At 64.7% G+C, this 57337-nt stretch carries 55 protein-coding genes and 2 tRNA genes (1 of these 57 cut by a window edge); 22 read left to right on the forward strand and 35 right to left on the reverse strand.

The window, feature by feature from the left end; translation table 11 throughout:
• Positions 1-87: 87 nt before the first annotated feature.
• The gene (locus tag AWC17_RS33765; protein ID WP_085165722.1) at positions 88-1665 is read left to right on the forward strand and encodes a multicopper oxidase family protein; all 1578 of its coding nucleotides are present in this window, start codon (positions 88-90) and stop codon (positions 1663-1665) included.
• Here the strand turns inward: AWC17_RS33765 and AWC17_RS31435 are convergent.
• The 8 genes from AWC17_RS31435 to AWC17_RS31470 are packed head-to-tail and all read right to left on the reverse strand — an operon-like array spanning position 1662 to position 10811.
• Positions 1662-2486 carry an alpha/beta fold hydrolase gene (locus AWC17_RS31435; protein WP_046182229.1) on the reverse strand — a complete coding sequence of 275 codons (825 nt, stop codon included), beginning with the start codon at positions 2484-2486 and terminating at the stop codon, positions 1662-1664. The two genes, AWC17_RS33765 and AWC17_RS31435, sit on opposite strands and share 4 nt — an antisense overlap.
• A complete protein-coding gene (locus AWC17_RS31440; protein WP_046182228.1) occupies positions 2486-3484 on the reverse strand; it encodes a cyclase family protein in 999 nt (332 codons plus the stop codon). Before AWC17_RS31440 ends, AWC17_RS31435 begins: the two co-directional genes overlap by 1 nt.
• Positions 3462-4301, reverse strand: a complete 840-nt coding sequence (locus AWC17_RS31445) for a coniferyl-alcohol dehydrogenase (RefSeq protein WP_046182227.1) — start codon at positions 4299-4301, stop codon at positions 3462-3464. The genes AWC17_RS31440 and AWC17_RS31445 overlap by 23 nt, the downstream gene beginning before the upstream one ends.
• Before the next feature lie 20 nt (positions 4302-4321).
• On the reverse strand, positions 4322-5626 hold the full coding sequence (locus AWC17_RS31450; RefSeq protein ID WP_046182226.1) for an LLM class flavin-dependent oxidoreductase: 1305 nt from the start codon (positions 5624-5626) through the stop codon (positions 4322-4324).
• A 2-nt stretch (positions 5627-5628) separates the two neighbouring features.
• Positions 5629-7356 carry an FAD-binding protein gene (locus AWC17_RS31455; protein WP_046182238.1) on the reverse strand — a complete coding sequence of 576 codons (1728 nt, stop codon included), beginning with the start codon at positions 7354-7356 and terminating at the stop codon, positions 5629-5631.
• A gap of 8 nt (positions 7357-7364) precedes the next feature.
• The gene (locus tag AWC17_RS31460; RefSeq protein ID WP_046182225.1) at positions 7365-8282 is read right to left on the reverse strand and encodes a 3-carboxyethylcatechol 2,3-dioxygenase; all 918 of its coding nucleotides are present in this window, start codon (positions 8280-8282) and stop codon (positions 7365-7367) included.
• On the reverse strand, positions 8230-9948 hold the full coding sequence (locus AWC17_RS31465; RefSeq protein ID WP_046182224.1) for a bifunctional 3-(3-hydroxy-phenyl)propionate/3-hydroxycinnamic acid hydroxylase: 1719 nt from the start codon (positions 9946-9948) through the stop codon (positions 8230-8232). The genes AWC17_RS31460 and AWC17_RS31465 overlap by 53 nt, the downstream gene beginning before the upstream one ends.
• Positions 9948-10811 carry an alpha/beta fold hydrolase gene (locus AWC17_RS31470; protein WP_046182223.1) on the reverse strand — a complete coding sequence of 288 codons (864 nt, stop codon included), beginning with the start codon at positions 10809-10811 and terminating at the stop codon, positions 9948-9950. Before AWC17_RS31470 ends, AWC17_RS31465 begins: the two co-directional genes overlap by 1 nt.
• 128 nt (positions 10812-10939) lie before the next feature.
• Between AWC17_RS31470 and AWC17_RS31475 the strand changes: the two genes are divergently transcribed.
• Both AWC17_RS31475 and AWC17_RS31480 read left to right on the forward strand, forming a co-directional pair.
• A complete protein-coding gene (locus AWC17_RS31475; RefSeq protein WP_046182222.1) occupies positions 10940-11617 on the forward strand; it encodes an IclR family transcriptional regulator in 678 nt (225 codons plus the stop codon).
• 14 nt (positions 11618-11631) lie between these two features.
• On the forward strand, positions 11632-13245 hold the full coding sequence (locus AWC17_RS31480; protein WP_046182221.1) for an FAD-dependent oxidoreductase: 1614 nt from the start codon (positions 11632-11634) through the stop codon (positions 13243-13245).
• 37 nt (positions 13246-13282) lie between these two features.
• Here AWC17_RS31480 and AWC17_RS31485 read toward each other — a convergent pair whose 3' ends face one another.
• Positions 13283-14503, reverse strand: coding sequence for a sensor histidine kinase (locus AWC17_RS31485; protein WP_046182237.1), 1221 nt, complete (start codon positions 14501-14503; stop codon positions 13283-13285).
• Positions 14504-14607: 104 nt separating this feature from the next.
• Here AWC17_RS31485 and AWC17_RS31490 point away from each other — a divergent pair, with 104 nt between their 5' ends.
• Positions 14608-15261 (forward strand): response regulator, encoded by a 654-nt coding sequence (locus tag AWC17_RS31490; protein ID WP_046182220.1) that lies wholly within the window; start codon positions 14608-14610, stop codon positions 15259-15261.
• On the opposite strand, the gene AWC17_RS31495 is transcribed toward AWC17_RS31490, so the two are convergent.
• From AWC17_RS31495 to AWC17_RS31505, 3 genes are all read right to left on the reverse strand, one after another.
• Positions 15254-16171, reverse strand: coding sequence for a thiamine pyrophosphate-dependent enzyme (locus tag AWC17_RS31495; RefSeq protein WP_046182219.1), 918 nt, complete (start codon positions 16169-16171; stop codon positions 15254-15256). The two genes, AWC17_RS31490 and AWC17_RS31495, sit on opposite strands and share 8 nt — an antisense overlap.
• A gap of 133 nt (positions 16172-16304) precedes the next feature.
• Entirely contained in the window at positions 16305-17192 is an 888-nt protein-coding gene (meaB, locus tag AWC17_RS31500; protein WP_046182218.1) for a methylmalonyl Co-A mutase-associated GTPase MeaB, read from the reverse strand.
• Positions 17193-18332: a thiolase family protein gene (locus AWC17_RS31505; protein WP_046182217.1), complete on the reverse strand. Its 1140-nt coding sequence runs from the start codon at positions 18330-18332 to the stop codon at positions 17193-17195.
• 175 nt (positions 18333-18507) lie between these two features.
• On the opposite strand from AWC17_RS31505, the gene AWC17_RS31510 reads away from it, so the two are divergent.
• Positions 18508-19392: a proline iminopeptidase-family hydrolase gene (locus AWC17_RS31510; protein WP_372517371.1), complete on the forward strand. Its 885-nt coding sequence runs from the start codon at positions 18508-18510 to the stop codon at positions 19390-19392.
• Between the two features lie 71 nt (positions 19393-19463).
• Here the strand turns inward: AWC17_RS31510 and AWC17_RS31515 are convergent, their stop codons facing one another.
• The 4 genes from AWC17_RS31515 to AWC17_RS31530 are packed head-to-tail and all read right to left on the reverse strand — an operon-like array spanning position 19464 to position 23594.
• A complete protein-coding gene (locus tag AWC17_RS31515) occupies positions 19464-20231 on the reverse strand; it encodes an enoyl-CoA hydratase/isomerase family protein (protein WP_046182216.1) in 768 nt (255 codons plus the stop codon).
• A 1-nt stretch (position 20232) separates the two neighbouring features.
• Positions 20233-21321 (reverse strand): acyl-CoA dehydrogenase family protein, encoded by a 1089-nt coding sequence (locus AWC17_RS31520; RefSeq protein ID WP_046182215.1) that lies wholly within the window; start codon positions 21319-21321, stop codon positions 20233-20235.
• On the reverse strand, positions 21308-22213 hold the full coding sequence (locus AWC17_RS31525; RefSeq protein WP_046182235.1) for an acyl-CoA dehydrogenase family protein: 906 nt from the start codon (positions 22211-22213) through the stop codon (positions 21308-21310). Before AWC17_RS31525 ends, AWC17_RS31520 begins: the two co-directional genes overlap by 14 nt.
• Positions 22191-23594 carry a class I adenylate-forming enzyme family protein gene (locus tag AWC17_RS31530; protein WP_046182214.1) on the reverse strand — a complete coding sequence of 468 codons (1404 nt, stop codon included), beginning with the start codon at positions 23592-23594 and terminating at the stop codon, positions 22191-22193. The genes AWC17_RS31525 and AWC17_RS31530 overlap by 23 nt, the downstream gene beginning before the upstream one ends.
• 124 nt (positions 23595-23718) lie before the next feature.
• On the opposite strand from AWC17_RS31530, the gene AWC17_RS31535 reads away from it, so the two are divergent.
• The 3 genes from AWC17_RS31535 to AWC17_RS31545 are packed head-to-tail and all read left to right on the forward strand — an operon-like array spanning position 23719 to position 25658.
• Entirely contained in the window at positions 23719-24054 is a 336-nt protein-coding gene (locus AWC17_RS31535; protein ID WP_046182234.1) for a 2Fe-2S iron-sulfur cluster-binding protein, read from the forward strand.
• 23 nt (positions 24055-24077) lie between these two features.
• Entirely contained in the window at positions 24078-24392 is a 315-nt protein-coding gene (locus AWC17_RS31540; protein WP_046182233.1) for a DUF4286 family protein, read from the forward strand.
• A gap of 3 nt (positions 24393-24395) precedes the next feature.
• Entirely contained in the window at positions 24396-25658 is a 1263-nt protein-coding gene (locus AWC17_RS31545; RefSeq protein ID WP_046182213.1) for an amidohydrolase family protein, read from the forward strand.
• A gap of 9 nt (positions 25659-25667) precedes the next feature.
• Here the strand turns inward: AWC17_RS31545 and AWC17_RS31550 are convergent, their stop codons facing one another.
• The 5 genes from AWC17_RS31550 to AWC17_RS31570 form a co-directional block, all read right to left on the reverse strand.
• A complete protein-coding gene (locus AWC17_RS31550; protein ID WP_046182212.1) occupies positions 25668-26093 on the reverse strand; it encodes a nuclear transport factor 2 family protein in 426 nt (141 codons plus the stop codon).
• An 89-nt stretch (positions 26094-26182) separates the two neighbouring features.
• Entirely contained in the window at positions 26183-27220 is a 1038-nt protein-coding gene (locus AWC17_RS31555) for a CaiB/BaiF CoA transferase family protein (RefSeq protein WP_046182211.1), read from the reverse strand.
• Complete coding sequence (locus tag AWC17_RS31560) at positions 27217-28173, reverse strand: LLM class F420-dependent oxidoreductase (RefSeq protein ID WP_046182210.1); 957 nt, start codon at positions 28171-28173, stop codon at positions 27217-27219. Before AWC17_RS31560 ends, AWC17_RS31555 begins: the two co-directional genes overlap by 4 nt.
• On the reverse strand, positions 28158-28583 hold the full coding sequence (locus tag AWC17_RS31565) for a cobalamin-dependent protein (protein WP_046182209.1): 426 nt from the start codon (positions 28581-28583) through the stop codon (positions 28158-28160). Before AWC17_RS31565 ends, AWC17_RS31560 begins: the two co-directional genes overlap by 16 nt.
• A complete protein-coding gene (locus AWC17_RS31570; protein ID WP_046182208.1) occupies positions 28583-30160 on the reverse strand; it encodes a methylmalonyl-CoA mutase family protein in 1578 nt (525 codons plus the stop codon). Before AWC17_RS31570 ends, AWC17_RS31565 begins: the two co-directional genes overlap by 1 nt.
• 69 nt (positions 30161-30229) lie before the next feature.
• Here AWC17_RS31570 and AWC17_RS31575 point away from each other — a divergent pair, with 69 nt between their 5' ends.
• The gene (locus tag AWC17_RS31575; RefSeq protein WP_046182207.1) at positions 30230-31054 is read left to right on the forward strand and encodes an SDR family oxidoreductase; all 825 of its coding nucleotides are present in this window, start codon (positions 30230-30232) and stop codon (positions 31052-31054) included.
• Between the two features lie 4 nt (positions 31055-31058).
• On the opposite strand, the gene AWC17_RS31580 is transcribed toward AWC17_RS31575, so the two are convergent.
• From AWC17_RS31580 to AWC17_RS31590, 3 genes are read right to left on the reverse strand one after another with little or no spacing between them, the layout of a single operon-like run.
• Positions 31059-31871, reverse strand: coding sequence for a methyltransferase domain-containing protein (locus AWC17_RS31580; RefSeq protein WP_046182206.1), 813 nt, complete (start codon positions 31869-31871; stop codon positions 31059-31061).
• A 55-nt stretch (positions 31872-31926) separates the two neighbouring features.
• Complete coding sequence (locus tag AWC17_RS31585) at positions 31927-32628, reverse strand: M15 family metallopeptidase (protein ID WP_046182232.1); 702 nt, start codon at positions 32626-32628, stop codon at positions 31927-31929.
• 42 nt (positions 32629-32670) lie between these two features.
• On the reverse strand, positions 32671-33270 hold the full coding sequence (locus tag AWC17_RS31590) for a TetR/AcrR family transcriptional regulator (RefSeq protein ID WP_046182205.1): 600 nt from the start codon (positions 33268-33270) through the stop codon (positions 32671-32673).
• A gap of 61 nt (positions 33271-33331) precedes the next feature.
• On the opposite strand from AWC17_RS31590, the gene AWC17_RS31595 reads away from it, so the two are divergent.
• The 6 genes from AWC17_RS31595 (at position 33332) to AWC17_RS31620 (ending at position 38846) form a co-directional block, all read left to right on the forward strand.
• Entirely contained in the window at positions 33332-35041 is a 1710-nt protein-coding gene (locus tag AWC17_RS31595; RefSeq protein ID WP_046182204.1) for a CocE/NonD family hydrolase, read from the forward strand.
• Between the two features lie 96 nt (positions 35042-35137).
• The gene (locus AWC17_RS31600; RefSeq protein WP_046182203.1) at positions 35138-36280 is read left to right on the forward strand and encodes an LLM class flavin-dependent oxidoreductase; all 1143 of its coding nucleotides are present in this window, start codon (positions 35138-35140) and stop codon (positions 36278-36280) included.
• Between the two features lie 13 nt (positions 36281-36293).
• On the forward strand, positions 36294-36725 hold the full coding sequence (locus tag AWC17_RS31605; RefSeq protein ID WP_046182202.1) for a tautomerase family protein: 432 nt from the start codon (positions 36294-36296) through the stop codon (positions 36723-36725).
• Positions 36726-36803: 78 nt separating this feature from the next.
• Complete coding sequence (locus AWC17_RS31610) at positions 36804-37181, forward strand: ArsR/SmtB family transcription factor (RefSeq protein ID WP_046182201.1); 378 nt, start codon at positions 36804-36806, stop codon at positions 37179-37181.
• Between the two features lie 206 nt (positions 37182-37387).
• Positions 37388-38158, forward strand: a complete 771-nt coding sequence (locus AWC17_RS31615; RefSeq protein WP_082122845.1) for a class I SAM-dependent methyltransferase — start codon at positions 37388-37390, stop codon at positions 38156-38158.
• A gap of 127 nt (positions 38159-38285) precedes the next feature.
• The gene (locus AWC17_RS31620) at positions 38286-38846 is read left to right on the forward strand and encodes a class I SAM-dependent methyltransferase (protein WP_231588350.1); all 561 of its coding nucleotides are present in this window, start codon (positions 38286-38288) and stop codon (positions 38844-38846) included.
• Positions 38847-38946: 100 nt separating this feature from the next.
• Here the strand turns inward: AWC17_RS31620 and AWC17_RS31625 are convergent.
• A tRNA-Phe gene (locus AWC17_RS31625) sits at positions 38947-39011 on the reverse strand.
• A gap of 250 nt (positions 39012-39261) precedes the next feature.
• Here AWC17_RS31625 and AWC17_RS31630 point away from each other — a divergent pair.
• Both AWC17_RS31630 and AWC17_RS31635 read left to right on the forward strand, forming a co-directional pair.
• The gene (locus tag AWC17_RS31630; protein WP_036429123.1) at positions 39262-40278 is read left to right on the forward strand and encodes a hypothetical protein; all 1017 of its coding nucleotides are present in this window, start codon (positions 39262-39264) and stop codon (positions 40276-40278) included.
• Complete coding sequence (locus tag AWC17_RS31635) at positions 40275-41114, forward strand: nucleotidyl transferase AbiEii/AbiGii toxin family protein (RefSeq protein ID WP_069433435.1); 840 nt, start codon at positions 40275-40277, stop codon at positions 41112-41114. The genes AWC17_RS31630 and AWC17_RS31635 overlap by 4 nt, the downstream gene beginning before the upstream one ends.
• Positions 41115-41313: 199 nt before the next feature.
• On the opposite strand, the gene AWC17_RS31640 is transcribed toward AWC17_RS31635, so the two are convergent.
• From AWC17_RS31640 to AWC17_RS31660, 5 genes are all read right to left on the reverse strand, one after another.
• A complete protein-coding gene (locus AWC17_RS31640; RefSeq protein WP_008253501.1) occupies positions 41314-42249 on the reverse strand; it encodes a hypothetical protein in 936 nt (311 codons plus the stop codon).
• Positions 42250-42688: 439 nt separating this feature from the next.
• Positions 42689-42964, reverse strand: coding sequence for a hypothetical protein (locus AWC17_RS31645; protein WP_008253499.1), 276 nt, complete (start codon positions 42962-42964; stop codon positions 42689-42691).
• Positions 42965-42997: 33 nt separating this feature from the next.
• Entirely contained in the window at positions 42998-43957 is a 960-nt protein-coding gene (locus AWC17_RS31650; protein ID WP_008253498.1) for a hypothetical protein, read from the reverse strand.
• A gap of 263 nt (positions 43958-44220) precedes the next feature.
• Positions 44221-46455: a hypothetical protein gene (locus tag AWC17_RS31655; protein ID WP_008253497.1), complete on the reverse strand. Its 2235-nt coding sequence runs from the start codon at positions 46453-46455 to the stop codon at positions 44221-44223.
• 65 nt (positions 46456-46520) lie between these two features.
• Positions 46521-47489 carry a hypothetical protein gene (locus AWC17_RS31660; RefSeq protein ID WP_036428439.1) on the reverse strand — a complete coding sequence of 323 codons (969 nt, stop codon included), beginning with the start codon at positions 47487-47489 and terminating at the stop codon, positions 46521-46523.
• 1022 nt (positions 47490-48511) lie between these two features.
• Here AWC17_RS31660 and AWC17_RS31665 point away from each other — a divergent pair.
• The gene (locus AWC17_RS31665; RefSeq protein ID WP_136244620.1) at positions 48512-49678 is read left to right on the forward strand and encodes a hypothetical protein; all 1167 of its coding nucleotides are present in this window, start codon (positions 48512-48514) and stop codon (positions 49676-49678) included.
• Between the two features lie 425 nt (positions 49679-50103).
• On the opposite strand, the gene AWC17_RS31670 is transcribed toward AWC17_RS31665, so the two are convergent.
• The gene (locus AWC17_RS31670; RefSeq protein ID WP_008253494.1) at positions 50104-51132 is read right to left on the reverse strand and encodes a helix-turn-helix domain-containing protein; all 1029 of its coding nucleotides are present in this window, start codon (positions 51130-51132) and stop codon (positions 50104-50106) included.
• Between the two features lie 159 nt (positions 51133-51291).
• Between AWC17_RS31670 and AWC17_RS31675 the strand changes: the two genes are divergently transcribed.
• From AWC17_RS31675 to AWC17_RS34325, 3 genes are read left to right on the forward strand one after another with little or no spacing between them, the layout of a single operon-like run.
• Complete coding sequence (locus AWC17_RS31675) at positions 51292-52269, forward strand: CBASS cGAMP-activated phospholipase (RefSeq protein WP_151458148.1); 978 nt, start codon at positions 51292-51294, stop codon at positions 52267-52269.
• A gap of 2 nt (positions 52270-52271) precedes the next feature.
• The gene (locus tag AWC17_RS31680; RefSeq protein ID WP_008253492.1) at positions 52272-53435 is read left to right on the forward strand and encodes a nucleotidyltransferase domain-containing protein; all 1164 of its coding nucleotides are present in this window, start codon (positions 52272-52274) and stop codon (positions 53433-53435) included.
• Complete coding sequence (locus AWC17_RS34325; protein ID WP_008253491.1) at positions 53407-53838, forward strand: type II CBASS E2 protein; 432 nt, start codon at positions 53407-53409, stop codon at positions 53836-53838. The genes AWC17_RS31680 and AWC17_RS34325 overlap by 29 nt, the downstream gene beginning before the upstream one ends.
• An 81-nt stretch (positions 53839-53919) precedes the next feature.
• On the opposite strand, the gene AWC17_RS31690 is transcribed toward AWC17_RS34325, so the two are convergent.
• From AWC17_RS31690 to AWC17_RS31700, 4 genes are all read right to left on the reverse strand, one after another.
• Positions 53920-54351, reverse strand: coding sequence for a hypothetical protein (locus AWC17_RS31690; RefSeq protein ID WP_141224872.1), 432 nt, complete (start codon positions 54349-54351; stop codon positions 53920-53922).
• Between the two features lie 682 nt (positions 54352-55033).
• Positions 55034-55092: transfer RNA gene (locus AWC17_RS32960), tRNA-OTHER, on the reverse strand.
• 317 nt (positions 55093-55409) lie between these two features.
• Entirely contained in the window at positions 55410-56081 is a 672-nt protein-coding gene (locus tag AWC17_RS31695; RefSeq protein WP_007168496.1) for an RES family NAD+ phosphorylase, read from the reverse strand.
• Positions 56078-56473 (reverse strand): hypothetical protein, encoded by a 396-nt coding sequence (locus AWC17_RS31700; RefSeq protein WP_007168495.1) that lies wholly within the window; start codon positions 56471-56473, stop codon positions 56078-56080. Before AWC17_RS31700 ends, AWC17_RS31695 begins: the two co-directional genes overlap by 4 nt.
• 801 nt (positions 56474-57274) lie before the next feature.
• On the opposite strand from AWC17_RS31700, the gene AWC17_RS31710 reads away from it, so the two are divergent.
• A protein-coding gene (locus tag AWC17_RS31710) for a FitA-like ribbon-helix-helix domain-containing protein (RefSeq protein WP_007168493.1) crosses the window boundary here: on the forward strand, positions 57275-57337 show its 5' portion. The gene runs 189 nt beyond the window's last position; only the first 63 of its 252 coding nucleotides appear in the window; its start codon is at positions 57275-57277; its stop codon lies beyond the right edge, outside the window.

Consider the following 57337-nt stretch of genomic DNA (forward strand, 5'->3'; position numbering starts at 1 on the left):
TGCTCCTTCCATCAGACTTGCCGGTCTTCGAGGGAACCTACGTCCGGATTCTTTTACACCGCGGCAGGGACACGACCGGCCGCCGGCATTGCCGGCGGATTCGCGCTGGTGGCGTGCAGTCAATCCAAGCCCGCCCTATCCGGCAATGCGCAGATGGCCGCCGCCATCGCCGCGGCCGAGGCCGCCCGCCCGCACAGCGGCCGCACCGTCACCGCCAGCCTGACCGCCCAGCAGGTCCAGGTCGACCTGGGTGGGCCGGTCGTCCGCACGCTGGCCTACGGCAACACCATCCCGGGCTCGCCGATCCGCGCTCGCATCGGCGACGAGCTTGTGGTGACGGTGTCGAACCGGCTCGACCATCCGACGTCGGTGCACTGGCACGGCATCGCGCTGCGCAACGACATGGACGGCGCCGCGCCCGCCACTCCGAACATCCCCGCCGGCCAGGACTTCACCTACCGCTTCTCCGTCCCGAATTCGGGCACCTACTGGGCCCATCCGCACACCGACCTGGACGCCGACATGGGCCTGTATCTGCCGGTCATCGTCGACGACCCTACCGAGGGCAACTATGACGCCGAATGGATTGTGGTCCTTGATGATTGGACCGACGGGCTGGGGAAGACGCCGCAGCAGCTCTACACCGAACTGACCAGCCCGAACAAGTCCACCCCGCCAAGCGCCACCGAGACCACGACAACAACGCCGCCCACTACTTCGACGACGTCAACGACCAGCGAGACCCCGACGACAACGTCGAGCAGTGAAACGCCGGCAACCTCGACCAGCCAGACCACGTCGAGCAGTCCGACGACCCCGACGGCCGCCATGCCAGGCGGACCCGTCGGCAAGAGCGACCTGCTTGGCGGCGACGCCGGGGACATCGCGTACCCGTACTATCTGATCAACGGCCGAATCCCGGCCTCCCCCATCACGTTCAACGCGAAGCCGGGCCAGCGCATCCGGATCCGTTTCATCAACACCGGCTCCGACACCACGTTTCGCGTCGCGCTGGCCGGTCACTCGATGACGGTCACCCATACTGACGGCTACCCCGTGGTACCGACCCAAGTCGACGCGCTGCTCATCGGCATGGCCGAGCGCTACGACGTCATCGTGACCGCCGCCGACGGTGTTTTCCCGCTGGTCGCACTCGCGGAAGGAAAGAACGCCATCGCGCGGGCGCTGCTTTCCACGGGGGCGGGCAGCGCGCCCGACCCGGGGTTTCAGCCGGCCGAACTCAACCGGCGGGTGGGCACGGTGGAAATGTTCACGGCGACAACGCCCGTCAACCTGGGTCGGCCGCAGCCCGATCTGAACCTCCCGGTTGTACTGGGCGGCAACATGGTCCAGTACAACTGGACCATCAACGGAAAGCCCTACAGCGACACCGAACCGTTGCACATCCGACAGGGTGAACGGCCCACCATCACGTTTGACAACCCCACGATGATGTATCACCCGATTCACCTGCACGGCCACACGTTCCAGCTGATCAAGGCCGACGGCAGCCCCGGTGCGCGCAAAGACACCCTGATGGTGCTGCCGAAGCAGAAGCTGCTCGCCGTGCTGGTGGCCGACAATCCGGGTTTGTGGCAGTTGCACTGCCACAACACCTATCACCAAGAGGCCGGGATGCAGACCCGGCTGGACTACGTGTTTTAGACGCTCGCGGCGAGGAAGTCGAGCAACCGCTGGTTCACCGTTGCCGACTGCTCGATCTGCGGGCAGTGGCCGGCCTTCTCGACCACGGCCGAACGGGCGCCGTCGATTTCCTTGGCGATCTCGGCGGCCCAGCCGGCCGGAAGAAGCTTGTCGTCTCCCCCCTCGACGACGAGCGTCGGCACGGTGATCCGCTCGTACGGTCGTGTCCTCGAGGGCGTGGCGGACGGTGCGGCGCCCGGGCGACGAAACCGGGCCGCGGCGATGGCCTCCCATGCGCCGGGCGCGGTGCTCGACTCATAGCGGCGCCGCACGTAGTCGTCATCGGCGGGATAGCTCAGGTCGTAGAACAGCGCCTCGACGATGCGCCGCATGCCCGGCAGCGTGGCGTCGTATTGCTGGAGCGCCTCGAAGTGCTGATTCTGTTGAACTTCGCCACCCCCGCAGATGATCGCGAGACTGCGGACGGGCAGCAGCGGCGTGCCCGACGTGGCGTCGGTGAGCAGGTTGATGGCGCCCATCGAGTTGCCCACGAAGTGCGCCGAGTCGAGGCCGAGCAGCTCGCAGAACCGTGCCACGTGCCGAATCCGCATTCCGCGCCCGTCGACGAAATCGACGACTTTCGCCGACTGCCCATAGCCCAGCTGGTCCGGCGCCAGCACTCGGTACGTAGTGGCGAGGGCGGCGATGTTGCGTTCCCAGCCGAGTTCGGCGCTGGCACCGAACTCGCCACCGTGCAGAAGCACCACCGGGTCGCCGTCGCCCGCTTCCAAGTATCCGGTCGTCAGGCCGTCCACCAGCATGGTCTTGCGCTGAAAGTCCATCACTTGATCGCGATCGGGTTGACCGGAGAGCCCACTGCGCCAACAACTCTCAGGGGTGGGGCGACGAGCTGGAACTCGTAGACGCCGTCGGCAGCGCAGTCCTCTGCCAGCGCGGTGAGATCCCAGTATTCGCCGAAGATCATCCCCATGTCGCGCAGGCAGAGCAGATGCAGGGGAAAGGTGATTCCGTCGATGCCGGACACGAGGTCTTCCACCTGAAGGTTGTCGGCGGCCACGGCCGCGATCTCGTGATCGTGCAGCCATTGGGCGCATCGCCAGTCCAGGCCGGAATACCCTTCTGTCTTGTTCCCGGTCATGAGAAATCTTGTCCACCAACCGGTCCGGATCAACACAATGTCGCCTCGCCCGATGGTGACGCCCTGGGCGCGAACCACGTCATCGAGTTCTTCCGGAGAGATCGGGTTTCCGGCTTCGAGGAAGATCTCCGCCCCTCGATGGCGAACCAGGTCCAGCAGCACCCCGCGGGACGTGATGCCCTTGACGTCAACCTTGTCGATGCCGCAATGGTAGGCGCCCATGCTGGTCACCGAATCCGCCGGGAAGCCGTTGTACAGGTAATCGTCGTAGTAGACGTGGGACAACGCATCCCACTGGCTTGCCGCCTGCAACGGCATGATGATGATGTCGTCGTTGAAGCGGAACGGGTTGTCGGCCGTCATGTAGCTACTCAGCTGCTGGGCCAACGGGTTACGCGGCCAGGTCGGCCCGTACTTGGCCAGCGTGTTCACATCGCCGCCGTCGACGGTCATGATGTGCACCGGGTTATGCCGAAACTCGAAGGCGCCCTGCGGACCGGAGGCGCCGAAGTCGACGCCGAGGGGAAACACCTTGCCATGCCTGACCAGGCCGGCGGCCTGGGCGACCTTGTCCGCGGTGATGAAGTTCAGCGTGCCAAGCTCGTCGTCAGCGCCCCACCGTCCCCAATTCGAGACGTCACGCGCGACCCGCCGGAAATCAGTCAAGTCGGCTCGGCTCATCTGGAGGGGCTCCTTTCTCGAGCTCACGAGCGATCGCGGCGCCCACGTTCCCGCCGTCGACCCAGATGATCTGTCCCGTGATGTAGCTGGCTGCACGACTATTCAAGAAGAGCAGCACCGCAGCCTGCTCGGCGGGGTCGGAAACGCGGCCCAAGGGCTTGGGGATGTCGTCGAGGAAGCTCTGCCCGTAGGCCGTCCGGAGCTGGTCCAGGATCGGGGTCTCGGTGACCCCAGGACCGGTGCAGTTGATGCGGATGCCCCGGGCTCCGAACGGCGTGGCACATCGCATGGTGTAGAAGATGATCGCTTCCTTGGACAGTCGGTAGCCGTTGCCCAACGCGCCGGGGTTGCCGTGGCACCAGTCGATGCCCTCTTGCATCGTCGCGGTGTTCAACAGCGGTGCCACCGCCGCGGCATGTTCGTGATAAGCGGCTGCCGCGAGCGAAGACACGCTCACGACGGACGACCCTGCCATCATCTTCGGGACCAGCGCCTCGGTGAGATGGCGCAGCCCCAGGAAGTTGATGGTGGCAACCAGCGCCGGGTCGCCGATCCCGGACGAGACACCCGCGACGTTGAACAGTGCGTCGACCGGCCCGCCGATGCACGCTACGGCACCGTCGATCGACTCGCAGTCGGCGAGATCGACCTCGTGAAACTCGTTGACCTCAAACGACGGTCGGCGCTTGTCCAGGCCGACGACCCCGGCGCCGAGTTCGGTGAGCTGCCGCACCACATGTTCGCCGATGCCCGACGCACAACCGGTCACCACCGCACGGCGGCCGTCGTAACGCCAGAGCTCGTCGATTGATCCCAAGGCTCAGTTGCCTCTCGGTGCTACTTCTTGTTCTGCTCTTCCTTGGCACGCTTCGCCGCCTGCACCCGGCCCTCGTTGATCTCCGCCATGGCTTCGGGGATCTCGCTGGCGGTGAACTTGTCCCGGCCGGTGGGGAGGCCACCGAAAGCATAGGTTTCGTCGAACAGCGGTGCGGTCAGCTTGGGCCGGCGCGCCTCGACCCTTTCGATAACCGGTGCAAGCCGCTTGGCTTTGTCAGCGACCGCTTTCTGGTCACGTTCGATGAACTCGGGCAGCACCTCTTTGCCCATCAGCTCGATGGATTCCATGGTGCCCTCGTGGCTGCGCGGGTTGAGCAGCAGGATGATCTCGTCGACGCCGCTCTCCTCGTAGCCACGCAGGAATTCGCGGACGGTGGCCGGAGATCCGATCGCACCGCGCCCGGGGCCGTAGGCCAGCGTCGGGTCCTTCTCGACCTCTTCGAGATACCGCTTCCACACTCCGGTCCGCCCGGGGGTGTGCATCCCGGTCAGGTAGTAATGCATGATTCCGAACGAGAAGAACCCGCCGCCTTGCCCAAGACGTCGTAGCGCCTCCTCTTCGGTCTTGGCGACCATCATCGACAGGTCCCCACCGATGGCCAGGATGTTCGGGTTGATCTGCGGCGTGATCGGGACACCGTTCTCCTCGAACTCTTTGTAGTAGCCGTTGACCCGGTCGGTGAGCGGCCCAGGACCCGTGTAGGCGAAACTCAGTGCACCGATGCACTTTTGAGCGGCCATCTGTACGCTGGCCGGCCGCGTGCAGGCCACCCAGACTGGCGGATGCGGCTTTTGCAGCGGCTTGGGAATGACGTTACGGGGCGGCATCTGGATTTGATCACCTTTGAAACCCGTGAACGGCTCCTCGATCATGCAGCGGATCGCCACTTCGAGGGATTCCTCCCACTGTGCGCGCTTGTCGGCGGGATCGACATCGAATCCGCCGAGTTCACCGACGGAGGAACCTTCCCCGGTGCCGAACTCGACGCGCCCGTTGGAGAGCAGGTCGATGGTGGCGACGCGTTCGGCTACTCGCGCGGGGTGATTGACCGCGGGCAGCAGGTGCATGATCCCGAAGCCCAACCGGATGTTCTTGGTCCGCTGGCTGGCCGCGGCCAGGAATATCTCCGGCGCCGTCGAGTGACAGTACTCCTCGAGGAAGTGGTGCTCGGTCAGCCAGACCGTGGAGAACCCGGCCTTGTCAGCGGCCTCGACCTCGTCGAGGCACTCCTGCAACAGGACGTGTTCGTCGTCGGGCGCCCAGGGCCGCGGTAGGGCGAATTCGTAGAACAGCGAAATTTTCATTGCTACCTCCTATGAGAATTAAGGGTTCGTTTGGTTGCATGTGCGGCAATGTGATTCGCGGCGACGAAGCCGAAGGTCATCGCGGGCCCGATGGTCGCCCCTGCGCCGGCGTAACTACGTCCCATCACCGGCGCGGAAGTGTTACCCACCGCGTACAGTCCCGGCACCACGGTGTCGTCGTCCCGTAGCACCCGCGCGTATTCGTCGGTACGCAGGCCTCCCGACGTCCCGAGGTCGCCGAGGACGATCCGGAACGCGTAGTACGGCGGATCGCCCAGCGGGTAAAGGTTCGGGTTGGGCAGCGTCGGATCGCCGTAGTAGTTGTCGTAAACGCTGTCGCCGCGGTTGAAGTCGTCGTCGTGACCGTTGCGGGCGAGTTCGTTGAAGCGGCGCGCGGTTTCGGCAAGATTGTCCGCCGGCACGCCGATCCTGGTCGCCATCTCCCCCCACGTCATCGCCGCCTTGACCACGCCCGATTCGAGCCAGGCCGAAGGGACCCTACGGCCGGTGGGCACCGGCGCGCCCGGGATTTTGGGTATCGGCAGGTGGCCGCCAATGACATAGCGATTCCACGACCTGTGGTCGGTGATCAGCCAGCAGGGAATGTGGGTGACCCCGGTTTTCTGTCCGGCGATCATGGCGTGGCCGAAGTCCATGTAGGGCGCCGCCTCGTTGATGAAGCGCTTGCCGTCACCGTTGACGATGAACTGGGCCGGCATCATGCGTTCGTTGAGCATGAATTGCATTCGGCCGTCCGGCCATTGGATGGCGGGAAACCACCACGCCTCGTCGAGCAGCTCGGTTGCGGCCCCGAGCTTTTGGGCCGCACGGATCCCGTCACCCATGGCGGCAGGATTGCCAAAGCTCCAGTCCTGGTCCACAACCGGCAGCAGTTCCTTGCGCCAGGCCAGGTCGTGATCGAAGCCGCCGGAAGCCAGGATGACCCCGAGACGCGCACCGATCCGCTGCGTGCTGCCATCCCTTTCCACCGACGCACCGGTCACCGATCCGTCGGCTTCGGTGAGCAACTCGGTCATGGGCGAGTCCAGCCACAGCGGGACGCCGCGTTCCCTCATGGTCAATCGGAGGCGGGCGGCCAGTGACTGCCCTATCGCCGCCATCCGCTCGCCGAACACGCGCGCCCGGACCATCCGCGAAATCAGCTTGAGCAACACGCCTTTGCCGGCCCAAGATTGCCGGATTCGGTAGAAGGTCCGAAGCTCCTTGGGCCCCAGCCAGATTCCCTTGGGTGCCAACGCCAGGGGCCGGAGGAGCTGCTGCTCGTCGGGGCCCAGCTTTCGCAGGTCGATGGGCGGCACGTTGATCGTGCTGCCGAGTTCGGATCCGCCGGGCAGTTCCGGGTAGTAGTCGGCGTAGCCGGGTTTCCAGACGAACTCACACCATCCGGAGAGCCGTTCGAGGAATCCGAGCATTTTCGGCGCGGACTCGACGTACTGCCGTATCCGCGCTTCGCTGACCAGCCCGTCGGTGATCTGCCGCAGGTATTCCACGACGCCTTCGGGTGCCGGGGCATAGCCCTCCCTGCGCTGGGCGGGCGCCCCGGGCACCCAGATGCCGCCCCCGGAAAGAGCGGTGGAGCCGCCGTAGAACGAGGACTTCTCCACGACCAACGCGTCCAGCCCGGCAGCCTGGGCGGTCAGGGCGGCCGTCATGCCTCCACCGCCCGATCCGACGACGAGTACGTCGACAACGTGGTCGAAGTCGTCCACTGCGGCCGTCATTTCGGCACTGCCGTTCTGATGGCGAAGCCGGCGATCAGTTCGGCGGCCGGTTTGTAGTACCGACCGATGGTTTCGTAGGGTCCCGCGCTCGCCAGCGCCGCGAATGCGGCAACCCATGTCCTGATCTCCTGGGCGGAGCTGCCGCCCTCGTGGGCCACGAACGAGTTGGACCACTGGTCGAGTTCGTCGAGCCAGCCGCCGTCGATGATCTCGAGGAAGCGTTGGTCCCACACCGGGTTTAGGGGCTGCAGGTCGCTGTCGCCGGCGGCGAAACTCTTGGCCGCATCGATCACGGCCGCCTGCCGCGCTTGCCGCTGCTCGGGCGTCATCGGCTGACCGTGCACGATGCGCTCCAGCACCGGCGGCGGCGCGGTCGCCAATGTGGGCACCGGCGGGCTGTGGGAGAGCCCGCCGGATCCCAGCACCAGGACCCGCTTGTCCAGCGTGGCCAGATAGGTGCCGACTGCGGTACCCAGCGCCCGGCAACGATGTAATGGCCCCAGAGGCACGCCGATTGCGTTGATGAAGATGGGTATCACCGGCCGCGAGGCAGCCTCGCCGAACAACTTCTCGAGCGGCTGAACGGTGCCGTGATCCACGTCCATGCAGGCCGAAACCGCGACGTCGACCCCCGCGTCGAGCACCGCTTTCGCGCACTCGGTCGCGAGCTTCTCCGGAACGTCGAGCGGGCCGGCATGGGTGCCGTAGTCCCCTACCCCGTTGGCGCTCGTGCCGATACAGAAGGGCGGCATCATTTTGTAGAAGAACCCGTTGTAGTGGTCCGGGGAAAAGATGGCGACGAGTTCGGGGTCGTAGTCGTCGACGAATTGTCGCGCGTCAGCGATCGCGCCTTCGATGTCGTCAAGCAGGTCCCGCGACGGCCCCGGAAGATTCAGGAGCGGGCTGTGCGACATACAGCACAGAGCCAGTGCCACTTTGCAAATCACCCCCTCGCGGTGTGAGTGTGAGTGCGTCGATGAGCGCGGCGCTCAGGTCGGGGGCGCGCTGCGCGATGCAGGCACCCGCAATGCACCGATCCGGACGCAGGAACAACACCGATTCCTGGTGGGTGTCGAACCAGGATTTGACGGCACCGCCAGAATCGCCCACGACCACGACGTCGGGATCGTCGTGTCCGGTCCAGTGCAGCTGTGTCACGGGCCGCAGCGCAATGAACCGGGCGCCCAGCGCTTTCCAGTTCGCGAAGGCGACGTCACCGAGAATCTTGCGGGGGTTGTTGTTCCAGCACAGCACGGCGAACCAGTCACCAAGCACGTCGTCCAACAACACATTCTGCCGGTCCCGGGTGTCGACCCGAGGCTGGATGAACAGTGTGCCCACCGGCGAGTCGGCCCGGCCGGGAGCGCTGTGCACGACGGCCCCCTGCTCGTAGCGCGGCATCGGCTTGAACCGCATCTCCAGGACATAGCGCTTGAGCGACGGCACAATTGACGCCGACCGCACGAGCAGGTCTCGCGCGCCCGCCACCCTGCGGTTGGTCGGCGAAATCACTCGGCCCACCATGGTGGAAAGGTCGATCATCGCTCGCGCGTGTTTGCGACGCTCTACGTCATAGGTGTCCAGGAGCTTGTCGTCGGCGCGGCCATTCACGACCGCCGCAAGCTTCCAACCCAGATTGGCCGCGTCACGGATCCCGCTGTTGTAACCCTGGCCCTGCCATACGGGCATGAGATGCGCGGCGTCCCCGGCCAGCAACAGGCGGCCCTTGCGGAACGCGCCGGCGATCCGCGAGTGATGGGTGTAGACGCGGCGCCGGATCACGTCGACGCGGTCCGGGTGCGGCACCATCCGGGCCAGCATCTGCGTCAGAAATGCCGGATCTTCTGCCTGCTCGTCGGTTTCGTCGGCGTGAATCATGAATTCGAACCGTCGAATTCCGTGCGCAATCGAAATCGAGGCATAGGGGCGTTCGGGGTCGGCGCCGACCTCGCTGTTGGGGTGGCCGAGCGGGTCGTTGGCGATGTCGACCACCAGCCACCGGGTCGACGATGTCGTCCCGTCGAAAGACACGCCCATAGTGCGGCGCGTCATGCTGCGACCACCGTCGCAGCCGACCACGTAACGCGCTCGCAGGCTGGACGTTTCGTGGTCGCCCTCACCCCCGAGTTCGACCGTCACCCCGTCGGCGTCTTCCTGACACGCCGTCATCGGACGTCCCCACCACACCTCGACGTGCTCGAATCGCTCCAGCCCGGCCAGCAATTCGGCGTCGACGAGCGGTTGCACGAAACCATTGCGCTTCGGCCAGCCGAAACGCGCGTCGGGCGGTGCCATTTCGGCGAGCACGCGCCGCTTAGCGTCGACGAACCGCAGGATCTGGTTGGGCACCGTGTGGGGTACGACCCGATCGGCCAGCCCGACCGACTGGAACGTCCGCAACGCCTCGTCGTCGAGCCCTACCCCGCGCGGATAGTCGATCAGCGTGTCGCGTTCATCGACCACCACCGTGCGGATGCCCTGCAGGCCAAGGATATTGGCCAACGTCAAGCCGACCGGGCCCGCGCCGACCACGACAACGTCGGCCTGGATACCTGCCGGCTCGCGCCCCGCGTCGACCATCACCGCCCCAACAGGAAGTCGAGATGCAGACGATTGAAGGTCTTGGGGTCCTCGTACTGCGGCCAGTGGCCGCAGCCGGGCATCACCTCGAAGCGCGCATTGGGGATCATCGACGCGATGCGCCGGCCCTCGGTCACGTCCGCGGTGGGGTCGTCACTGGTCCACAGCACCAGTGTCGGCGCGGTGATCGCACCGTATTCGTCCGGGCCGATGATGTTGCGCGCCCGGATCTCGGGATCCTGCAGCGCCATGATGTCGCGCATCGCGTCGACGAATCCCGGCTGGCGATAGACGCGTTGGCGGCTGGCCACCAGGTCGTCGTAGTTCTTGGACTTGTCGGCCATCAACCACTTGATCCGCGCTTGCACCGTCTCCCAGGTCGGGTCTTCGGCGGCGGCCATGGACAGGGTAATGATCCGTTTCATCACCACCGGGTCGGCCTGGGAGCCGCCGGCGGTGTTGAGGACGAGCCGGTCGACCACGTCGGGGTGGTCGATGGCGGCGCGGGCGGCCACCCAGCCGCCCAGCGATTCACCGCTGATGCAAGCCCGATCGACGCCGATGGTGCGCAGGACGGCCATCAGGTGCTCCACGTAGTGGCGAACTTCCAGCGGGTGGCCGGGCTTGCCGGAGTAGCCGTGGCCCAGCATGTCGATCGACCAGGTCCAGAAATGCTCCGCGTGCGCGGCCAGGTTGCGGACGTACGCCTCGGCGTGACCGCCGGATCCGTGCAACAGAACCAGCACCGGCTTGCCTGGGTCACCCGCCCGCAGATAGCGCGTCCGCACTCCCCCGGCGTCCAGGTAACCCTGCTCAAAGGCGACGCCCTGAAGGTCGCTCCAGATGCTCTCGAACTCCGCCACGGTTCCTCTCTGGCCTTCAGATCGTGGAAATCGTATTCTCGTTCTTGACGTACTTCGTGTGCTAATATCGCACACTGGCGTGCGTTATTAATAGAGCTTCGCTCTCGCAGGGGAGGTCTGTCAAGGCTGTGGCAGGTTCGGCGACGGGTTCGCAGACGCTGGCCAGGGGACTGACCGCGCTGCAAATGATCGCGGATTCCCCCAGCGGGCTAACCGTGCAACAGCTCGCCGACCAGGTCGGGGTGCATCGCACCATCGCCTATCGGCTGCTGACGACGCTCGCCGAATTTCGTTTGGTGGCCAAAGGAGAGGACGGTCGCTACCGGCCGGCTTCCGGGCTCGCCGTTCTCGGCGCATCGTTCGACCGCAACGTGCGCCAAGTCAGCCTGCCGACGCTGCGCGCACTCGCCGACGAGCTCGGCACCACGGTGTCGTTGCTCATCGCCGAGGGCGACCAGCAGGTGGCCATCGCGGTGATCGTGCCGAGCCACGTCGCCTACCAACTGTCCTTCCACGAGGGAAGTCGATACCCGCTCGAACGGGGTGCCGCCGGAATCGCCTTGCTCGCGAGCATGCCGCCGCGCCCGGGGGAACGAGACCTGGTCACCCGCGCTCGCGAGAGCGGCTGGGTGAGCACCTACGGGGAGATCGAACCGAACACTTATGGCCTGGCCGTGGCGGTGCGCCGCCACCCGCCCTCCCCGCCGACTTGCATCAACCTCATCTCCCACCGGGAAGACGTGGTGATGCGTGGAAAAGATGCGGTCGTCAAAGCCGCGAAGCAGTTGTCCGAGCTGCTGAGCTGAAGGGATAACAATCCATGTCGTGGGACATGCAAGTCGACGTAGTCGTGCTCGGCACTGGTGGCGCCGGGCTTACCGCCGCCCTGTCAGCGGTGGCGGCCGGGGCATCGGTGGAGGTCTTCGAAAAGGCGTCGACCGTCGGCGGGACCACCGCGGTGTCGGGCGGCGTCGTGTGGATCCCCGCTCACAACCGTTCCCCCGACGGCGAATTGACGCCCGCCGAAGCATTGCGATACCTGCGCGCGCAGTCCCTGGGGTCGATGGACGACGAGTTGGTCGAAACCTTCGTGTACACCGGCCCGGCGATGCTCGACTTCGTTGAGGCACATAGTGGTTTGCGCTTCGAGATCGCCACTGGCTTCCCCGATTACCGACCGGAGCTGCCAGGGGGACAGCCCGGCGGAGGCCGGTCGCTGAGCGCGGGGCCGTTCGACCTGAACCAGATCGGCGAGTGGGGCAATCGGATCACCTCGTTTCCCGCCGATTGGTCCAACGTCGGTATCGACGCCGAAACGAGGGCGCGCCTGCACGTGACGATCGACGAAGGCAGCGACCTATGCGTCGCCGGCGCCGCGCTGATTGCGGGTCTGCTCAAGGGATTACTCGACGCCGGGGTCACACCGCACACGAACGCGCGCGCCGAACAACTCATTGCCGAGGACGGAGAAATCACCGGGGTGCGGATCGGCCTTCAGGGACGCACCATCAGCGTCCGCGCCCGGCGCGGCGTCATCCTCGGCACCGGCGGCTTCGAATGGGATCCGGCTCTGGCGCAGGCCTTTCTGCGTGGCCCGATGCATGGTGCGGTCTCTCCGCCCAACAACACCGGGGATGGCCTGCGCATGGCGATGGCGCACGGCGCGGACCTGGCCAACATGGGCGAAGCATGGTGGGTACCGATCGTCCAGATCCCCGGCGACACGATCGAAGGCAAGCCACGCAGTCGCAGCGTGCGGCTGGAACGAACGCGGCCAAGGAGCATCATCGTCAACTCGGCGGGGCGCCGCTTCGTCAACGAGGCGTGCGATTACAACTCCATGGCCGGCGCCTTCCACTACCTCGATCCCCGCGACGGGTACGTCAACGACCGCGGATGGATGGTGTTCGATTCAATTCACCTGCAGCGCTACGGATTCCTGGGCATCGAACCGGGGCAGCCCGTTCCGGACTGGTTCTGCGAGTCGGCGGACCTCGCCGAGTTAGCCGCCAAGACCGGCATCGACGCGGACGGCTTGACCCACACGATCGAGACCTGGAACCGCCACGTGGCCGCCGGCTCCGATCCCGAATTCGGGCGCGGCTCCAGCGCCTACGACGGGTATTGGGGTGACGACACCGCGACGACACTCGCCGGCAAGACCCTCGGCCCGATCGACACCGCTCCCTTCTATGCGGTGCCGGTGTGCATCGGCGCCATGGGCACCAAGGGCGGCCCGCGCACCGACCGCGACGGACGCGTGCTGCACGTCGGCGGTGAGCCGATACCCGGCCTTTTCGCCGCCGGCAACGCGATGGGTGGTGTCACCGGACGCGCCTACGGTGGGGCTGGTGGAACGCTGGGCCCGGCAATGGTTTTCGGCTACCGAGCCGGCCACGCGGCCGCCACCGGGAAGTCCGTCGACCTGAAATAGCCGGCCCACGCGCGCCTTGCGGTGAGCCGTGCGCAACTTATCTGGGGATCGGCAACTCGACGCAGATGTGGGTGCCCACCGGGACATCGAGAAAGGCAAACGTTCCCCCGGCGGCTTCCACGCGCGCCCGGTGCGACGCCAACCCGATGTGCCCCTCGCCCAAGCGGCGCGCCACCGTCTCGTCATCGAATCCCACGCCGTCGTCGGCCACGTGCAAGACGCACGTCTCATCGGTGATCCCGAGCATGACCGAGGCGCTGCGGGCCTGCGAATGTTTCACGATGTTGGACAGCAACTCGCGCAGCACACCAAATACGACGGGGTCGATTCCGCTGCGAATCGGGTAATCGATGTCAGTCGAAATATCGATGCCTGACCGCTGGGCGGTGAGCACGGCCAGCTGCTGCACCGCGGCCGCCAGCCCGACCTGCTCGAGGACGGCGGGATGCAGCTCGAAGGTCGCCTGCCGCAGATGCTCCGACGCCATCTGAAGACCGGCCAGCGCACGCTCGACGCGGTCATCGCCGGGCAATTCCGCGCCCAACTCGACGAGCTCTTGGCGCACCGCCAAGATGTCCTGCAGCGGCCCATCGTGAATGGACTCCGAGATCCGCCGCTGCTCGACGTCGGACGCGGTCATCGTCTGAGCGAGCAGTTCTTCGCGCAGCGTGCTGAGCCCGGCTACCGACCGGGTATGCCGCTCCTCGACGCGAACGGCAACAAATGCCGTGACACACAAGAATCCGTAGAGCAAGAACCGAAATGTGGCCTCGGTGACGCCGATCGTGCCGACCATTTCCGGGTCCTCGAGCACCGCGATTGCGAACCCCACCAGCGAGAAGATCAGCACCACCGCCGCCCGCCGGGACGAGACGTCGAGGCCTATCAGGATCGGCAGCGCCGTCATGATGAGCAGCGGATGGAGTCCGTTGGTCGACAACACTTGAAAGACCGTCAGCACGACAACATCGATGACCGTGAACGCAAACGGCTCCAGGCGGCCAACCTCGACCAACCGGCCCCGTCCGAGCCATCGTCGGCTCCGGGAGAAGGCCAGCGCCAGCGCGCACAGCGCGACCGCCGCGTACACGGCAATCAGCAGAGTTTGCTGAGCCCACTCGGATCGGCGGGTGTCGCTGAGCATCGCAGCGATCATCAAGCCCACCACACCGATCCGAAGGACCGACGCGATTCGGTACGAGCGCACCTGATGAAGCCTGCGCACCCGACCCAGTTCCACGTCACTGGCGACCGCCACGCGAACACAGTACTCATCCGCGGCGGTTCCCTCCGGGCAAAGCGCGCCGACGCGCATCAGAGTTTCCGCAGATCGCGGTCGCTTTGCGGGCTAGACTCATCGCCATGGCCAGCCCAGCAACACCCGAAAAGGTGCGGGTGGTTGTTGGTGACGATCACCCGCTCTTTCGTGAAGGCGTGGTGCGTGCGCTTTCGTCGAGCGGTTCGGTGAATGTCGTCGGCGAGGCAGAGGACGGCTCGGCGGCACTGGAATTGATCAAGGAGCACCTGCCCAATGTCGCTCTGCTCGATTACCGGATGCCCGGCATGGATGGTGGGCAGGTGGCGGCGGCGGTGCGAAGTCAAGGTTTGCCGACCCGCGTGCTGCTGATTTCGGCGCACGATGAGCCTGCCATCGTCTACCAGGCACTGCAGCAGGGCGCCGCCGGGTTCGTGCTGAAGGATTCGACGCGCAGCGAAATCGTGAAGGCCGTGCTCGACTGCGCGCAGGGCCGCGACGTGGTGGCGTCGGCGCTTGTGGGGGGCCTTACCGCAGAGATCCGTCACCGGGCGGAACCGACGGGACCCGTGCTCAGCGCGCGAGAACGCGAGGTGCTCAACCGGATTGCGCGTGGTCAAAGCATTCCGGTGATCGCGGGTGAGCTGTACGTCGCTCCCTCGACGGTCAAAACGCACGTGCAACGCCTGTACGAGAAGCTCGGCGTCAGCGATCGCGCGGCCGCCGTAGCCGAGGCGATGCGGCAAGGCCTGCTCAGCTAGCAGCCGACCAGTGGTCGGGCTCGCTGACCGACGCCGCCGGACCCGCCGCCCGCAGCTGCGCGTTCGCGAAGGCCGCGGCCTCGCCCACCAGGTGCCGAGCGCGGCGTTCCACCTCGTAGAGGTGTCCGGCGCTCACGCCGGCGCGGGTCAGCTCTCGCCTGGCGAAGACCAAGGGATCGACTCCGGCAGGGTGGTTGGTCCGGTAGGTGACCGCCTCGACCATGGTGGGGCCGTCGCCGGCGCTCGCTCGGTGCACCGCTTGGGCGACCGAGTCATACACCGCCCCAACGTTCTTGCCGTCCACCGACAGCACGGGCAATCCGTGGCGCTCGCGCGGGCCGCGGCGCACACCGGATGCGTCGCGAACGTTCTCGACGACGAACACCACCGGAAGACGCCACGACAGCGCTATGGTCGCGGCCGATTTGAACTCGGCGGAATTCACGGCGTCATCCCCGATGACACACAGCGTGACCTTGCCTTCACCGGCCACCTGCTGCGAATAGGCATCGCCGAGCGCGAACAAGATGGATTGCCGCAACGGGTTCGTAGTGGCAAAGATTTGCTTCCATTCGGCCGCGAACGGACTTTCCTTCACACCGGCGGCCACGGCCCGGCTTGGGGCGATCATCTCGGCGATGGCCGGGCCCAACGGAAGCGTAAGACCGACCTGCTGGGCGTGCTCGAAATGGCGGATTGCGGTGCTCATGATGTCGCCCGGTCGAAGCGCCGCGATGGTGCCGACGGCCACGGCCTCCTGGCCGAACGCGGCCACCATGGGTCCGTTGAGCAGACCGTCGATGCGCGACTCTTCCAGTGCCATGTCAAGCAGTCGTAGCACCCACATCCGGCGGTACAGCTCCAGCTGTTCACCGACGTTTGCGGCCGACTTTGCGGGTGTGCGGGCCATGTGCCGGTCTCCTAACTCTCTGCCGTGTTGGACACAAGATCAACCTAGGGAGATTGGTGCGGCCGGACCTCCGCCGATCGGTCCGCAACGGGGATGAATCCCCGTTCCCCCAATCGGGGGACAACGCGAGCGGTTAGTCCTGCTGCCGAGTGGGCGGCGAGAGCAGCTGCTCGGCCGCCGAGTAGGGGTCCTGGTCGCCGTCGACGACCGTCTCGGCGAGCCGGTCGAGGTCCGGGCGGCTTCGCAGCCGGGTTTGCGCCAGCGACAGGATCTGCGCTCGAGCGCGGGCCAGGCGGCGGGCTCGACTGTCGGCGCGGTGGTGGTCCTCGATGGCGGCCATCAACTCCGCGATGCCCTCGCCGCGGGCGGCGATGAGGCTGACGATCGGGGCGTCGGTCTCGGCCCGCAGGTCCCGCACAGTCTGTTCGGCACCCTCGCGGTCGGCCTTGTTGACGACCACGATGTCGGCGACTTCGAGCACCCCCGCCTTGGCGGCCTGAATCGCATCGCCCGCACCGGGATTGAGGATGACGACGGTGGGGTCGGCGACGGCGGCGATCTCGATCTCGGACTGCCCCACCCCCACGGTCTCCAGCAGGACCACGTGGTAACCGATCGCCCCCAGCAGCCGGATGGCGGCGGGGACCGCAGCGGCCAGTCCCCCGAGGTGGCCACGGGTTGCCACCGACCGGATCAACACGTCGGAGTCGTTGATATGCGCGGCCATTCGTATTCGATCGCCCAACAGCGCACCACCGCTGAACGGCGACGACGGGTCCACCGCCAACACGGCCACCCGACACCCCCGCTCTCGGTAGGCGCCGACCAGGGCGGCGATCGTCGTGGACTTGCCCGCGCCCGGCGGCCCGGTGATGCCCACGACAAGGGTCGCACTCACAGACGACGGCTCGATACTCGCCAGTACCTCGTCGCGGCGCTCGCCCTCGACCAGCGAAAGTAGCCGGCCCGCCGCGCGCGGAGATCCGTTGCGCGCGCCGGCAATCAAGTCGGCGATCTCCATTTAGGGGGCTGGAACCTCGATGACGGTCGCGGACCCCATGCCGCCGCCCGCGCACATGGCCGCGACCCCGATTCCGCCGCCGCGGCGCCGCAATTCGTAGACCAGCGTCGCCAGCATCCTGGCTCCCGTCGCCGCCACCGGGTGCCCCAGCGAGCATCCGCTGCCGCTGACGTTGACCTTGTCCGGATCGAGATCGAGCAGCTTGACGGTGGCCACGCACATCGCGGCGAAGGCCTCGTTGATCTCGAACAGTTCCACATCCGAGACCGAAAGCCCAGCTCGGGCAAGAGCTTTCGGGATCGCTTCCACGGGCGCCAATCCGGTGATCGCCGGGTCGACCCCGACCGACGCCCAGGACCGCACGGTGGCCAGTGCCGGGAGACCGAGTTCGTCGCTCGCGATCGTCAGCACGGCCGCCCCGTCGTTGGCACCGCAGGCGTTGCCTGCAGTGATGGAAAAGCCCTCGATCTCCGGATGCAGCGGCTTGAGCGCGGCCAGCTTCTCCATGGTGGTGTCGCGGCGCGGGTGTTCGTCGACCGCGAACAGCCCGTGCGGCGTCTCGATCGGGACGATCTCTTCTTTGAAGCGGCCCTCGTCGATCGCGGCGATGGCGTTGCGATGCGACCGCAGCGCCCATGCGTCCATCTCTTCGCGGCTCACGCCGGCTTTGACCGCGGCGTTCCAGCCGACCGTGATCGACATGTCGAGGTTCGGCGCCTCGGGACTGTCTGGGTGGGTCGGGGGGAACCAGTCGACCCATTCGCCGTCCACTTGCATCCGGCACCGCGGGGACGTGGAGGCAGAGTTCACGCCACCGGCGATGACGAGCTGATCCATGCCGGCGCGCACGCTTGCGGCCGCGCTCTGCACCGCCGCCTGGCCTGCCGCGCAGTGGCGATTGTTGGCCAGACCGGGCACCTGGGTAAGGCCGGCCGTGATGGCCGCATGGCGTGCGATGACACCGCCGCCGTACAGCCCCTCTCCCAGGATCACGTCATCGACCCGCGTGGGGTCCAGGTCCTTCACCGCTTCGGAGACCACGTGGTGCGCGAGGTCGAAGGCATTGGTGTCGCGCAGCGTGCCCTTCCGGGCAGTGCCAATGGGGGTGCGCAGGGCGGACACGATGACGGCTTCAGGCACGGGTCTTCTCCAGTTCGGCGAGCGCGTCGCGAGTGCTCGAGAGCCCCCGCAGCTTATGAGAACATAATTCTCTCATTCTGAGAGTCAGCGTTGCAAGGAGCCATGGGCTCGCGAGCCGGTGCAGAATCGCGTAGACCGGTATCGAAACGTGCCATCCCAGGAGGCGTCGTCCGCAGTGGAAGGAATTATCGCGGTCCCGGGCGGCAAAGTCTGGTTCAAGCGGGTCGGTGGCGGAGCGGGTCTTCCCCTACTGGTGGTTCATGGTGGGCCCGGCTTACCCCATACCTATTTGCGTTCACTTCAGCGGTTGGCTGACGAGCGAGAAGTCGTCTTCTGGGATCAGCTCGGGTGCGGCAACTCCGAGCGCCCGTCGAACCGCGAACTGTGGACCATGCGACGTTCGGTGGCCGAAATGGATGCTGTCGTAGCGGGCCTCGGCCTCAACCGTTTCCACATTTTCGGCAATTCGTGGGGCGGGATGATGGCGCAGCAGTACGCGCTCGACGTGACGTCGCGGGCCGTAAGCCTCACCATCTCGAACAGCATCGCTTCCATACCGCAGTTCTCGCAGATGGTGGCCCGGCTGAAAACCGAGCTCGATCCGGCAACGCAATCGGCCATCGAACGTCATGAAGCCGCCGGGACGACGTACACGGCCGAATACCAGGACGCAATCCGCACCTGGAACGAAACCTATCTTTGCCGCTTACGTCCCTGGCCCCCAGAGCTTTTGGAAGCCTTCTCCCGTATGGGCAACGACATCTTCGAGACGATGTTCGGGCCGAGTGACTTTCACATCGTCGGGACCATCCGAGACTGGGACGTGTTCGACCGGTTAGCCGACATCACGTTGCCGACCCTCATCATTGCCGGCAAGTTCGATGAATGCGTGCCCGAACACATGTGGGACATGCACCAGCGCATTGCCGGCTCACGGTATGAGTTGTTCGAGTCGAGCGCTCACATGCCCTTCATCGAGGAGCCGGGCAAGTTCGATTCCGTGATGCGTGACTTCCTGCGGTTATACGACTCGCCGCGAGCTGGGGGCACCTCCCGCTAGCGGGGGAAACGCCACTGCGAAAAATCCGGCCGAAATTCGCGACGAGGTTACGCTCGCGGCGTATCACTAAATCAGTTCTTGCCCGCCGCCAGCTTGGTGACGATTGACCGGAAGTCTTCGGTCGTGAACGACTGCTGCTCAGCCGAAAGGGCATAGTCCAAGCTGGCCAGCACCGCCCGCTCCAGATGAATGTTGAGCACCCGCTTCGTGCTTTCGACCGCCTGCTGCGGCAGCTCCAAAATCTTTTTGGCACAAGCGATTGCCTCCGCGAGGGGGTCGGCAGCCACGTGGTTGGCCAGTCCGAGCTCGAGGGCGCGCTGCGCACTGATGCGGGTGCCCGTCAACGCGAACTCCTTGGCCAGCAGCAGGCTGATGTGCAGCGGCCAGGTGAGCGGTCCGCCGTCGGCCGCCACCAAGCCCACCTGTACGTGCGGATCAGCGAGGTAGGCCTCCTCGGCGATGTAGACGATGTCGCTCAACGCCACCAGGCTGCAGCCCAGCCCAACGGCCGGGCCATTGACCGCGGCCACCACGGGAATTCGGCACCGCGCCATACCCAGGACGATTTCACGCCCGTCCCGGATGGTCTTGGCGCGCAGATCTGCATCGGCGGACAGCTCCTTCAGGTACGAGAAATCGCCACCGGCCGAAAACGCCCTGCCGGCCCCGGTGATGACCGCCGCGCGGACCGTAGGGTCATCGGTCAATCGCTGCCACAGTCGCGCGAGCCCGACGTGCAGGTTGTCGTTGACCGAGTTGAGCGACTCCGGCCGGTTCAAGGTGATGATCCGCAGCGGACCATCGGCACGGACGTCGATTTCGGCAGGCATGTCGTACACGTCAGACTCCCAATCCCAAGATGCGTGAAGCGATGATGTTCTTCTGTATCTGTGACGTCCCGCCCATCACACTCTGCGCGCGGCTGTACAGATAGGCGCCGAGCAGATCCGGATCGCGGGTCCCGGTGACCGCCAGTGCGGCGTGTCCGACGGATTGTTCGACCCACGTCATCAGCAGCTTGTCGAGCGACCCTTCGGGCCCGTGCGAGACGCCGTCGAGCTGTTCGGACAGCCGCCGCCGGACGTGATGGGTCAGCATCTCCGACTGGACCGCCGCCCACGCGAGCTCTTCAGGAACCGGACCTTCGTTGCGCGCGTAAAGGCTCCGCACCAGCTTTCCGTATCGGGCCGCGTAACCGAGCGTGGACGGTTCGCGCTCATGCCCGACGACGGTCATGGCGACGGCCCAGCCGTCGCCCGGGGCACCGACCATCCGGTCGGCAGGTACCTTTGCGTCGTCGAAAAACACCTGGCCGAATTCGTTGGTAACACCATTGATCATGCGCAGCGGGCGCTGTTGCACGCCAGGCTGTTTCATTTCCAGCACGAACGCCGACAGGCCGCGGTGGCGTTTGGCCCCCGGGTCGGTGCGCGCCAACAACAGGCACCAGTCCGCGACATCGGAGTAGCTGGTCCAGATCTTGTGCCCGTTCACCACATAGGTGTCACCCTCGAGGCGAGCGGTGGTGGTCAGCGAGGCCAGATCCGAGCCGGCGCCGGGTTCACTGAAGCCCTGGCACCATCTCTCGGTGCCGTTGATGATGCCTGGCAGGAAGCGTTGCCGCACTTCGTCATTGGCGTGTCTCCCGATCCCGTAGATCAGGTAGCCCACGCTGGGCCGCGGCGGGGCGGCGGCTCGGGCGAGTTCCTCGTCGACGATGACGTCATATACCGGCGGCAATTCCTGTCCGCCGTATTCGCGGGGGAATGACAGGCCGAAGAAACCCTCTCGGTACAGGGCCTGGTGCCATTCGGCCTGGCGGGCCCAGTACTCGTCGCCGGATCCGGAGAATTCTCCTGCGTGCACGGAAAGCCAGGACCGGAGCCGCTCCCGGAAGGCGGCTTCGTCTGGTGAGTCACGAAAGTCCAAGATCGATCTCCTTCAACGCGACGGGCCACAGCTCGGTCGATATCAGGGCACGGCGCAGGTAGACGTGCACCAAGCAGTCCCAGGTGTTACCGATGCCGCCGTGCACCTGAATGGCCGTCTCACAGACGGTTCGGGCGGCGCGGGCACAGTAAACCTTCGCGACCTGCGCGGCGCGGACGGCGTCGGCGGGCGGCAGCTCGTCGACCGCCCACGCGGCATGTCGCGATACGCTGATCGAACCTTCAATCAGCGCAAGGCTTTCGGCCAGCAGATGGGCGACTGCTTGATAGGACCCGATCTGCTTGCCGTATTGTTCACGGATTTTGGCGTAGTCGCAGGCGACCGCGTGCGCGCCCCGGGCGATCCCCACCAGGTCCGCCGTCGTCGTGACCAGTGCGAGCGCCCGCCATTGCGCGGCGATGTCCGAGGACACTTCGCCCAGAGTCACCGGCGTTCCCGCGATCTTCGCATCGGCCCGGGTCAAATCCGCGCCGTCGGTCAAGTCCCGCACATCGGCGGCGAGGACCTTGCCATCGGAGAGGCTCAGGGCGCGCTGGGCGCCCCGCGCATCGATGGCGCGATCCTCGACCGCGATCGTCGCGCCCGCGCTGTCGGCGCCGACGTGGCGGGTCAGGTCGTCGGCGAGCACCGGGCCGAGAAACGGTGTGTCGACCAGTCGGCGTCCGAATTCCTCAGCAACGATGGCCACTTCGACACCCGACGCTCCGTCGGAGCGCAACGACCTCCAGCCCGTCCCCGCGATCTGCTTGTCCAGACGGGCAATCCGGCTTCGGTCGTCGAGGTCTTGGACCGCTGAGGGTCCCAGGTCGTCGGCCAGCTTGGCGGCGGCGTCGCGCAATTGCTGTTGTTCAGCTGTCAGACGTACATCCATAGCGCTCCTTCAGCACTCGGCGCAGCACCTTGCCCGAGGGCAGGCGGGGAATATCGGGCACGAACACGATTCGGCTCAGATGTTTGTAGGAAGCCAGCCGCTGATCGACCCGGGCGGTCAGCTCGCCGGCATCGACGGGTGCGCACGTCGCGACCGCCGCGACTACCGCTTCCCCGTTGAGTCCGTCGGGTACGCCGAACACCGCGCAGTCTTTGACGGCCGGATGGCCGTGCAGCACGGTCTCGATTTCGGCGGGCGCGACCTGAAACCCGCGCACCTTGATCATCTCTTTGAGGCGATCGGTGATCCGCAGCCAGCCACCGGCGTCGATCCAGCCGACGTCGCCGGTCCGGTACCAGCCGTCGCGGATCACCTCGGCGGTCGCTTCGGCCGGCAGGTAACCGGCCATCAGCGACGAAGACCGGGCCTGAATCTCACCAATCTCTCCCGGGCAGACCGGCTCGCCCGTCTCCAGCGACACCACCCGCACGTCCACGCCTGGCACTGGACGCCCGACCGCGTCCAGCCGGGCGCCGTCGATCGGATTGCATGCGATGACAGGCAGTTCCGTGGTCCCGTACGCCGGAACCCACCTGACGCCGGTGCGCCGGGTCACCGTCTCCGCAACCTCGGCGCTGACCGGCGTCGCCCCCCACATGATGTAGCGCAGCGACGACAGGTCGTAGGACTCGAGCGTGGGATGCGAGGCGATGGCCAGCGCGATGGGCGCGACCGCCATTTCGACTGTGATGCGGTCGTTTTCGATGTGATACAGCATCCGGTCGATGTCGAACCGCGGATGCAGCCGCACGCGGGCTCCGCTGCGCAGCGCCGTGAGGATGTTGAGCAGCCCGAGGATGTGCGACGGCGGCGTGGCGATTTGGATCCGGTCCTCCGGCGTCAGCTGCAGCGCACCGCGCCAGTGCCGCACGGCCTCATCCAGCGCCGCGTGGGTATGCCGGACGGCCTTCGGCAGCCCGGTGGTCCCGGAACTGAACACCAGCACCGCATCGGACTGCGGCGGTGGCGCCCCGCCCACCGGCTCCCCGGGGGCGATCGGCTCGTCGAGGTGCAGCATCGGCATCACCCCGGCCAGCACCGGATGATCCCCGACGGCATGATCGGGTTCGGTCAGCGCGAGCGCGTGGTCGACCTCAGCGCGCTTCCATGCGGGGCTGATGAGGACGGCCGTGGCCGCCAGCCGCCAGATTCCCAGCAATGCGGCGACGAATTCCGGCCGGTTGGACGCCATCACCGCGACCCGCTGACCTGCTGTGACACCGGTCTTAGCCAGGGCCGCGGCCCAGCCGTCGGCCAGCGCGTCGAGCTGGGGCAGGCCGAATTGCCGGTCCTCGAACACGACCGCAGCCGGCTCGGTCACGTCCCGTCCTTCCCTGACAGGCCGGGCTGACCTGACATCCGCACAAGCTTGAGAAGATCCTATCGCTCTGTGAGAATAGTATTCTCTATAGTGAAGAATGCAAGTACGGGAGGGGGCGGTCGAGGTGACAGTCGCCCGAAGCATCGAGGAGACCCCACGGGTGACAAATCCGTCAAACGGCTCCGGCGCGGGCACGGTGACCATCCACATGGACCGCAAGAAGGTGTCGGTGCCGCTGGTCCCCGGCGAGACGCTATTGCAGAGCGCGCGGCGGGCCGGTCTGGAGCCGCCGTTCAGTTGCGAGGCCGGCAACTGCGGTACGTGCATGGCCAAGCTCGAAGAAGGCCATGCGACCATGCGGGTCAACGACGCTCTTGAAGAAGACGAGGTCGCCGAGGGCTACATTTTGACGTGCCAGGGCGTGCCGGACACGGATTCGGTCACGGTGCGCTACGAGTAGCAGCCCGAAGAGAGGTGGCGGCGATGGCCAAGGGCATCATCCTCGTTGAGAGTCGACCCAGTTCGCCCGACCGGGAGCAGGAATACAACACCTGGTACGACGAGGTTCACCTGGGTGAGCTGGTGGCTCTTGACGGTTTCGTCTCGGCGCGGCGGATGCGCCCAGTCGACGGCAACGGCCCGTATCTCGCCATCTATGAGATCGAGGGCGACGACCTGCAGGCCATCTTGGACAACATGATCGCCAACGGCGGCCAGCTGCACTTGTCCGACGCCCTGCAGCTCGATCCGCCGCCGATCCCGCGACTGCTCGAGGTCACAACCGAATACGGGGGGTAACCCATGCATGTCGACGACCTGATCCTGGTGAGTATCGACGACCACGTGGTCGAGCCGCCGGACATGTTCCTGCGCCACGTACCCGCCAAATACAAGGACGAGGCGCCGATCGTCGTGATCGACGAGAAGGGCGTCGACCAGTGGATGTACCAGGGCAGGCCGCAGGGCGTGAGCGGACTCAACGCCGTGGTGTCGTGGCCGGCCGAGGAATGGGGCCGCGACCCGGCCGGTTTCGCCGAAATGCGCCCGGGTGTCTACGACGTCCACGAACGCGTTCGGGACATGAACCGCAACGGCATCCTGGCGTCGATGTGCTTCCCCACCTTCACCGGCTTCTCCGCGCGTCACCTCAACATGCACCGCGAGGAGGCGACGTTGGTCATGGTGTCGGCCTACAACGACTGGCACATCGACGAGTGGGCCGGCTCCTATCCGGATCGGTTCATTCCGATCGCCATCCTGCCGACGTGGAATCCGGAGGCCATGTGCGCGGAGATCCGCCGGGTGGCGGCCAAGGGCTGCCGTGCGGTGACCATGCCGGAATTGCCCCATTTGGAAGGGCTTCCGAGCTACCACGATGACGACTACTGGGGTCCGGTCTTCCGCACGCTGTCCGAGCAGAACGTGGTGATGTGCCTGCACATCGGGACCGGGTTCGGGGCGATCAGCATGGCCCCCAACGCGCCGATCGACAACCTGATCATCCTGGCCACCCAGGTCTCGGCGATGTGCGCGCAGGATCTGCTGTGGGGTCCCGCCATGCGCAGCTACCCCGACCTGAAGTTCGCGTTCTCCGAAGGGGGCATCGGCTGGATCCCGTTCTACCTGGACCGCAGCGACCGCCACTACACCAACCAGAAGTGGCTGCGCCGCGACTTCGGGGACAAGCTGCCCAGCGACGTTTTCCGCGAACACTCGCTGGCGTGCTACGTCACCGACAAGACGTCGTTGAAGCTGCGTCACGAGATCGGCATCGACATCATCGCCTGGGAATGCGACTACCCGCACTCGGACTGCTTCTGGCCCGACGCGCCCGAGCAGGTGCTGGCCGAGCTGAACGCCGCCGGCGCCGACGACTCCGACATCAACAAGATCACCTGGGGCAATGCCTGCCGGTTCTTCAGCTGGGACCCGTTCGCACGGACGCCCCGCGAGCGGGCGACCGTTAAAGCCCTGCGCGCCAAAGCGACTGATGTGGACGTGTCCATCCGGCCGCGCGCCGAGTGGGCACGGCTCTATCAGGAGAAGCAGCTCGCGGCGCGCTAGCGCGGCCGGTCAGCCCGTTGGTGCGTTGACGAACCACACATTTTCCTCGCGCAGGCTACGGCTGCACCAGCCGCGGGCGGTTCGCATTAGCTCGTGGTGGTAGTAGCCGCCGCAATAGCTCAACTCCGACATGCCCGGCAACTGCATCGGGTTGTAGAACATCGCGCGGACCGTCGCGGTATCAGCCCCAAGTGCAAGGATTTCCACGTTGGTGATGTAGTGCATCGACATCGGGATCGCGCCGAAACCCTGTTCCAGCCATGCGGCCACTTCGTCGCGGGGACCCGCGGCGGCGCCAGCTGAGGAGTAGTCGATGTGGGCATCCTCGGTGAACACCGACCGGTATAGATCCCAGTCCTTGGTGTCGACGGCGCGGGCGTATCTATGGAGCAGTGCGGTGATTTCGAGTTCATCGCCGACTCGCTGCAGGTCCATCACGTGGGCGCCCTCCTCTTGAGGCCGAACGTCGACTTGTTGGGCGAAATCGGGCGATTTTGGCGCAAGATCTCGACGTTCGGCGGTGACTACTCGCTCAGCTCCGGCGGTGGCCGATACTCGGGCTCGTAACCGGAAACGTGAATCGGACTTCCGACGAGGCGGAAATCACCCGCCGTCACAACCACTTCCGGAGTCGCTTTGAGCGCCTCGGGCAACGTTCTGACGGCTGCGGCCGGAACGCCGAGGGGACGCAGCCGCCGTTCCCAGCCAGCGGCGGTGTCGGTCGCCAGCATGGCCGTGACGACCGCCAGCACCTCATCGCGGCGATCCACCCGTTCGGCCATCGTTTCGAAACCGCCGATACCCGCCTCGGTGGCAAAGGACTTCCAGAAACCGTCATGCGTGATGAACAATGCCAGATATCCGCTGGCAGTCGGAAAGAGCTGCGCCGGAACGTAATACGAATGTGCCCCGTTGGGTCGGCGCTGTGGCTCGATGCCGCTGTTGAGGTAGGCGGACGCGTGGTAGTTGAGTTGCGACAGCATGACGTCGCGCAGCGACACGTCCACTTGGCCGCCGGTGCCGGAGATGATCTTGGCCAAAAGCCCCAGTGCCGCACACATTCCGGTGGAATTGTCAGCCGAAGAATAGCCGGGCAGCGTTGGCGGGCCGTCCGGATCGCCGGTCAAGGCGGCGGTGCCCACGCCCGCCTGGACCACGTAGTCGAAGGCCGGATCGTCGCCGCCGTACAGGCCGAAGCCGGTGATCGCTACGCAGACGATCCGCTCGTTGTGCCGTCGCAATTCCTCGTAGGTCAGACCCAGGCGGCGGATCGCCGACGGTTTGAGGTTCACCAGCAGCGCGTGGGATTCGGCGGCCAGTTCACCCAACCGTTGCTGTCCCGCATCGGAATTCAGGTCCAACGTGATGCTGGACTTGTTGCGGTTGAGGCTGGCGAAGTAGGTGGGCCCGACGCCGCGCGAGATCTCGCCACCGCGCGGCTCGATCTTGGTGACCTCGGCGCCCAGGTCGGCGAGCAGCATGGTGGCATACGGGCCGGCCAGCATGGTGCCGACCTCGAGGATGCGTATCCCCGCCAGCGGCCCGGCAGACGTTGGGCTCACCGCAATTCCGTTGCGAGCGAGGCGATCATCTCGCGTGTCCGGCGCTTGGAGGCGATCAGCTCGTCACGGTTGTCGCCGATCGGCAGCAGGCGCACGGACAGATCGGTCACGCCGGCATCGGCAAAGCGGCGCATCCGGGCCAGGATCGCCTTCTCGTCGCCGGCTGCGCACAGATCGCCGACATCGCGGGCATCACCGCGTTCGAGCAGGCGCTGGTAGTTGGGCGACACCTCGGCCTCGCCCAGGATGCGGTTGGCCCGATCCTTGGCCTCGTCGACTTGTGCCGGCGCACAAAGGCATACCGGGATGCCCGCGACGATGCGCGGGGCGGGGCGCCCGGCATCCGCGGCGGCCTTGGTGATCTTCGGCGCGATGTGGTCACCGATCGCACGCTCGTCGGCCATCCACAACACGGTGCCGTCGGCGAGTTCACCGGCAATCTGCAGCATCACCGGCCCTAGCGCGGCGACCAGAACCGGCATCGGGGTATCCGCCCCGATCGCCAGCGGATTGTGCACCGTGAACGAATCATTCTCGACGTCAACCGGTCCCGGCCCGGCTATGGCGGCGTTGAGTACCTGCAGGTAGTCGCGGGTGTAGGCGGCCGGTTTCTCATACGGCAAGCCGAGCATGTCCCGGATGATCCAGTGGTGCGACGGTCCGACGCCCAGCGCCAACCGTCCGCCGGCCACGGCATGTGTCGAGAGCGCTTGGCGGGCAAGGGCGATCGGATGCTGGGCCTGCAGCGGCACCACCGCAGTGCCCAGCTCGATCCGCGAGCTGTGCGCGCCCATCAGCGACACCATGGTCAGGCAGTCGAAGTCGTTGGGCACCTGTGGCATCCACGCGGTGTCCAGACCTGCGGATTCGGCCCATTCGATATCAGAGGCCAGCTTGTCCACCTTGCGGGCCATATCGCCACGCTCGGCGCCGATCATTACTCCGACGCGCAATGTTCCTCCACAACGGGTTCGGGGGTGCCAGTCAGTGCGCGGATCTCGCGCACGAGTACGTCGAGCGGTGTGCCGGTGGGGAATACGGCGGCCGCGCCGGCGGATAGCAGTTTGGGTACGTCGGCGTGCGGGATCGTTCCCCCGACCACGACGGCGATATCCGCGGCGTCGGCGGCCCGCAATGCCTCGATGGTGCGGGCGGTGAGCGCCAGGTGAGCACCGGACAGGATGCTCAAGCCCACCACCGCCACGTCTTCCTGGACGGCGATGGAGGCGATGTCCTCGATGCGCTGCCGGATGCCGGTGTAGATCACCTCGAAACCGGCATCGCGGAGGGTGCGGGCGACGATTTTGGCGCCACGGTCGTGGCCGTCCAGGCCGGGCTTGGCGACCAGAATCCGGGCGGCCACTAGAACACCACCGGTTGCTGGAATTCGCCCCACACCGCCTTGAGCGCGGAGACCATTTCGCCGACCGTGCAGTACGCATTGGCGCAGTCGATCAACTTGTGCATCAGGTTGTCGTCTCCTTCGGCGGCACGCGACAGCGCTGCGAGAGTGGATTGGACTGCGGCCGAATCTCTTTCGGACTTTACCTTGGAGAGCCGCTTGAGCTGCAGATCACGCCCCTCGGCGTCGAGCTCATAGGTGACGACATCGTGTTCCGGCTCCTCGGTCACGAACCGGTTGACCCCGACGACCGGGCGAGCGCCGGATTCGATGTCCTGGTGGATCTTGAATGCCTCGTCGGCGATCAGGCCCTGCAGGTAACCGTCCTCGATGGCATGGACCATTCCGCCGTGCCGCTCGAGGTCGGACATGATTTCAACGATGCGAGCCTCGGTGGCATCGGTCAGCGCCTCGACGAAGTAAGAGCCGCCTAGCGGGTCCGCGACGCTGGCCACGCCGGTTTCGTGCGCCAGGATTTGCTGGGTGCGCAGCGCCAGCGTCGTGGTTTCCTCGGTGGGCAGGGCGAACGGCTCGTCCCAGGCCGCCGTGAACATCGACTGGACACCGCCCAGCACCGCGGCCATCGCCTCGTACGCCACCCGGACGATGTTGTTGTGGGCCTGCGGCGCGTACAGCGATGCGCCACCACAGACACAGCCGAAGCGGAACATCGCCGCCTTGGCCGTCGTCGCCCCGTAGCGCTCCCGCACGATGGTCGCCCAACGGCGCCGCCCCGCACGGTATTTGGCGATCTCTTCGAAGAAGTCCCCATGGGTGTAGAAGAAGAACGAGATCTGCGGGGCGAACTGATCGATCGTCATCCGACCCCGCTCCACCACGGTGTCGCAATAGGTCACCCCGTCGGCCAGGGTGAACGCCATCTCCTGGACCGCGTTGGCCCCCGCGTCGCGAAAGTGTGCGCCCGCCACCGAAATCGCGTTGAATCGCGGCACCTCGGCCGCGCAGAACTCGATGGTATCGGCGATCAGCCGCAGCGAAGGCTCCGGCGGCCAGATCCACGTGCCGCGGGACGCGTACTCCTTGAGAATGTCGTTCTGAATGGTGCCGGTCAGCTTCGCGCGCGGTATCCCCTTTTTCTCGGCCGCGGCGACGTAGAACGCCAGCAGGATCGCCGCCGTTCCGTTGATCGTCATGCTCGTGCTGAGCTTGTCCAGCGGGATGCCGTCGAACAGGATCTCGAAGTCGGCCAGGGTGTCGATCGCGACGCCGACCCGGCCCACCTCCTCGCCGAACTCCGGGTCGTCGGAGTCGTATCCGCATTGGGTGGGCAAATCGAGCGCCACCGATAGCCCGGTCCCGCCTTGCTCCAGCAGATAGCGGTACCGGCGATTGGATTCCTCGGCGGTGCCGAATCCCGAGTACTGCCGGAAGGTCCAGAGCTTGCCGCGATAGCCGGACGCGAAGTTTCCCCGGGTGAAGGGGAACTCCCCCGGCGCTGACGGTTCCGCCCTTCTGTCCGCCGGCCCGTATACGGGCTGCAGCGGGATACCAGACGGAGTGTGGGCCGTATTATCCATCGGTGAATAACGTACTTGCAAAAAAAGAGAATGCCAATACCATGCGCTTGACCAGGCCAAAGGAGACTAATGGCTAACAGTTCGCTCGCCGATCGCACCGTCGTGATCTCAGGCGGCAGCCGCGGAATCGGACTTGCGATTGGAATCGCCGCGGCCAAGCAGGGCGCCAACGTGGTGCTGCTGGCCAAGACCGACACCCCGCATCCCCGCCTGCCCGGGACGGTGCACACCGCGGCCGCCGATGTCGAGGCGGCCGGCGGTAAGGCGCTGGCGGTCGTTGGCGACGTGCGACGTGAAGAGGACGTGCAGCGCGCGGTCGAGGCCGCGGTGCAGCGGTTCGGCGGCATCGACGTGTGCGTCAACAACGCCAGCGCCATCGCGGTCGAACCGACTGCCGCGCTGTCGGCCAAGAAATTCGATCTGATGCAGGAGATCAATCTGCGCGGCACGTTCCTGCTGACCAAGGCGTGCGTGCCCCATTTAAAGAAATCGGCCAACCCGCACGTGCTGACCATCTCGCCGCCGGTCAACATGAACCCGCGCTGGCTGGGCGCCCACCCCGCCTACACGCTGTCCAAATACGGGATGACGTTGTTGTCACTGGGCTGGGCGGCCGAGTTCGCAGAGGACGGGATCGCGGTGAATTGCCTGTGGCCGGAGACCTACATCGCCACCGCGGCAGTGGCGAACATGGCCGACGGTGACCGTTTGGCGGCGTCGTCGCGAAGTCCTGAAATCATGGCCGACGCGGCTGTCGAGATCATCACCCGACCGGCTCGGGAAGCCACGGGCGACTGTCATATCGACGCCGCGGTGCTGCGGTCCACCGGGGCCGCGGACCTGTCCCGGTACGGCGGCGGCGAGCAACCGATCCCGGACCTCTTCCTGGACTGAATGCCTATGCCCGGCAGAGAATTTCGCCGTGCGGGATCGACAGCCAGCCGTCCGGCGCCGCGGCCCATTCCCGCCAAGCCGCGGAGACCTCCTCGAGCTGCGCGGTGGTGGCCAGGCCTAGCCGCAGCAGGTCCTGGGCGATACGCGAACGCAGGATGCGGTCGGCCCACATTTCTCCCCACCATTCGCGCGTCGCGGGCGTCGCGTAGCACCACACGCTGCCCGTCGGCGTGACGTCGGCGAAACCCGCCTGCTGGGCCCAGGACAGCAACCGCCTCCCGGCATCGGGTTCGCCGCGGTTGGCACGAGCGGCCCGCTGGTAGAGCTCGTGCCACCGATCCAGCGCCGGCAACTGCGGGAACCAGATGAACCCCGCGTAGTCGGCGTCCCGGGCCGCCACGACCCCGCCGGGCGCGCACACCCTTCTCATTTCACGCAGGGCTCCCACCGGATCGGCGACGTGTTGCAGCACCTGGTGCGCGTGCACGACATCGAATGTGCCATCCGGAAAGTCGAGCCGGTGCACGTCGGCGGTCGCGAACGAAACGTTTGACAGGCCACACTGGTCGACCTCGGTGCGGGCCACGCCGAGGACGTCGGCCGACTGGTCGACGGCCGTCACCGGTCCCGGTGCGACGCGCATTGCGAGGTCAGCGGTGATCGTCCCGGGTCCGCATCCGATATCCAGCACCGACAAGCCGGGTTTCAGGTGGGGCAGCAGGTAGGCCGCCGAGTCCTCCGCGGTGCGTCGCTGGTGACTCCGGAGCACCGACTCGTGGTGTCCGTGCGTGTAGGTGGCCCCGCGTTCGTCTTTCATGCCCGCAGCATATCGGCTGATCCATATAATGAAATTACTATCTCAGAATATGATACTAGTCCACGGGGACGTTCAGGATGGGGCGGTCGACCCCCGCGCCGGGGCCGTCGAAGTGCCACCACTCCCCGGAATACGGCGCGAGCCCACCGTATTTCATCGCATTTCGCAGGGCGGCCCGATTCTCCTGGGCGTCGACGCTGACACCCTGGGTGGCGAAAGCGTTTGCGCGCGAGGAGAAGTCATCGAAGTCGGTGCCCATGTCGGCGAGGCAGAGCCCGTCGGCATGTTGCCCGGACGCGCACGGCTGCTGCGCCGTCGTGAACGTCACGTCCACCGAGCGCCCCGACTCGTGGCTGTGCGCATACTGACCGGGCCGGGCGACCCACGCCGGGTTGGGCACGACGTTGAACATCTTGACCTGGACGTCGTGCGGCCGATAGCAGTCCCAGAACACCAGGAGGTGCCCCTGCGGGCGCAGCGCCGTCGCGGCCGCCGCAAGCCCCGGAGCCATCGATTGATGCACCAGGCATCGGGCGTCGGAGGGGTACAGCTGCGTGTGAGTGAAGTTGTTGGTCGTCGCGTAGCGCAGGTCGATGATGGCGTCGGAGACCACGCTGCGGACATCGACGAATCCGGCCGCGCGCGCCGCATCGCTCACGGGCGGGACGTCGGGACCGGCCTGGGCGGTCACTGCGCCGGAGACCGCGACCAGCCCCGCGGCGACCGCAAGCGCAAGGACCGGGCGCAAACGACGCATCCGACCATTGTCGCGCTTGGTCACCCCGAGTTGCGTTATCTCCTACGAGATGTCGCCCTCGACATAGCGCTGCAGGTTCGGCGCGATCGCCGCCACCACCTGATCCTCGGACATGGACGCGATGGGCTCCATCTTCCAGACGTAGCGCAACAACGCGAAGCCGATCAGCTGGGTGGCGATCAACCCGCTGCGCCGCAGTCGTTCGTCCTCGTCGGCCCCCAGGGTGGACCCGCCGATCAGACCCCGCTCCACGATCAGCCGCAGCTTCTCCCGGGTCTTGTCTTCGTGCGCGGCGGTCAGCACCACCGCGCGCAGGATCGGACCGACCTCCTCGTCTGTCCAGGTGTCCAGCACGGTGCGGATCAGTTGCCGGCCCAGGTCGGCCTTGGGCGTCGCCCACGTCGCGGCCACCGCGTCGAGCCACTTCTGCGGCGGCGTGGTGGCGGCATCGAGCAGGCCCTCCTTCGAGCCGAAGTAGTGATAGATGAGGGCCGGGTCGACGTCCGCGGTCCGGGCGACGGCACGAATGGCCGTGCCGGCCCAGCCATGTTCGGCGAATTCGTCGCGAGCGGCGGCCAGAATGCGCGCCGCCAGCACGCCGCGCTCGTCGCGCGGACCCGGGGTGAGCGATCGCGTCGGCACCGTCTCACCATACCCGAAGTTTCATCTTGCGTTGAGACTAGTTTCAACGTAGCGTGAAACTATGACAACGCTCAACGGCCCGCAGACCACCGGCCGGGAATACCGGAACCTCAGCGAGCCGCAGTACGCGTCGCGCACCGACATCAACACCGCGATCACGGTCCGTGACGGCACAACGCTTTTGGCCGACATTCACCGGCCAGATGCCGACGGCCGCTTCCCGGCGCTGCTGGCCGCCTCGCCATATCCGCGGCAGATGCAGGACCTCGGCGCCCCGGCGGGGTTCATCGAGGCCGGTAGGACGGACTTCTGGGTGCCGCGCGGCTACGTGCACGTCATTGCCAACCTCCGCGGCACCTGCGGCTCCGAGGGCTCCTTCAACTTCTTCGACGCGCAGGAACGCCAGGATGTGCACGACCTGGTGGAGTGGGTCGCGGCTCAGCCGTGGTGTGACGGAAACGTCGGCATGATCGGCATCAGCTACTTCGCGATGACCCAACTCGAGGCTGCCGTCGAGCGGCCGCCGCACCTCAAAGCAGTCTTTCCCCTCGCCGTGACCAGCGACCTGTACGAGGGCGCCAACCACCACGGGCTGTTGAGTTCTTCTTTCATCACACCGTTTCTCGCCATGATGGGGCTGACCTCCGACCGCAGCGACAAGCTGTGGCGCAGCAAGCCAGTGGGGTTGGCGCGACGCGTGCTCAACAGCCCGAGAGTGCACAAGAAATTCGAAACCATGAACGGCGAAGCGGCGGTCACCATGCTGCGCCAACTGCTCAGGCTGCCACACAACCCCCACCCGTGGGACGAACTATGGCAGGAGGCGGTGGTCAAGCACCCGACGCGCGACGAGTGGTGGGAAGAACGAAACCTGCTGCCACTGCTCAAGGAAATCGACATCCCGGTCTATCTAGGGTGTGACTGGCAGAACGTGCCGTTACACCTGCCTTCGACGTTCGCAACCTGGAAGGGGCTGTCGGACAACGGATGTGTGCGGATGGGCATGCTCGGCGAGTTCGGGCTGACGTGGCCATGGGAAAGCATGCACACCGAGGCACTGGCCTGGTATGACCATTGGCTCAAGGGGCGCGACACCGGGATCACCGAGGGGCCGCCGATCCGCTACTTCCTGCCCGGCGCCGACGAGTGGCGAACCGCCGACTCCTGGCCGCCGTCGCAAGCCCCGCATCGCGAACTGGCCCTGCGCGCCGACGCCGCTTTGGACGCCGACGAAGGTGAGCCGGGCAGTCGCGATCTCATGGTGTTGGGATCCGGCCTGGGCCGCATCAAAGCCAGCGAGATCGATCCGCCGTCGATGCTGGCCTGGACCAGCGCACCGCTGAGCCAGGATGTCGATGTGGTCGGCGATATCGAGCTGCGGCTGGTTGCCTCGGCGACGGCGATCGACACCGCGTGGATGGCGACGCTGCACGACGTGGCGCCCGACGGGCAAGCGACCGACGTGACCTCGGGCTGGTTGCGCGCCAGCTTGCGCGAGGTCGACGAAGCGGCCAGTCGGCCCGGTGCGCCGGTGCTGCCCTGCCGCAACCCGCAAGCGGTGCCGCTGGGCGAGGATGTCGAGTACCGAATCCCGTTGGTTCCCAACGCCCGCCGGTTCAAGGCGGGCCATCGGATTCGCCTGACACTGACCAGCGACGACCAGGACCCGTCGACGCCGGCGATCATGAACTTCCGGCATGCCAGCGTCGGCACCTCCAGCCTGAACACGGCGCGCTCGTCGTCGCGACTCTTGATTCCGGTGCTCGGATAACCAGCGGCGCGACCATTGATGAACGGGGATTGATCATCTATCGTCCGGGTAGCCGATCGGCTAGCCTCAGGCCGACGGCTCGAAGGAGCGCAAGCGATGGCCGGCTTCGGCGTGGGTGTCATGCACAACACGATCAACTCGCGGTTCGGGCCGAAGCCGTTGATCCGCGCCGACTACCTGACCGGGGTGGCCTGCGGGGCGGACTCCTTTTGGGTGGCCGACCATCTCAACTCGGTACTGCCGCCATCGATGTGGACGCCCAAGCATGTGGGGGCCGCCCGGTTGATCCCCAAGATGGACGCTCACCTCGAGCCGTGGACGATGCTGGGTTACCTGGCGGGCCGCAATCGGCTTGGCCGGATGCGCCTGGGCGTGGCCGTCACCGACACCGGCAGGCGCAATCCCGCCGTCACCGCCCAGGCGGTCGCCTCTCTGCATCTGCTCACCCGAGGCAAGGCGGTGCTCGGCATCGGAACCGGCGAGCGGGAAAGCAATGCGCCCTACGGCGTCGATTGGTCGAAGCCGGTGGCGCGTTTCGAGGAGGCGGTGGCCACCATCCGCGCGCTGTGGGACTCGGGCGGCGAGCTGGTCACCCGGGATTCACCGTTCTTCCCTTTGCACAAGGCGACTTTCGCCCTACCCCCATATAAGGGCAAGTGGCCCCCGATCTGGGTCGCCGCTCACGGGCCGCGGATGATGCGGGCCACCGGACGCTATGCCGACGGCTGGTTTCCCGGAACGACCCGTGCGACCGAATACGGCGAGCAACTCGACATCGTGCGCAGCGCGGCTTCCGACACCGGCCGCGACCCGATGTCCATCACCCCCGCACTCATCCGGTTCATCGTGACCGGCCGTTCCCGCGACGAGATCGACGAAGTCGTGGACTCCGATATCGCCAAGGTGTTCACACTCAACTCGCCCGCCAAGGACTGGGCGCGTCACGGCGCCCAGCACCCGCTTGGGGCCGATTTCACCGGGGTGCAGGACCTCATACCGCAGACAATCGACGAGCAGACGGCGCTCTCCTATGCGGCCAAGGCGCCGCGGTCGCTCGTCCGCGAATTGTTTGCCGTCGGAATGCCGAACGAGGTCATCGAGCAGATTGCCGAGTTCCGCGACAACGGATTGCGACACGTCGTCGTGGGCAATGCCGGTGCGATTCAACCGAGTCTGCGCAAGAGCGCGGCGGCGACGGCACCCTACGTCAAGGTCGTGCGAGGCCTGCGGAAGCTATGAGCGAGGAGTTGCCATGCCGATGCTCGACCTGACGTTCGTGCGTGGCTCGGTGGACGACGAGGCGTTGAGCCGGTTGACCGACGAGTTGGTCACCGCGCTACTGCGGGCCGAGCGCGCCCCGGATACCCCGTTTCTGCGTGACAACACCTGGGTGTACTTGCATGCGGTGGATCCCGCTGACCTCTCGGTGGGCGGGCAGGGGCCGGGTGCGCCTCGATTCCGAGTCGACGTAACGGTATTCGCGGGGGCGCTCGATAAGGACCGGAAAGAGCAGCTCGCCGCCGACGTGCACGCCGCGGTGTGCGCGGCGGCGGGCATCGAACCGCAGGTCGCACGAGCGTTTCATGTCTGGACGTTGATCCACGAGATCCCCGAGGGGAATTGGGCCGGCGGCGGCCAGGTCATTTACTACCAACAGGTGAAAGGCCTGGTGGCCGAAGACTAAGGGAGTGTGTCGGTAAGCGCGGCCTATCGCCCCAGGAAATCCTTCCATCATTACATGATCTTGTGTAATAGTTGGTCAATGGTGGGCATTAGTGAGTGCTCAGCCACTGGACCGGCCGGGGCGGCGGGCAAGCCCGCGCTCGCGACCCGGCCTCTGGTGACAACCGAGCAGGCAGCCGCACTGGTCGGGTTGTTCAAGTTGCTGGGCAATGACACCCGTCTGCGGCTGCTGCATGCCATGCACCGTGAGGGTGAGGTGTCGGTCGGCGAGTTGGCGCAGCGGGTGGGACTGCGAGTGCAAGCGGTGTCGAACCAACTGCAACGGTTGTCCGATCGCGGTATGGTCGCCGCGCGCCGCGATGGCGTCCGGATTCTGTATTCGATTGCCGACCCGTGCATCCCGGCCGTGCTTGACCTGGCGCTGTGTCTGGTCGAGGAGAGCGCGCCCAGCTCATGACCGATGTCGACCCGATCTCCCGCCGAGCCGAAATCGGCGCCGCATCTGTTGTCTACCTGCACATCATCTGCACGGCCCGCCGGCGCAGCCGTCGCACGACTGCCCATCGCGAAGCTGCTGATAGCAGAGCGTCCCAAACTGATGGCGAATCTGATTCGCCAATTCCCTGTCAGCACAACGCAATCCGGTGAAAGGAGCAGCCTCCGATGGCGAACCTCAAGGCTTCGCTCGCTCCGCGAGCCGTTCTCGCCCGGACATGCGGTCACGTCAACGGATGCCTCACGCACTCGGCGATACTGCTGGGAGTCGCGTGCCCGTGGATCAGATTAAGAGGGCGGCACGGGACCGTTAATGACCTGCGCTGGTACCAGCTGGTGTATCGGGCTATCTACCGCGCGGGACTCATCATTTGGCGCCGGGCCGCACCGCCGGTCGAACTGGTCGACCTGATCGAAGGGCCCGGTGCGCTGCCGGCGGGACGTGCTCTAGATCTGGGCTGCGGCACCGGCACCGACACCATCTACCTCGCCACTCATGGTTGGAACGTCACCGCCGTGGACATGGTGCCCAAAGCGCTGGCGATAGGCCGCCACAACGCCACCGTCGCCGGTGTTGCAGCGCGTTTCGTGCAAGGCGACGTAACCCGCTTAGACGAGCTCGGCGTGGGTGATGGCTACACGCTGATACTGGACTTTGGGTGCTTTCACACCCTGCCCGAGGATCGACGGCCCGCCTACGTGACCGGGGTCTCGCACGCCGCTCCGGCCGCGACGCTTCTGCTCTACGGTTTCCGCCGGCCACCCAGGACCGCGCCCATGCATGCCGGCATGAGCGTCGAGGAGGTCAAGCGGCGTTTCATCGGCGCTGGCTGGGAGCTTGTCGAGGCGAAACCTAGCGTGGTGAAACCGATGCTGATATCGCGCGCCGAGGGTCTTTTCGAATTGTGGCACTACCAACTCCGGCGAACACCAAGGTGATTGGCGTTCTCGGCGAAAGGACAAACCCGTGGCGCTAACTCTGAACCAAGCCCGCTCGGTCTACGACCGGATCGGCCGCATGCAAGATTGGCAAGGATTCTACGAGGACGCGACCACCGAGCGGTTGGTGGCCGAGGCGGCCCTGGCCGGAGACCAGACAATTTTCGAGTTCGGCTGCGGCACTGGCCGGTTCGCTGCGCACCTACTGGGCTCGCTGCCTGGCAGTGTCAATTACCTCGGCGTGGACATCAGCCCGGTGATGATCAACCTAGCTACCCGTCGGCTCGCCGCTTGGGCTGAGCGGGCCAAGGTGGTGCTGGTCGAGGGCACACTCCCGTTGCCGGCTGATGACGGGTTCGCCGACCGTGTGATTTCCACGTTTGTGTTCGACCTCCTCGACGTGCACTATGCCCGCGAAGTGCTTCATGATCTGCGGCGCATCCTCACCCCCGACGGCCGGCTTTGCCTCGCCAGTCTCGCCCATGGCGATCGGCCGCTCGAACGCGCCGTATCACAAGTTTGGACCGGCCTCTGGCGCGTGGCACCGCAACTCGTCGGCGGGTGTCGCCCGATCAGCCTCTCCGCGCTGCTGGGCAACGACTGGCAGGTCGAGCATCACTCACGTGTGCATCGCTTCGGCCTCGTCACCGATGTCGTGATCGCGGCGCCCAACTCGCGACAACCGTGAGCGCGTGGTCCCGGTGACGGGTGCGAAGACGTGTGACGCAGGATTGGGCGCTCTTCTACCTTGTTTGTTACGGCCGAAATAGTGCCGCGAAGCTCAACATTGGTGGCCAGGGGCGGGATCGAACCGCCGACCTTCCGCTTTTCAGGCGGTGGTGCGGCCTACACCGATGTGTTTCAGCCGGTCAGACCGGATGTGCGACCGGTATTCGGACGTGTCAGATCAGTCGGTCTGGCTCGCTGGCCCCATCTTGGCCCCATGGAACCAGCTTCCCGACTAAGCCCGGACGCCCGTCGCTCATGGTTGGCGAACGTGTTTACGCCTTTAGATGGGTCTGACCCTAGCGTGTACCTCAACGGCCTAACGTACATCACTATATCAGTGAGGTACTGGCTTTTATTGAGGTATGGTGGTAGTCATGGCGCACCAGGACAGGGCGGTCAGCGCGCTGGAAGGCGTGCTTCATACCGCGCTGCGCGCGCGTAGCGCTGAAGGTCCGAACCGGGATCTGATCGTGACGCTGGACAATAAGGATCTTCGGGTCCGCTGGCTAACGGTCGGCTGGCCGCAGCAGGTCGAAGCGGCCCTGCACGATAAGCCCAGGCCGGACGTGATCGCCGCGCCGCGGATGTCACCGGGAGCGCGCGCTGTCGCCATGAAAGCCGGCATCGGCTGGGTCGATGAATCCGGTGCAGCTGACATCGTCATCAGGGATTCCTCGGGGACGACGATCATCATCGACACAAAGGGCAAGCCCCCGGTGCCCCTGGACTCGCGCATCGGGTGGAGGCCAGCCACGCTCGCCGTTTGCGAGGCCATCCTCTCGGGACAGGCAAGCCCGACCGCGAACTCGGTTATAGACGCCACCGGGATATCAATGGGCAGCGCGGTGACTGCGCTGAAATTCCTCGAGAAGGACGGGCATCTGGTCAGCTCGGCTGCGCGTGGTCCCAGTGCGGCGCGGCGCGTCGCGGATCGCGACGAGTTTCTCGACGCTTACGCGACGGCGGCCGAGCGGCTGCGCTCCGCGATTTCCATCCGCGTCGGTGTGCTGTGGCGAGATCCCGCCGCCGGGGCGATCCAGACCGGTCAGCTCTTGGAAGCTGCTGATATAGATTGGGCTGCCACAAGCGCACTTTCGGCGAGCATACTTGCGCCGATGCAGACCGAGGTAGCGCCCTTGGAGATCTATGTGGCGGGCAAGACGTGGAGTGATGTTCGCCGAGCCGCGTCGGCCGCTGGCCTCCAAGAGATGGATGGTGGCCGCCTGGTGCTGCGCCCGTTCCCCACACCGGCCGGTGCGAAACTCACCGAGACGATCGCCGACGGCTTTCGCTCGGTGCTGTGGCCTCGCGCGTACGCCGACCTCCGAATCAGTGGGGTGCGCGGCGAAGACGCGGCCGAGCACTTGCGTGAGGAGATGACGACACTATGAATGCCGACGTAGGACAGGTTCGGACCGCCGCGGCCAGGCGAGCAGCTGAACTCGCACTGGTGCGCGTGGTGCATCACTACGGGGGACGCCCAGAATTCGTGCTTCTCGGGGGATTGGTGCCCGCCCTGCTGTGCTCGAACTCGTCGAAGCGTCACGCGGGGACGTCCGATGTCGACGTTCAGGTCAACCTGGAAATTGCCGGTGGCTCAGTTCAAGCGGCGCGCTTGGAAGAGGCGTTGCTCAATGCGGGGTTTGAGCCTGATGACGAACGGGTGTGGCGATGGGAGCTAAACGACCCCGAGGGCGTGCGCGCTACGATCAAGTTCGAGCTGCTGGCTGATCTCGACGATGAGCCGAACAACGCGACTGTCGAGTTCACCGGCTGCAAACAGCTCGGGGCAGCGAACCTGCGCGGAACTGGATACGCCGCAAGAGACGTCGTGATTCAGAAGATCCAGGCAATCGACCACGGGACGCGGCGCGAGGCTGAAATCAAGGTCACCGGATTGGCCGGTTTCCTCCTCGCGAAGGTGGCTGCGGCTCACGGCCGCCGCAAAGAAAAGGACTGGTACGACATCGCATTCGTGTTATTGCACAACAACCACGGGGACGCTACCGCAGCGGCTGAACGCGTCTTGGAGGTTTTTGGTCTGCCGACAGGAGAGGTGCGCACCCAATTGCTAGACCTGCAAGCGAATTTCGCCGATTCGTCCGCCCAGGGCTCTCTCGCGTACGTCAAGCAGTTCATCGAGAACCACCCCGACGAAGACGCTGAGACCGTGGCGACCGACGGTCAGCTCGCGATCGCGGCATTCACTCAGCGCCTGCTGCGCTGACCCGCTGATCAAAGTGTCGTCCCAGGAACGGTACAAGGTCGGGGCAAAGTTGCGAAAGTCGCGAACAGCACCTGACTCACAGTCGCGTAGAGCGCTCACCGCGATTGGCCTCTGCACCGTACGTCGGCGTGTCGGATACGGACCTGCGGATCGTGGCCAACGCGAGCGAAAGCACTACCGAACTACGACTGCCGTCAATTTACCCAGGCTGTGTGCGGGCTCCCGATTGCGCAGGAGGCTTCGGCCACTTGAGGATTCGGATGCTGACTGACTGGTAGTCGGGGTTGTCGGGATCCGCCGTGCTCATGAGGTCGGCGACAGCCATCCCGTTTCCCGCGGTGTGGGGGCCGAATTGGCGGTAGTCGAAGCCCTCGGTATCGAAGTAGGTGAACTCAGGTCCCCCAGTCCCGCCAATGATGTTGCTATCGACTTTCGTCATGATCCTGCCGCCGTTGAGGTGCGCCAAGATCCGCTCACCGAAGGTTGTGCGGGGAATCGTGACGGCCATCGCGTCGGTACCAACCCTGGAGTTTGTCTTGGCGATGCTGCGCTGCACCGCGACCATCAGCTTAACCGCGTAGGTCACACCTTCGGGTTTCGGCTTCCGAAGCGCGCGCGGTACACGTTGGATCAGCATCTGATGCTGCCACTTCTCGGTTAATCCAGCTCCGGTGATCCGGTAACCCACAGCCCTCCCCTGTAGCCTGCTAACTCGCTTGACGGTGAAATTCGTGGGGTCCCCGGGCATGGGGCCGCCAGCCTCAAAGTTGGCGATCTCGGCGACCAACGGGTCGGTGCGGCCGTCGAAACCCGCGACCAGGATGCCGAGCCGCTTATCGGGCCATGCCTTGGGCAGCTTGCCGACCCGTTCCGAAGCGACGCGGGCTAGCGCCGCAACTCCATCTTCGAATAGGCCGTAATCACAAATCGTTTCGGCAATCCATTCCGACGTCGACCTCCTCTGCGCGCGATCAATCCGGGCAAGGCCGGTGAAGCCGATCGAGAAGTTGAAGTTCCAGCAGACGAGCTTCGTGTACTGGTCATCGACCAGCATGCCAGTGGCGGCATTCGTTAACCGACGATCAGCGACCTGGATGATCAGGTCGTCGGTGATCAGGGTCTGGATGAGCGTCACCCCGACACCCGGGCGATCCTGATTTGGCGGATTTCGCGCCGTAGGGCAAGGTCGCAGCCGATGGTGCGGTCATCCCACATGTCGGCAACACTATTCGCCGACACCGACAAGTTCGGTGATCATGCCAGCCCAGCCGTCGCGGCGGCCATTTTTCTATACAGCGTTGGGCCTCGAGCGGGAAGGTACTCATAAACCCGGCGGCATCTCGTCGTCCGGGGCAGGTGATGCCGGTGGGCCTCTCAGCCGTCGATGTCGCTACCCTCGCGGAGCTGCTGCGAAGGAGCCAGTCCGGGAAATGACAGCGGGTCGACCACAGCATCTACAAGCCGCACCGGTTCCCGGTCCCTTATCAGTGACGCCTTACCGTGCCTGCAAAACGCCTTCGTTTTTGGGCGCCGCCGTTCCGTACACTTCCAGCAGACGGGGATTTCAAGCTGCGCTAGTGCTCGACGATCATCGGGCCGCCCTCGACGTAGTCCGCCTGGCGCAGATGCGCGGCGATTTCGCGGAGCGCCTTGGCGTAGCCTCTCTGGAACTCTGCACCTGAGGTTGTCGCGTCCGCGTCGAGCCGGTCGGCCCATCCTGCGATGCTGCGCGCTATGCGCAGATGGTTGATGTACAGCGCGGGCTGCTCGCTGAGGACCCTGTTGATTTTCTTCGGGTCGTAGGTAGCGAGGTTGCTGTCGTCGAAGTTGAAAATGTCAGGTGCGGGCACGGGTTCGAGCGTAGGCGGTCTTTCGAGCCGCTATCAACGTTGCAGAGATGATTTCCGCCAGGGTGGTATGCCTGTCTGGCCGTACAGTGCTCGCTGTAGGCGGCCGAGCGCCGGTGGCGGCGTCTCCGTGTGGTACTCGCGATACACATTGAAGGCCACCATGACGTTGCCCATGAACTTGCTGTCGTCGTCGAGGCCCCTCATTCCCTCATCGAGGTATTCGTGGATTTCTTCGCCGGTCGCTCCTTCGGCGAGGCGCTTGTTGATCTCGCGGTACATCATCAGCGCCCATGAGGCACTAATTCGTGCGCGGTGTCTGTGGAACCAGAGTTCGCGGAATGCTCTGAGTTCAGGCGTGACGTCGACGTCGGTGAAGTAGGTGGAGGAGCCGGCGGGGATCTTCCAGGCCGAACGCCGCTTCGATCGTGTGGCCCATTTGCGGCCTACCGCGTGGGCTGATCCGCGCACGGAGATGGCGCCGGTGCCGTGGTTGTGGGCGGCGAGAGTTGGCCACAGGTAGAGCTCCGCAGTGACATGGCCGCCGGGCTCGAGGCGGATGGGGTTCGACAGGTCGAGCTTCAGATCCTTCGGATCGGTTTCTTTCTGAAGAAACTGCCAGGGCTGGAGTGTTGAGCGCCGTCGCCTTGGGGTCCAGCGATAGCGGCGCCGGACCTCGTAGGAGATGTTCTCGACCGAGACCGCTGTGCGGCCAACGTTGGTGACTCTTATTCGGCCATACTCGATGCCGAACGAAGACATGCGGTCCATCCCGGATCGGGCGATGTCTGTGAAGGCGGGCCGTCCACGTGCCATTGTGCTCCACGTTTGTCGCCCGCCCTCATCGGCGTAGCAGAACACCAGCTGGACCTTGAGCCGCGCTCCGGAGAGCTTGTAGAGTGCGAGATTGGCCAGGAAACCGAGGAGCGCGACTGCTGCGCTGCAAATCGAGACGATGAGCGCGGCGACGGACGTGCCGCTACTGGGATCAAGCACAGAGTCCGAGCCTACGTCGCGGGAGGGTATTCGCCGTACAGCCACGCTCGTCGCGTGCTCGCACCCATTCGTGTTGTTGGTCGGCGCGCACCGCGGCAGCCGCCTTCTCCGCTTCGTCCGCGTCGAGCGCCGCCTGCTGGGGCACCAACATCCCCAACGTCTACTTCCATGCCGCAGCCGCGGCAGTCAGCAGCGCGATTAGACACGAGAACTTGGCCAGGAATGCCGGTCCGCGGCGGTGTGGAATTCGAGTCACCCGAACACTATTCGGCACGGGAGCGGGAGTACGCATCGATCACGAAGGGGCTACGTAGGGCAGGCGCGCCGGTCACTCTGAAAACGGTGACTCCGAAAACGGTGCTGCGTAAGATGCGCAGGGGTGTAGCGTGATTCAAGGCTGCCGTTTTCCCGGAGGGTGAGGCGGGTTGGCTCAAGAAGAAGTCGTTGATGACACCGTTGCGTTGAATCCGGTCGTACCGAGCCAGGCTATCCTCGCGGTAGTCTTCCATGTGCGTCGGTATCGTCGCACCCATTAACAGTGCTTTCAACGCCTCATTGAGGCACCGGTACGCCAGCGTCTGCGCAAAAATCGATACCGATTGGCAACCGGCTTCTGAGACAGGCCCTCCGTGAATCGCACAGTTGCGCAACCGCTTCAGTCGACGCAGCTGGCGGTCGAACGTCTCGCCTTCTGCATCTAGGTGCCTGGACATCGAAGTCGGAGTTTCCAGTATGCTTTCGAGCTCTCCCAGTCCTCTCGCTAGCCTGTGGTCGGCGTCGGCATAGATCTTGTGCAGTTCGACGACATGGCCAGCCGCCGCGACGCGGTCGTATGCCGTGTGCGGTCCCATAGAACTCTCTATCGCGGAACGAATTTGGTTGATGCGCTGCCTCAGGGCAGCATCTGGCTTGATGTCATTCACGCACCACTTGATTGCGAGTATTGAGAAGTTATTTATGAAATGAATTACACGACTGCGACTTTGGGCCTTCTTGAAGTAGTCAGACACGAAGTCGGACCAGTACGTCTTCCCACCGGTTGTCCAGGTGTTCATGTGCTCAATAGCGCGCACCGCGGCCATGACCGTAGCCTGAGGACCTTCGCGTACCGCCAGCGACAACGTCCTGTCCATCGCAATGACATCCTCAAGATCATGGAGAGAGCCCGCATCAAGCGTCCGCTTGTTCGGCGCCATCTGCTCGACGTCGTAGCCGAAGCGATCGTGATCCGGGTAGTACATGTCCGGAATGTCTTCCTTTGGGCCCCAATCAAGGAGGGTAGAAGGACTTCTGCCGACAAAGAGAATCGCTCCGTTCATGGTCTGCCAAGAGCCCTTCTCGGTTCGGTTTGCCACCTTGAGCGCCTCAACGAGCGACCTGGCTCGGGATTCTGCTGCGTGGATCTCAATGTTAGGCAATACGACTCGCGCATACGCCTGGCGCCAGTCTGACTCCCAGGCCTGGTCGCCTTTGCGCAATGGGGCCGCCTCGGCTGGGGGGAGGTTGAGCAGCTCCACCGGCGAGACCTTGAAATTGCCAGCCGTTGACGGATCTCCGATCGCAGAAGTTAGAAATGCAGCGTTGTAGAACGTGACTTGGCCATGGCTAACCTCATTCTGCGGCAACGTCGCAGGTTCGAGTCGTAACCAGACGATGCAGTCGGCGCGTTCAGGCTCGCGAGTGAGAACGTTGCCACAAAGCTGCAATCGTCGCCAAAGCGGTTCCTTGCTTTTGTCTTTGGTGAGTGTCGGAGCATGCTGGACCCCAGCCTCCGTGTCGAGCTCCTCCTGGACCCTGTCGAAGGAGTTCCCAACGAGGCCGCGCAAGTCTGCGAATAGGCCGAACGGCCCAAATACATCTAGGTTTCTGCGCTGGGCAATTGCGGCAAGCGTGTCCCGGCGGAATGCTATCTGGTCCACGGGACGCTTCACATTGTCAGCGGACGTCCAAAGGTCGTGCCATGCAGCGAGAATAGCTCCATGGGAGGCTAATTCGACGCTGAGCTGTTCGAGGCCTAGACGGATAGCTTCGCGCACATTGACGTCGAGAGTAAAGTGAACTTCTACTTTTGTCGTAGGCGGATGGGGGATCAACTTCTCCAGGCGTGAAGTGACCGATTGAGCGATGCCATCAGAGACGTTGTGCGGTAGTAGCTTTCGTAGGAAGGTCGCGATGGGCGATGCTGGCGTTGCGGGAGGAGTCGACGTTATGAGCATTGGAAACAGTAGTTCGATCTGAGCCGTAATCGTCTCGACATGCCTGGTCAACTTTGGTCCCGTCTCTTTGACGCTGGCGCTGAAGTCAGCCATCACCTGTTTCCAGTCGGCATACTGCTGTGATACGAACTGACGGCTATCGGTTATCCAGTCGGTGAGGTCTGCCGATGCGGCCGGCAACGTCATGGTGGCACCCGTGCTTGTGATCGGTTTGTCGTACTGAAGCTGCAGATTGAGTTCGTCGACTAACAGGCGCTCATTCGTCATCTTAAAGTTCGCCATGATTCACACCTCATCGCCCAGGCAACGCGGACGGCCTTAGTTCGAGGTTGTCGCGGTCTGGTGCTTCAACCGTGCCAGCCCTCTTCTTGCCTTCGCCGATACTCGTCCTCGAGATAGCTGTCGATTTCGTATTGCTCGCGCGCGTCGATTTCTTCCTGCGTGGCCTCGAGAGTGATGTCACGAACATCGTCCATACCCTCAAGATCGAGTAAGTCGGCAGGTAGTGCCAAACGGCATACCCCGCAAGCAAATTGGCGGGCCTCGATAGTCACATCGACGAGGTGCCAGGCATCATGACCGATGTCGTCAGTTTCAGTGTACATCGTGCCCCGGTGTGTCACACCGTAGCCGAGCCATCCGTTGTATCCGCACGCTGGACATTCACGTCGCTCAGGATCGTAGTCTGGTGCGCTACTCATGGCCGGATCGTCGATCCCGGGGTCTCGGTCGGCGAGTTCTAGGAGTGCGTCGTCGCTGAAGCCCATCTGTGTTAGACGATCGAAGATGCGCCTGGCGGCGGCTTTAAGCTCTTCTAGCGCAAGCATTCTAGCCTGCTGCACCTCTTTGAGTCTCTCGTCGACCTGAGCGAGCAAGTCTGCGCCCCAGAAGGTGGCTCGGTCGAGAGTGGCGTCATGGGCCGCGATGACTCCGAGAATTTCCTCGTTCAACCGGGTCATGATCGTGAGCGCTTCATTGAACGCCGTGTTATCGACCTGACCGCTATGCAGCGCGAGATTTCTTACGGTGAGCACCTTTTGGTCCGCTTGAGGGTTGAAGTTCACTGAATGTGAGTGCTTCAAGATCAGCAAACAGTCCCCAACCAGTTTCGTCTTCGCTTCGTGCGCCGACATACCCGGCACCTGCACGCCCGAGTACATCAGGAGAGTCCTGGGATCCTTTTCAGCGATCAGCGTCGGTGAGATTAGTGTGAGTGCCGCCTTCGCCAACAGTTCAACGGAGGTGCCTATCGAGGCGGCTCGGTCGAGCTGATCGAGCGGTTCCTCAGCGGCGGCCAGCGCGCGTCGGGCGTGCATAGCCGCCACGGTGAACAAATGCTTCGGGAGATCCTCATGGGCTAGCCCGCGCCCGATGCCGGGCCATATCGTCCGTGTCGGCGACGGTGATGACGCTACTGGTGTTGACTGCGGTGCCGGTGGCGTCGTCACTGTGCACCCCGAGACCAAGAAAGTCGCTCGTCGAGTAGCCCATTTACGCTCGTAGGTTCACCGCCGTGCTCGCGGACCGACCAGCGCAACGCCTTCGACAGCCGGCGTTCCTCATCGATCGCGTCGAGATCATGCATAGCCGCTAAGCCTAACGGTGTCAGCGTGTTGGGTGTCGGAAATATTCGGGCGCACCGCGCGCCACTGAGGAAACCCAAAGTTTGATGCTCTGCATGAGCGGCCCTGACCGTGAGGCCGCGCCGAGCTGCGGCACGGTCGTGAAGAGCAACCACGACGGTTTCGTGCGTGCAGAGCAGGCATCGTCAGCGACTTCTACTGCGACGAGGCTGAACCGCCCGACTACTGCTGGGTCTGGATCGAGTGCAAAGGATGGGCCGGAGTCCCAGGGATTCGTCCGGCATACGCCTTCCCGGTGGTGTAGCACATCTGATCAGCGGGGCGAAATGCGCCGCGGCACACAGCTTGTCGGTACCCGCGCGCAGCCTCGAGCCGGTGATGACCAACATCGCCGAACTCGCGGCCTGCGGGGGTTTCCTGGAAGTCGCGGTGGCCGGCCAGATCAGTCACTGCGGCCAGCAATAGTTCAACGAGTCGGTGGCCTCTGCTCAAAACCGCTACCTGACTAGGAGATTCGCCTGGGACAAGCCACCGCGGGGCATCGATCGCGGAATTGATGGCCGCGACCCTCAGCCACTGGGCGCTGTTGGCGTTCCACCCACCTGGAAGCCCCAGGGAAACCGCTTCCGCCGCTTGCGGTCGGCGGCGGCCGATCACGAACCGGGACCGCCGGGACATCATGCGGGTGCCGTTCTAGAACATCGCGGTGACCACCGCGAAAATAGTTTGCGCCGTCCCTCCTTTACGGAGGATCATTGTCGACGTTCAGCCATGCGCAAGAGGGGATGGGGCTGTTGCCCACTGCCTACGGAGTCCGCGCCGGCGTCGTCTGGCCCAGCGATCTGGCCCTGCCGTCCAGGCCGCCAGCTCTCGTGTACCTGGACACATTCGCCTACATCAACCTGGCGAAAGTCGCGGTGGGGACCGCTCCACCCGGCTACAAGGACCTCTTCGCGGCCTGTCGGCAGGCGCTGGCCGACGGCCGCGCGATGTTCCCGCTGTCGTCGACGCACGTCCTGGAGATCTACAAAATCGCCAGCGTCGCGCAGCGCCGGGACGTCGTAGCGGTGATGGAGGAATTGTCCGAGTTCAACTTCCTCCTCGGACGCCCCCAGATCATGGAGCTCGAGTTCGAAGCCGCGCTCAACGATCTGCCGACCATGACGATCGCCCCGCAGGGCCACATCCCGCTTGTCGGAACGCACATGCTGCATGCATTCGGCAAGAAGGGCGGCATCGTCTTCGACGGAACCACCGCAGAGGAAGCATCGTGGTGGGCCGAAAAGATCTGTCACGACATGGGTATAGACACAGGCGCTGACCCAATGGCGAGCCTGAATCGGTGGGCGATGCGCCAGTTGGTCACCGGACCCGACGACCACGATGACCCCGCCCTGCTCCGGGCCGGATACAGCCTCGACGGCTGGCGCGACATGCTCAAGCAGCGGGCCAAGCGGGAGAACGACCTCGTCAGCAAGCTGGATGCGGATCCAGCGCTTCGGCAGACTAAGTTGCGCGACGTGATCAACGCCAACGAGCTGTACGTCGAGCTCGGACACCTGGTCGACCGGGCCCAGACAGCCACGGGACTGGCGCTGTCCCAGATTCTCGAGATCCAGGATCCCCCGAAGTCTGAATGCCTCGCCAAGATAAGGAATTTCAACGACGGGATGCCCTCAACCCGCGTCGCCGCGTCGGTAAAGGAGCGATACCACAGCGATCGTCGCCACGCATGGACGACGAACGACCTTCAGGACATCGACGCCCTCGCGATCGCGATGCCCTATTGCGATGCGGCCTTCATCGATAAGGCCGCCCGAAACCAGCTGGTGAGCAGCCGCGAGCTCAAGTTCTTCGAGACTTTCCTTCCTCGGCGCCCAGGGGATCTGATGGACTGGCTTGCCGGTCTGCCGACGCCGTAGGCGGCTAGCACTCGCGCCAATGTGAGTAGAAAGCCGCTGTGCCGCTTGGCCTTCTAGCGTTTGATGCCTGACCTATCCCACTCCGCGTCCACCCCGGACCCCTCGATACATCAGGCGCTGGCCGAGTCCAACAATCCTTGGCGTTCACCCGCGCAGTATCTTGAGGCGCTCCGCGCAGCCAATGCCCACGAAGATGCACGGGCCGACCGGTGACAAGAATCAACTGCGATGCTCCGGAGGGCCCGGTAGGCAGTCGATACGTCACTGTGACGCTTATGTACGGTCAATCCTGCTGTGTGGCATCATGTTTCGCGAAATTAGATAGATATCCTATTGTTATTCGATCACGAGCTACCGCTTCCGGCATCGCCCATTCACTGCGGGGCTTGCAAGCAAACTCTCCCACTACCGAGCCGTTTTCATTGCTAGGCAACATTGTTAGCGATCGCAATGCTGTCAACCACGCGGCCGGGAAGGTCGTTGCGGATTCTCCGGCCCTCGGCTGTGGAAAGAAAACTCGTGAGCAAATCGGGACGTTCCGGGGCGCCGAGTGGTACCGGTTCGAGGCGACGCCAGCCCCGAGCTGACACCGTTTTGACGGCAGTCAAGTAGGTGCGCTCATTCATACGGCCAAGAGTGCGCGCTCGCATCAGCAGTGCTGCGAGGGACACCTGCCAGCACTGCTTGAGAGCGAACAGTCGTGGCCAATCGACGGTTGTTGGTAGTTGATCGCGAATCTCATTGGCGGGCATCAGAAAAGCCGCGGCGAACTGATGTGCCTGGGTCTCGACTTGCTTCATGCCCCAGATCTGTTCACCGTGCATGACGAGGTGGCCAAGCTCGTGGGAGCCATCAAAACGGGATCGCGCCCGATCAGCCTTGTCGCTACCCAGCACCACCACCGGATGATCGGGAAAAGGCAGCGAAAATGCATCGACGTCGGCGCTGTCGAGCGGAAGCCGTGTGACGACGATGCCATGCGCTTCCAGAAGTCGCACCACGTCATCAATGGGACCGCGTGGCAGATCCCATGAAATGCGAACGCGGTGCGCGATGGCTTCAATGTCCTCGATCGGAGCATCTAGGGCCGTTACCCGAAGCTTGGGAACGTCGAGCGATGGAAATCTGCCGGCTGCTGCCGCGGCGGTGGCCAGATCATGCGCGACATGGGCGACAGCACGTGCCCGGCGACGATCCGTCACGTTGGTACGGCGTAGCGCCCTGAAAAAGCCTTCGTGTGTTTCGGCGAGAGGGCGAGCGAAGAATCCCACCGGCACGGCCAAGGCGGCACCCAGTGCACCAAGGGTTTCCGGGCTGGGCCGAGTTGCCCCACTCTCGAACTGGCTAATCGCCGCCGGGGACAAGCCGACCTTGGTAGCTAACTGGTTCTGACTGAGTCCGATCAGCTCGCGGCCGACGCGGAGCCGGATCGGTTCGAACGTCGATGCATCCATTAGTCCTGCACTTCACTGCGTGAAGGCTACTGAGCCTCGCATGAGTACATCCTAGCTGCAGGTTCGTCGCGATTCGCGGATTCGCCCTCAGAACTCGATACAGAATAATATGTGCTAAAATTAAGTGCAGGATATACCAAGCGCCCTGGGGAGGCAGCATTGACGACACCGATGCCTGACCCCCCGATGACCCCTGGCCGCTTCCAGATCCTGTCGCTGGATGGTGGAGGCCTGCGCGGCATGTACACGGCCGCGGTGCTGGCGCGCCTTGAAGAGGACCTCGGGATCCGCATCGTTGACCACTTCGATCTGATCGCCGGAACCTCCACGGGTGGCATCATCGCGCTGGGCTTGGGCCTGGGTATGACACCGCGCGACATCCTGGAGTTCTACGTCGCACATGGTCCACGGATCTTCCGGGACCGGACCCGGCTGCGGTCGCTGAGACGGATTTCGCGCACGAAATACTCCGCCGCGCCGCTGCGCGCCGCCCTTGGAGAGGTTCTCGGCGATCGCCTGTTCGGGCACAGCACGAAGCGATTGCTCATCACTTCGTACGACATCGGTGTCGATGACGTCCATCTGTTCCGCACGCCACATTTGACAACGCTGGTCCGCGACTGGCGTGAGAAGGCCGTCGATGTCGCCATGGCCACCACGGCTGCCCCTACGTACTTCCCCGGCAAGGCGCTCGCCGGCGCGCGGCTGATCGACGGCGGTATCTGGGCGAATAACCCATCCATGGTGGCTCTCACTGAGGCCATTGGCCCGCTCGGCTTACCCCTTGAGGCTGTGCGCATCTTCAGCGTGGGCACGACGACCGACCTGCCCCACCGCAGCCGGCGGCTCGACCGAGGCGGACTCATCCCGTGGGCCCTCGACGCCGTCGATGTACTCATGCGTGCCCAAAGCGACTGCGCCACCAAGCAGATCCGCCACTTCCTGGGACAGGATCATGTACTGCGGGTCAACTCCACCGTGCCGACCGGGCTCGTCAAGCTCGATTCGGTCGACGCGGACGGCCTAATTGGCCGAGCCGGACACGAAAGCCGCCTCACATCACCGGAATTCACCCGAACCTTCGCCGACCACGCAGCCCCCCAATACATCCCGTACCACTCCCCCAAGGAGAAATAAACATGGACACCATGGAACAGATGCTGTCGATGCTGCTCAGCGGCGCCGTCGAAACCCTCGACATACCACCGCATCTCCAGGCCCTCGCCATCGCCAGCTATGAAGAGGTCGGGAACTGGCTGGCCGAGCATGGCGAACACCGCTGCCGGGTATACCCGCAAGGCTCATTCCGCCTCGGCACAGTCGTGCGGCCGCACAGCCTCACCGGCGACTTCGACATCGACCTGGTCTTCTTGATGCTCCTCGCGAAGGAAGCCACCACCCAGGCGCGCCTCAAACAAGACGTCGGCGACCTCCTACACAGCTACCTGGACTGGAAAGAACGCAACGGGCACCCTGGCGGGCTGAAGACCTGCGAATCCCGACGGCGCTGCTGGACACTCGATGACCCCGTCAACGGGTTCCACCTCGACGTCCTGCCCGCAATCCCCGATCTCGAGTACCTGCCCACCGGCATCCTGCTGACCGACAAAGAGCTGTTCCACTGGCAGCACAGCGACCCGATCGGCTACGCCAACTGGTTCCGGAGACGGTCACAGGAGCTGCAGAACAAGGTGATCACCGCAGCAGCCCAACGCGGCGTCGACGTGGAGGACGTCCCCATCTGGGAATTCCGCACCACCTTGCAGCGCGTCGTACAGGTCCTCAAGTGGCACTGCATGCTCTACTTTGCCGACGATCCCGACAACCGTCCTCCCTCGATCCTCATCACTACACTGGCCGCCAAGGCCTACCGCGGGGAAACGGACCTATTCACTGCCACACGTAACGCGCTGGCCGGCATGAACCGCTACATCGAGGACCGCAACGGCGTCAACTGGGTCGCCAACCCCGCCCACGAGGAAGAAAACTTCGTCGACAAATGGAAGGAGTACCCGGAACGCCGAAAGGCGTATTACGCCTGGCAACGCGACCTCGCCGACACCCTGGACGACGCACTGAGCCTGCGGGGCAAGGGATTGCAGACCGTCGCCTCCCAGCTCGCGCAGAGCTTCGGCGCTGAGCCCATACGGCAGTCGACCCTGAAATACGGCCAGCGGATGCGCGGCCACACCACAAACCGATCACTCCGCCTCGGCACCACCGGACTGCTGGCACCCAGTGCGACGGGGATCGCCGTCCCTCCCCACAACTTCTATGGCCAGCACCCCGACCCGAGCCATTAACCTGGCGCAACACCTCGTCGCTGTACGATTAGCAATCCCCGACGCCCGCGGACGGATCAAGCGCGGTCAACTCGACTGCATCGTGCCGATCCAGCCCACCCCGGCGAGCCAAACCTACAGTGCACGAATGCAATACACGCACTGGACACCGCCCCACGTCCATATCGTAGAACCGACTCTCGCACTCCATCCCGGCGCGACCCACCTGCCCCACGTCTATTCGGGCAACGAACTCTGCCTCTACTTTCCTGGCGAATGGCAGCACGGCATGCTCCTCGCTACCACTATCGTGCCATGGACAGCCGAATGGCTACTCCACTATGAAATCTGGCTTGCCACAGGCGAATGGACCGGTGGCGGTTACCATCCCACCCGAGCCGACAGAGCAAGCCGATTCGGGTAAACGCCCACCGAGCTATAGCATCGAAAACGTCAAGAGTTCCTCGCGATTCTCTGCGCGCTGGCGGTCTGTCGTGGGCGCCGGTCAGGCGTCCGTCTTCTCCCATTTTGCGAAGACTTCGCCGTTCGTTCGCTTCAAGCGAATCGGAACCTTGACCGGTTTGACGGCGAGGCCGGGATGGGGTTCAGGTGCCCGCCGAGTCAATTGTGTGACAACAGCTTGCCCGGTGCTCACGAAGTAGGTGGGTCGAGCGCCGTGGATATGTGGGCGCATTTCGCCCCAAGGGTCGATTGCGACCCAGAAGGGCATTCGATGCGTGGCTTGAACCCAACTGCTGACCGGATCTCCGTCCAGGTAAAACTCGGGCCGTCCGCGAGTGGTTTGCCTGAGCCCGAGGAGAATTTGGATGTACGTGTAGAAGTCGCGCTCCTGATTGGTGTTGATCGTGCCGACGAGTTCCCAGTGTTCGCCTGGGGATTGGCCGTCATACTCGATTCGCGCGAAAGTGGTCGACACCCACACCTGCGGAGTAGTCATGTCACCATTCTGCCGGGTGAGTGAGCGATTAATCCGGCAAGTCCAGTTAGATATGGATCATGGAATACCGCTGTTATCCATGAAAAACAGCTCCACAACGGATGACCAACGCCTATTCCAGGTTTGAGCCGTTGTCCGTCACGTAATTCCCTGGCACTGGCCGGATCTCGGCTCAGCCTGAATCTCGGCACGATTCAACCGAGCACAATTCTGCCCAGTCTGGATCTGCGCCATAGCGTGGCTTGAACGAGTTCTCGCGGCGGCGCCGCGCGGCGGAGGCGACGAGGAGCAGCAGCAGCCCGCAGAGGCACGCCGTCGCGGCAAACGGGCGCGGTGTATCGGTGCCGGACGCTCACGTTGGCATCCACCACACCAATGGGGTCCCCACACATCGCTTTCAGGCAGGGCCAGCGCCGACCTCAAACCGTTGCTGCAGGGCGATGGGCCATGCGGGAATCACGGTGACCGCCGACACCTGCGCCGACGGGCAATTCGACAGCATTGCCGTGCGTCTGACTCGCTGGTTGACCTTCCGCCAGACGGCAACCAGGTCGTGCGGCCCCAACCTGGCCCCATTTGGCCCCATAGAAGGACCGCATGGCCGCCCCGCCGGCGCCACGTTCATACTCTTATACGCTTCTCACCTGCGTAAACAATCCGGTGGCCAGGGGCGGGATCGAACCGCCGACCTTCCGCTTTTCAGGCGGAGTTCTGGCCTACACCAATGTGTTTCAGCCGGTCAGACCAGAAGCGCAACCGGCATTCGGACGTGTTGGATCAGTCGGTCTGGCTCGTTGGCCCCATGTTGGCCCCATGAGATAACCCAATCTGCGTGGCAAGCCGATCGGGTTACTTGGTCGGTAGAAGCGGACTTGGGCGAAGTCTTAGTGCGATGGTTTTCGCTTACCGAACAGAGCGCGGCGGTCCCGGCGGATCTCATAGAGACGCCAACTGAACTATCGACCGCAACTGAAAGGCTGGATGCAGTCCAATTTGCTTGCGTGTGGTCCGATGGGCACCACCGCGCGCATCCCAATCTAGAGCAGTTTCACCGGCGCTGGCTCAAGCACTAGGCCCCACGGCGTGGTGACGTTGAGGAGCGGTTCGGGCGGCGGGTCGGTGAGCGCGATGGGGTCTCCGGCCAAGCTCGCGGTGCCGCGCCCCTCGAAGAGTGCGACGCAAGCGTTGCCGTCCAGGCGGGACGGGAACCGGACGGCGCCGGCGCCTCGGTCAAAAAGGTCCGCGGCGATCGTCTGCGTGATGGCGCGGCGACTGGTGGTGATCTCGCGCAGATCGAGGTGCTGCAGGTCGTGCTCGAGCAGCAGTTCGACGTGGCGATCCTCGATCTCCTGGCGTGTGGGCACGTCGGTGAGATCGATCAAGGGGCCATCGAGCTTCAGGACTGTGGGAACGAGGGCGTGCTGTATGCGCCACTGCGCAGTGACCGGCTTCTCAGTGAAGTCTTGGGCAGCCTCAGGTCCGTAGCGCTCAACATGGCGGCGCAGCGCGCCGAGGTTCGGCCGGAAGTCGGCTAGCACCTCGCGAAGACACGTTTCCGCCAAGTCAGCACAATAGAGCGTGCGGAACCGGCGGTAGACGTCGTCGAAACGGTGACTGAACTGGTACAGCTCCAGCGGAGTGAAGCCGAGCGGGTCAGCGTAATAGCCGACCCGCCACAGGGTTCGCCCCTGCTCGGGCGCCGCGATCACGACTGGAAGCTGGCGACCTGCCGTGCAGCCCGGACAACCATCGCGAACTCCGCGGTGTCGACCGCCGCACCGAGCACCTCGATCGGCGCGCGATCGTCCAAGCGCGTGTTGGTGCCAAACAGCCACGCCCGCGCCGTCTTGTCGTCGTAAGCATCGACGAGCATCCTGACGACCTTGTAGCCCTCACGTAACCGGCGCTCGGTCGCGCCGTGAGGTTCCGGGCCGCCCTTGCGCGCGTAGCGGCCGATTTGCTTGGCGTCAGCCAAGCCCGCCATCGCCGCCGCGACGCGCTGGCCGACGGCCTCTTGCAGATACGCGGCGATCTCGCGGATCGAAAGCGTCGCTGCCTCATCATCAAGCCGCTGCGCCGCAGAGACGGTCAAGACTGGCATATCGCACCTCCACGTTGATCTACCTGAGACGCTACCACATAAACACCTGAGAACACACCCTGAAGCTACACCTGATAGCCACCAGGCCTGGCCTACGGTTCGCGGTTGGAGCCGTTGAATCAGCATGTTCGCGCAAAAATGCCGCCAACGACGCCGCTCACTGGCCACGATTCGACCTCTAAGGTATGAGCTAACCGGTCACCGTCTCCTCCAGTGCGCACGGTCTCATAGCTGCACGTCAGCGAGGTTCAGCCGTTCCCGCTGTGACGCTCCGTCCCTCTTGTTCGCATCGGTTCCACCGTGTTCTGTGGCCAAATCCGTGGCCATTCCAACAGCCATAAGTGGGCCCATGCGCAACCCGCGGCGCGAGCCGTCGCGGGTGACACGATTACAGATAAGCCGCGAACGTCACCACGAGAAGATCGGCGAGCGCGTCCGAGCCACCTAGGCGTAGAGACTCATCCACCGTGCGATGGTCGGCTCCATGCGCTCGGGCACGAGCGAATCCGCGTCCCGTTGATCCCGCCGTACGTTCCTGTCGGGGTCGCTGAGCAACCAGATGGTTCGCGCCGATGTCTCCATCGCCGAACGGCATAGTTGCATTATGGACGACGCGTAGAGGTTCCTCGTCGTCGTCCGTTGATCTACGAGCAACGCGGCCGCGTACAGGTTCTCCGTGGCGCTCATCATCGGAATCAAACACTCCTCGGTGACCGCTGTCCGTTATAACCGGATCTGGGGCATTCTCAATGAAGGCGAGGTCAACGCACTATCTGAACGATATCGTGATAGCATCGCTCTGTGGCGCAGATTCTCATCCGTCAACTTGAGGACGACACCAAGGCCAAATTGCAGCGACTAGCC

The sequence above is a fragment of the Mycobacterium nebraskense genome (assembly GCF_002102255.1).
GTDB lineage: Bacteria > Actinomycetota > Actinomycetes > Mycobacteriales > Mycobacteriaceae > Mycobacterium > Mycobacterium nebraskense.

Bases quoted from the DNA above. Each gene is read 5' to 3' on its own strand.
- AWC17_RS31610 (WP_046182201.1), top strand. From the start codon at position 36,804: ATGGTGGGCATTAGTGAGTGCTCAGCCACTGGACCGGCCGGGGCGGCG.
- AWC17_RS31440 (WP_046182228.1), bottom strand. From the start codon at position 3,484: ATGAGCCGAGCCGACTTGACTGATTTCCGGCGGGTCGCGCGTGACGTC.
- AWC17_RS31600 (WP_046182203.1), top strand. From the start codon at position 35,138: ATGGCCGGCTTCGGCGTGGGTGTCATGCACAACACGATCAACTCGCGG.
- AWC17_RS31595 (WP_046182204.1), top strand. From the start codon at position 33,332: ATGACAACGCTCAACGGCCCGCAGACCACCGGCCGGGAATACCGGAAC.
- AWC17_RS31435 (WP_046182229.1), bottom strand. From the start codon at position 2,486: ATGGACTTTCAGCGCAAGACCATGCTGGTGGACGGCCTGACGACCGGA.
- AWC17_RS31630 (WP_036429123.1), top strand. From the start codon at position 39,262: ATGGCGCACCAGGACAGGGCGGTCAGCGCGCTGGAAGGCGTGCTTCAT.
- AWC17_RS31635 (WP_069433435.1), top strand. From the start codon at position 40,275: ATGAATGCCGACGTAGGACAGGTTCGGACCGCCGCGGCCAGGCGAGCA.
- AWC17_RS31465 (WP_046182224.1), bottom strand. From the start codon at position 9,948: ATGGTCGACGCGGGGCGCGAGCCGGCAGGTATCCAGGCCGACGTTGTC.
- AWC17_RS31680 (WP_008253492.1), top strand. From the start codon at position 52,272: ATGGACACCATGGAACAGATGCTGTCGATGCTGCTCAGCGGCGCCGTC.
- AWC17_RS31700 (WP_007168495.1), bottom strand. From the start codon at position 56,473: ATGCCAGTCTTGACCGTCTCTGCGGCGCAGCGGCTTGATGATGAGGCA.
- AWC17_RS34325 (WP_008253491.1), top strand. From the start codon at position 53,407: ATGGCCAGCACCCCGACCCGAGCCATTAACCTGGCGCAACACCTCGTC.
- AWC17_RS31660 (WP_036428439.1), bottom strand. From the start codon at position 47,489: ATGCACGCCCGACGCGCGCTGGCCGCCGCTGAGGAACCGCTCGATCAG.
- AWC17_RS31655 (WP_008253497.1), bottom strand. From the start codon at position 46,455: ATGGCGAACTTTAAGATGACGAATGAGCGCCTGTTAGTCGACGAACTC.
- AWC17_RS31570 (WP_046182208.1), bottom strand. From the start codon at position 30,160: ATGGATAATACGGCCCACACTCCGTCTGGTATCCCGCTGCAGCCCGTA.
- AWC17_RS31550 (WP_046182212.1), bottom strand. From the start codon at position 26,093: ATGGACCTGCAGCGAGTCGGCGATGAACTCGAAATCACCGCACTGCTC.
- AWC17_RS31480 (WP_046182221.1), top strand. From the start codon at position 11,632: ATGTCGTGGGACATGCAAGTCGACGTAGTCGTGCTCGGCACTGGTGGC.
- AWC17_RS31495 (WP_046182219.1), bottom strand. From the start codon at position 16,171: ATGGCCCGCACACCCGCAAAGTCGGCCGCAAACGTCGGTGAACAGCTG.
- AWC17_RS31615 (WP_082122845.1), top strand. From the start codon at position 37,388: ATGGCGAACCTCAAGGCTTCGCTCGCTCCGCGAGCCGTTCTCGCCCGG.
- AWC17_RS31490 (WP_046182220.1), top strand. From the start codon at position 14,608: ATGGCCAGCCCAGCAACACCCGAAAAGGTGCGGGTGGTTGTTGGTGAC.
- AWC17_RS31460 (WP_046182225.1), bottom strand. From the start codon at position 8,282: ATGTCGCACAGCCCGCTCCTGAATCTTCCGGGGCCGTCGCGGGACCTG.
- AWC17_RS31545 (WP_046182213.1), top strand. From the start codon at position 24,396: ATGCATGTCGACGACCTGATCCTGGTGAGTATCGACGACCACGTGGTC.
- AWC17_RS31605 (WP_046182202.1), top strand. From the start codon at position 36,294: ATGCCGATGCTCGACCTGACGTTCGTGCGTGGCTCGGTGGACGACGAG.
- AWC17_RS31525 (WP_046182235.1), bottom strand. From the start codon at position 22,213: ATGGATGTACGTCTGACAGCTGAACAACAGCAATTGCGCGACGCCGCC.
- AWC17_RS31540 (WP_046182233.1), top strand. From the start codon at position 24,078: ATGGCCAAGGGCATCATCCTCGTTGAGAGTCGACCCAGTTCGCCCGAC.
- AWC17_RS31585 (WP_046182232.1), bottom strand. From the start codon at position 32,628: ATGCGTCGTTTGCGCCCGGTCCTTGCGCTTGCGGTCGCCGCGGGGCTG.
- AWC17_RS31580 (WP_046182206.1), bottom strand. From the start codon at position 31,871: ATGAAAGACGAACGCGGGGCCACCTACACGCACGGACACCACGAGTCG.
- AWC17_RS31670 (WP_008253494.1), bottom strand. From the start codon at position 51,132: ATGGATGCATCGACGTTCGAACCGATCCGGCTCCGCGTCGGCCGCGAG.
- AWC17_RS31450 (WP_046182226.1), bottom strand. From the start codon at position 5,626: ATGAAAATTTCGCTGTTCTACGAATTCGCCCTACCGCGGCCCTGGGCG.
- meaB (WP_046182218.1), bottom strand. From the start codon at position 17,192: ATGGAGATCGCCGACTTGATTGCCGGCGCGCGCAACGGATCTCCGCGC.
- AWC17_RS31575 (WP_046182207.1), top strand. From the start codon at position 30,230: ATGGCTAACAGTTCGCTCGCCGATCGCACCGTCGTGATCTCAGGCGGC.